This is a genomic window from Microbacterium sp. SLBN-111 (genome assembly GCF_049739645.1).
Lineage (GTDB): Bacteria > Actinomycetota > Actinomycetes > Actinomycetales > Microbacteriaceae > Microbacterium.
In genome coordinates this window covers 2,676,076-2,731,230 of record NZ_JBMGQH010000001.1, presented here as the reverse complement: position 1 = coordinate 2,731,230, position 55,155 = coordinate 2,676,076, and the positions used below count along the sequence as shown (strand labels likewise).

At 70.5% G+C, this 55,155-nt stretch carries 53 protein-coding genes and 1 pseudogene (2 of these 54 cut by a window edge); 28 read left to right on the top strand and 26 right to left on the bottom strand.

The annotated features are described in order from the left end of the window. On the bottom strand, positions 1-1,008 hold the 5' portion of the coding sequence (locus RKD05_RS12640) for an ATP-dependent DNA ligase (RefSeq protein ID WP_424710442.1). 582 nt of this gene lie to the left of the window's left edge; 1,008 of the gene's 1,590 nt are visible here — the first part of the coding sequence; the start codon lies at positions 1,006-1,008; the stop codon falls past the left edge of the window. Between the two features lie 290 nt (positions 1,009-1,298). Here RKD05_RS12640 and RKD05_RS12635 point away from each other — a divergent pair, with 290 nt between their 5' ends. Beyond that, positions 1,299-2,942 carry a RecQ family ATP-dependent DNA helicase gene (locus tag RKD05_RS12635; protein WP_424710440.1) on the top strand — a complete coding sequence of 548 codons (1,644 nt, stop codon included), beginning with the start codon at positions 1,299-1,301 and terminating at the stop codon, positions 2,940-2,942. A 110-nt stretch (positions 2,943-3,052) separates the two neighbouring features. Here RKD05_RS12635 and RKD05_RS12630 read toward each other — a convergent pair whose 3' ends face one another. From RKD05_RS12630 to RKD05_RS12610, 5 genes are all read right to left on the bottom strand, one after another. Then, positions 3,053-3,457 (bottom strand): DoxX family protein, encoded by a 405-nt coding sequence (locus RKD05_RS12630; RefSeq protein ID WP_424710439.1) that lies wholly within the window; start codon positions 3,455-3,457, stop codon positions 3,053-3,055. Between the two features lie 39 nt (positions 3,458-3,496). Beyond that, entirely contained in the window at positions 3,497-4,273 is a 777-nt protein-coding gene (locus RKD05_RS12625) for an LLM class flavin-dependent oxidoreductase (RefSeq protein WP_424710437.1), read from the bottom strand. Then, on the bottom strand, positions 4,270-5,151 hold the full coding sequence (locus RKD05_RS12620) for an LLM class flavin-dependent oxidoreductase (protein ID WP_424710435.1): 882 nt from the start codon (positions 5,149-5,151) through the stop codon (positions 4,270-4,272). Before RKD05_RS12620 ends, RKD05_RS12625 begins: the two co-directional genes overlap by 4 nt. A 237-nt stretch (positions 5,152-5,388) precedes the next feature. Continuing rightward, positions 5,389-7,917: an ATP-dependent Clp protease ATP-binding subunit gene (locus tag RKD05_RS12615; protein WP_424710433.1), complete on the bottom strand. Its 2,529-nt coding sequence runs from the start codon at positions 7,915-7,917 to the stop codon at positions 5,389-5,391. A gap of 105 nt (positions 7,918-8,022) precedes the next feature. After that, positions 8,023-8,856 (bottom strand): hypothetical protein, encoded by an 834-nt coding sequence (locus RKD05_RS12610; protein ID WP_424710431.1) that lies wholly within the window; start codon positions 8,854-8,856, stop codon positions 8,023-8,025. 60 nt (positions 8,857-8,916) lie between these two features. On the opposite strand from RKD05_RS12610, the gene RKD05_RS12605 reads away from it, so the two are divergent. Genes RKD05_RS12605 through RKD05_RS12595 form a run of 3 tightly spaced genes read left to right on the top strand, consistent with a single transcriptional unit; the run spans position 8,917 to position 10,967 of the window. Then, entirely contained in the window at positions 8,917-9,681 is a 765-nt protein-coding gene (locus RKD05_RS12605) for an EI24 domain-containing protein (RefSeq protein ID WP_424710429.1), read from the top strand. Between the two features lie 24 nt (positions 9,682-9,705). Then, complete coding sequence (locus RKD05_RS12600; RefSeq protein ID WP_166671746.1) at positions 9,706-9,855, top strand: hypothetical protein; 150 nt, start codon at positions 9,706-9,708, stop codon at positions 9,853-9,855. Between the two features lie 11 nt (positions 9,856-9,866). Next, positions 9,867-10,967: a class I SAM-dependent methyltransferase gene (locus tag RKD05_RS12595; protein ID WP_424710428.1), complete on the top strand. Its 1,101-nt coding sequence runs from the start codon at positions 9,867-9,869 to the stop codon at positions 10,965-10,967. Between the two features lie 216 nt (positions 10,968-11,183). On the opposite strand, the gene RKD05_RS12590 is transcribed toward RKD05_RS12595, so the two are convergent. Continuing rightward, on the bottom strand, positions 11,184-11,648 hold the full coding sequence (locus RKD05_RS12590; protein WP_424710426.1) for a DUF3817 domain-containing protein: 465 nt from the start codon (positions 11,646-11,648) through the stop codon (positions 11,184-11,186). Positions 11,649-11,932: 284 nt separating this feature from the next. Here RKD05_RS12590 and RKD05_RS12585 point away from each other — a divergent pair, with 284 nt between their 5' ends. The 5 genes from RKD05_RS12585 to RKD05_RS12565 all read left to right on the top strand — a co-directional run bounded on the left by RKD05_RS12585 (position 11,933) and on the right by RKD05_RS12565 (position 15,562). Next, complete coding sequence (locus RKD05_RS12585) at positions 11,933-12,958, top strand: FUSC family protein (protein ID WP_424710424.1); 1,026 nt, start codon at positions 11,933-11,935, stop codon at positions 12,956-12,958. Positions 12,959-12,965: 7 nt separating this feature from the next. Continuing rightward, a complete protein-coding gene (locus RKD05_RS12580; protein ID WP_424710423.1) occupies positions 12,966-13,469 on the top strand; it encodes a hypothetical protein in 504 nt (167 codons plus the stop codon). 80 nt (positions 13,470-13,549) lie between these two features. After that, the gene (locus RKD05_RS12575; protein WP_424710421.1) at positions 13,550-14,389 is read left to right on the top strand and encodes a PfkB family carbohydrate kinase; all 840 of its coding nucleotides are present in this window, start codon (positions 13,550-13,552) and stop codon (positions 14,387-14,389) included. After that, positions 14,386-15,312, top strand: coding sequence for a nucleoside hydrolase (locus RKD05_RS12570; RefSeq protein WP_424710419.1), 927 nt, complete (start codon positions 14,386-14,388; stop codon positions 15,310-15,312). The genes RKD05_RS12575 and RKD05_RS12570 overlap by 4 nt, the downstream gene beginning before the upstream one ends. A 73-nt stretch (positions 15,313-15,385) precedes the next feature. Beyond that, entirely contained in the window at positions 15,386-15,562 is a 177-nt protein-coding gene (locus RKD05_RS12565) for a YegP family protein (RefSeq protein WP_424710417.1), read from the top strand. A gap of 64 nt (positions 15,563-15,626) precedes the next feature. On the opposite strand, the gene RKD05_RS12560 is transcribed toward RKD05_RS12565, so the two are convergent. From RKD05_RS12560 to nrdH, 5 genes are all read right to left on the bottom strand, one after another. Then, positions 15,627-16,079 carry an ester cyclase gene (locus RKD05_RS12560; RefSeq protein ID WP_424710416.1) on the bottom strand — a complete coding sequence of 151 codons (453 nt, stop codon included), beginning with the start codon at positions 16,077-16,079 and terminating at the stop codon, positions 15,627-15,629. A 202-nt stretch (positions 16,080-16,281) separates the two neighbouring features. Next, positions 16,282-17,256 carry a class 1b ribonucleoside-diphosphate reductase subunit beta gene (gene nrdF / locus RKD05_RS12555; protein ID WP_022878813.1) on the bottom strand — a complete coding sequence of 325 codons (975 nt, stop codon included), beginning with the start codon at positions 17,254-17,256 and terminating at the stop codon, positions 16,282-16,284. 32 nt (positions 17,257-17,288) lie between these two features. Next, positions 17,289-19,421 (bottom strand): class 1b ribonucleoside-diphosphate reductase subunit alpha, encoded by a 2,133-nt coding sequence (nrdE, locus tag RKD05_RS12550; RefSeq protein WP_197462574.1) that lies wholly within the window; start codon positions 19,419-19,421, stop codon positions 17,289-17,291. Between the two features lie 11 nt (positions 19,422-19,432). Further along, positions 19,433-19,867 carry a class Ib ribonucleoside-diphosphate reductase assembly flavoprotein NrdI gene (nrdI, locus tag RKD05_RS12545; protein ID WP_022878811.1) on the bottom strand — a complete coding sequence of 145 codons (435 nt, stop codon included), beginning with the start codon at positions 19,865-19,867 and terminating at the stop codon, positions 19,433-19,435. A gap of 25 nt (positions 19,868-19,892) precedes the next feature. Continuing rightward, positions 19,893-20,126, bottom strand: a complete 234-nt coding sequence (gene nrdH / locus RKD05_RS12540) for a glutaredoxin-like protein NrdH (protein ID WP_022878810.1) — start codon at positions 20,124-20,126, stop codon at positions 19,893-19,895. A 385-nt stretch (positions 20,127-20,511) separates the two neighbouring features. On the opposite strand from nrdH, the gene RKD05_RS12535 reads away from it, so the two are divergent. Beyond that, positions 20,512-21,717: an MFS transporter gene (locus RKD05_RS12535; protein WP_424710415.1), complete on the top strand. Its 1,206-nt coding sequence runs from the start codon at positions 20,512-20,514 to the stop codon at positions 21,715-21,717. A 12-nt stretch (positions 21,718-21,729) separates the two neighbouring features. Here RKD05_RS12535 and RKD05_RS12530 read toward each other — a convergent pair whose 3' ends face one another. Beyond that, positions 21,730-22,134, bottom strand: a complete 405-nt coding sequence (locus RKD05_RS12530) for a pilus assembly protein CpaE (protein ID WP_424710413.1) — start codon at positions 22,132-22,134, stop codon at positions 21,730-21,732. 65 nt (positions 22,135-22,199) lie between these two features. Between RKD05_RS12530 and RKD05_RS12525 the strand changes: the two genes are divergently transcribed. The 5 genes from RKD05_RS12525 (at position 22,200) to RKD05_RS12505 (ending at position 26,454) form a co-directional block, all read left to right on the top strand. Further along, on the top strand, positions 22,200-22,952 hold the full coding sequence (locus RKD05_RS12525) for an alpha/beta fold hydrolase (protein ID WP_424710412.1): 753 nt from the start codon (positions 22,200-22,202) through the stop codon (positions 22,950-22,952). A 42-nt stretch (positions 22,953-22,994) separates the two neighbouring features. Next, positions 22,995-24,158 carry an acyl-CoA dehydrogenase family protein gene (locus RKD05_RS12520; RefSeq protein WP_424710410.1) on the top strand — a complete coding sequence of 388 codons (1,164 nt, stop codon included), beginning with the start codon at positions 22,995-22,997 and terminating at the stop codon, positions 24,156-24,158. Further along, positions 24,158-25,432, top strand: a complete 1,275-nt coding sequence (locus RKD05_RS12515; protein ID WP_424710408.1) for a DUF445 domain-containing protein — start codon at positions 24,158-24,160, stop codon at positions 25,430-25,432. The genes RKD05_RS12520 and RKD05_RS12515 overlap by 1 nt, the downstream gene beginning before the upstream one ends. Before the next feature lie 60 nt (positions 25,433-25,492). Next, entirely contained in the window at positions 25,493-25,843 is a 351-nt protein-coding gene (locus RKD05_RS12510) for a gamma-glutamylcyclotransferase family protein (RefSeq protein WP_424710406.1), read from the top strand. Between the two features lie 146 nt (positions 25,844-25,989). Then, entirely contained in the window at positions 25,990-26,454 is a 465-nt protein-coding gene (locus tag RKD05_RS12505; RefSeq protein ID WP_424710404.1) for a SixA phosphatase family protein, read from the top strand. Between the two features lie 15 nt (positions 26,455-26,469). On the opposite strand, the gene RKD05_RS12500 is transcribed toward RKD05_RS12505, so the two are convergent. Further along, complete coding sequence (locus RKD05_RS12500) at positions 26,470-27,033, bottom strand: TetR family transcriptional regulator (protein ID WP_424710402.1); 564 nt, start codon at positions 27,031-27,033, stop codon at positions 26,470-26,472. Between the two features lie 74 nt (positions 27,034-27,107). Between RKD05_RS12500 and RKD05_RS12495 the strand changes: the two genes are divergently transcribed. Beyond that, positions 27,108-27,866 (top strand): SDR family NAD(P)-dependent oxidoreductase, encoded by a 759-nt coding sequence (locus RKD05_RS12495; RefSeq protein ID WP_424710400.1) that lies wholly within the window; start codon positions 27,108-27,110, stop codon positions 27,864-27,866. Between the two features lie 147 nt (positions 27,867-28,013). Here the strand turns inward: RKD05_RS12495 and RKD05_RS12490 are convergent, their stop codons facing one another. Further along, positions 28,014-29,018: a LacI family DNA-binding transcriptional regulator gene (locus RKD05_RS12490; protein ID WP_424710399.1), complete on the bottom strand. Its 1,005-nt coding sequence runs from the start codon at positions 29,016-29,018 to the stop codon at positions 28,014-28,016. Positions 29,019-29,181: 163 nt separating this feature from the next. On the opposite strand from RKD05_RS12490, the gene RKD05_RS12485 reads away from it, so the two are divergent. The 4 genes from RKD05_RS12485 (at position 29,182) to RKD05_RS12470 (ending at position 34,408) form a co-directional block, all read left to right on the top strand. After that, complete coding sequence (locus RKD05_RS12485) at positions 29,182-30,417, top strand: sugar ABC transporter substrate-binding protein (RefSeq protein ID WP_424710398.1); 1,236 nt, start codon at positions 29,182-29,184, stop codon at positions 30,415-30,417. 12 nt (positions 30,418-30,429) lie between these two features. After that, the gene (locus RKD05_RS12480; RefSeq protein ID WP_424710397.1) at positions 30,430-31,539 is read left to right on the top strand and encodes a carbohydrate ABC transporter permease; all 1,110 of its coding nucleotides are present in this window, start codon (positions 30,430-30,432) and stop codon (positions 31,537-31,539) included. An 80-nt stretch (positions 31,540-31,619) separates the two neighbouring features. Further along, positions 31,620-32,453, top strand: coding sequence for a carbohydrate ABC transporter permease (locus tag RKD05_RS12475; RefSeq protein ID WP_424711839.1), 834 nt, complete (start codon positions 31,620-31,622; stop codon positions 32,451-32,453). After that, positions 32,450-34,408: a glycogen debranching N-terminal domain-containing protein gene (locus RKD05_RS12470; RefSeq protein WP_424710395.1), complete on the top strand. Its 1,959-nt coding sequence runs from the start codon at positions 32,450-32,452 to the stop codon at positions 34,406-34,408. Before RKD05_RS12475 ends, RKD05_RS12470 begins: the two co-directional genes overlap by 4 nt. Before the next feature lie 140 nt (positions 34,409-34,548). Here RKD05_RS12470 and RKD05_RS12465 read toward each other — a convergent pair whose 3' ends face one another. Beyond that, positions 34,549-35,025, bottom strand: coding sequence for a YbaK/EbsC family protein (locus tag RKD05_RS12465; RefSeq protein WP_424710393.1), 477 nt, complete (start codon positions 35,023-35,025; stop codon positions 34,549-34,551). A gap of 115 nt (positions 35,026-35,140) precedes the next feature. On the opposite strand from RKD05_RS12465, the gene RKD05_RS12460 reads away from it, so the two are divergent. Beyond that, entirely contained in the window at positions 35,141-36,208 is a 1,068-nt protein-coding gene (locus RKD05_RS12460; protein ID WP_424710391.1) for a Glu/Leu/Phe/Val dehydrogenase dimerization domain-containing protein, read from the top strand. A gap of 75 nt (positions 36,209-36,283) precedes the next feature. Here the strand turns inward: RKD05_RS12460 and RKD05_RS12455 are convergent. From RKD05_RS12455 to RKD05_RS12445, 3 genes and pseudogenes are all read right to left on the bottom strand, one after another. Beyond that, positions 36,284-36,601, bottom strand: a pseudogene (locus tag RKD05_RS12455) (histone-like nucleoid-structuring protein Lsr2); the annotation flags it as partial. Positions 36,602-36,684: 83 nt separating this feature from the next. Then, on the bottom strand, positions 36,685-37,383 hold the full coding sequence (gene budA, locus RKD05_RS12450; RefSeq protein WP_424711838.1) for an acetolactate decarboxylase: 699 nt from the start codon (positions 37,381-37,383) through the stop codon (positions 36,685-36,687). A 67-nt stretch (positions 37,384-37,450) separates the two neighbouring features. Beyond that, positions 37,451-37,798 (bottom strand): histone-like nucleoid-structuring protein Lsr2, encoded by a 348-nt coding sequence (locus RKD05_RS12445; RefSeq protein ID WP_424710389.1) that lies wholly within the window; start codon positions 37,796-37,798, stop codon positions 37,451-37,453. Positions 37,799-37,958: 160 nt separating this feature from the next. On the opposite strand from RKD05_RS12445, the gene RKD05_RS12440 reads away from it, so the two are divergent. Continuing rightward, entirely contained in the window at positions 37,959-39,458 is a 1,500-nt protein-coding gene (locus RKD05_RS12440; RefSeq protein ID WP_424710387.1) for an amino acid permease, read from the top strand. A gap of 51 nt (positions 39,459-39,509) precedes the next feature. On the opposite strand, the gene RKD05_RS12435 is transcribed toward RKD05_RS12440, so the two are convergent. Further along, a complete protein-coding gene (locus tag RKD05_RS12435) occupies positions 39,510-40,355 on the bottom strand; it encodes a helix-turn-helix domain-containing protein (protein ID WP_424710386.1) in 846 nt (281 codons plus the stop codon). 100 nt (positions 40,356-40,455) lie between these two features. Between RKD05_RS12435 and RKD05_RS12430 the strand changes: the two genes are divergently transcribed. The 5 genes from RKD05_RS12430 to RKD05_RS12410 all read left to right on the top strand — a co-directional run bounded on the left by RKD05_RS12430 (position 40,456) and on the right by RKD05_RS12410 (position 45,360). Next, entirely contained in the window at positions 40,456-41,220 is a 765-nt protein-coding gene (locus RKD05_RS12430) for an SDR family oxidoreductase (RefSeq protein ID WP_424710384.1), read from the top strand. A 79-nt stretch (positions 41,221-41,299) separates the two neighbouring features. Next, positions 41,300-42,355, top strand: coding sequence for a hypothetical protein (locus RKD05_RS12425; protein WP_424710383.1), 1,056 nt, complete (start codon positions 41,300-41,302; stop codon positions 42,353-42,355). Then, on the top strand, positions 42,352-43,134 hold the full coding sequence (locus RKD05_RS12420; protein ID WP_424710381.1) for an ABC transporter ATP-binding protein: 783 nt from the start codon (positions 42,352-42,354) through the stop codon (positions 43,132-43,134). Before RKD05_RS12425 ends, RKD05_RS12420 begins: the two co-directional genes overlap by 4 nt. Then, positions 43,134-44,420: an ABC transporter permease gene (locus tag RKD05_RS12415; protein WP_424710379.1), complete on the top strand. Its 1,287-nt coding sequence runs from the start codon at positions 43,134-43,136 to the stop codon at positions 44,418-44,420. Before RKD05_RS12420 ends, RKD05_RS12415 begins: the two co-directional genes overlap by 1 nt. A gap of 157 nt (positions 44,421-44,577) precedes the next feature. After that, positions 44,578-45,360 (top strand): TetR/AcrR family transcriptional regulator, encoded by a 783-nt coding sequence (locus tag RKD05_RS12410; protein ID WP_424710377.1) that lies wholly within the window; start codon positions 44,578-44,580, stop codon positions 45,358-45,360. 85 nt (positions 45,361-45,445) lie between these two features. Here RKD05_RS12410 and RKD05_RS12405 read toward each other — a convergent pair whose 3' ends face one another. The 4 genes from RKD05_RS12405 to RKD05_RS12390 form a co-directional block, all read right to left on the bottom strand. Further along, positions 45,446-46,378, bottom strand: a complete 933-nt coding sequence (locus RKD05_RS12405) for a ThiF family adenylyltransferase (RefSeq protein WP_424710375.1) — start codon at positions 46,376-46,378, stop codon at positions 45,446-45,448. Next, the gene (locus tag RKD05_RS12400) at positions 46,375-47,097 is read right to left on the bottom strand and encodes a hypothetical protein (RefSeq protein ID WP_424710374.1); all 723 of its coding nucleotides are present in this window, start codon (positions 47,095-47,097) and stop codon (positions 46,375-46,377) included. Before RKD05_RS12400 ends, RKD05_RS12405 begins: the two co-directional genes overlap by 4 nt. Positions 47,098-47,343: 246 nt before the next feature. Then, positions 47,344-51,231: an NACHT domain-containing protein gene (locus RKD05_RS12395; RefSeq protein WP_424710372.1), complete on the bottom strand. Its 3,888-nt coding sequence runs from the start codon at positions 51,229-51,231 to the stop codon at positions 47,344-47,346. A 161-nt stretch (positions 51,232-51,392) separates the two neighbouring features. Beyond that, a complete protein-coding gene (locus RKD05_RS12390; protein WP_424710371.1) occupies positions 51,393-52,049 on the bottom strand; it encodes an FMN-dependent NADH-azoreductase in 657 nt (218 codons plus the stop codon). A gap of 79 nt (positions 52,050-52,128) precedes the next feature. Between RKD05_RS12390 and RKD05_RS12385 the strand changes: the two genes are divergently transcribed. Beyond that, a complete protein-coding gene (locus tag RKD05_RS12385) occupies positions 52,129-52,467 on the top strand; it encodes a winged helix-turn-helix transcriptional regulator (RefSeq protein WP_424710369.1) in 339 nt (112 codons plus the stop codon). 24 nt (positions 52,468-52,491) lie between these two features. On the opposite strand, the gene RKD05_RS12380 is transcribed toward RKD05_RS12385, so the two are convergent. Continuing rightward, a complete protein-coding gene (locus tag RKD05_RS12380) occupies positions 52,492-53,595 on the bottom strand; it encodes an alpha/beta hydrolase family protein (protein WP_424710367.1) in 1,104 nt (367 codons plus the stop codon). A 14-nt stretch (positions 53,596-53,609) separates the two neighbouring features. Beyond that, positions 53,610-55,155: the 3' portion of a bifunctional 3-(3-hydroxy-phenyl)propionate/3-hydroxycinnamic acid hydroxylase gene (locus RKD05_RS12375; protein WP_424710365.1), read on the bottom strand. It continues 32 nt past the right edge of the window; only the last 1,546 of its 1,578 coding nucleotides appear in the window; its start codon lies off the right edge, out of view — the gene reads right to left on this strand; the stop codon is at positions 53,610-53,612.

The window sequence follows — 55,155 nt, the reverse complement described above, 5'->3', positions numbered from 1 at the left end:
CGCCACCGGGTCGTCGGTCACGATAGACGGGATCCGGAACCCGGGCGCGACCCGCTCGAGCTCGCCGCGGCGTACTGCGAGCGGCTCGTCGATGAGATCCCTTCCGTCGACGTGCAGGAGATCGAAGAACCACGGACGCAGCGCGATCTCGCGCGCCGTCTCGGCGCCGAAGCGCGCCATCGTGTCCTGAAAGGGTCGCGGAGCCCCGTCGTCATCCAGCGACAGCGTTTCACCGTCGAGGATCACGTCGGTCGCCGGCAGCCCCCGCACGACCTCGACGATCTCGGGAACGCGATGCGTCACATCCGCGAGCGTGCGCGTGAACACTCGCACCTCGTCGCCGTGACGGTGCACCTGCACCCGCGCCCCGTCGAGCTTGTATTCCACCGACGCGAGCCCGGCAACCTCGAGCGCCTCCGCGACCGACGCGGCGGTCGAGGCCAGCATCGGCTGCACGCCGCGGCCGACGACCAGGCCGATGGATGCCAGTTCCTCCGTCGTTCCGCCCAGGGCCACGGCCGCGGTCTCGCCGAGGTCGCCGGAGAGCATGGCGGCGCGTCGGACGAGGGCTCCGTCGCGATCGGCGGCTCGGGCAATGGCATCCAGGAGCACGCCCTCCAGCGCGCCCGTCCGCAGCTCGCCCGTCATCACGCGGACGAGGAGGTCCCACTCGTCGGCGGTGGCGCGGGCAGCGAGGTCGTCGAGCACCGCGGTCCGCGCCGCGGCCGATCCGCTGCCGGAGATCTCGACCAGGCGCGAGAACGCCGCATCGACATCGGCGACGGTCAGCGACGCGGACTCCGCGTGCGCCCCTCCGCGCGCGGCGAGGGTGCGCCACCCGATGCCGAGGCGCCCCTGACGCGGCGCGGCGGTGAGCAGACCCACGGCCGGCACGACCTCGTCCGGTGCGAGGCGGCCCAGCACGTCGGCGAGCGCGTCGACCTTCGCGAGCCGCGAGCGCGTGGCCGCCGCCGTCGCCAGCGCGACCTGCAGTTCACCGAGGAGCATGGAGGCATCCTGGCATCCCCCTCCGACATCGCCGGTCGGCTTGCGCGCGGACGTTCCGGATGCCATCACCGAGAAACGCGATCTCCGGAGGGAAACGCCTTGGCTGCCCGTTTACTGCCGCGAATCGCGTTTATCGCGACCGGGAGGCCGCGGCCGAAGCAACCGGTGCGGCGGGCCCACCGGCGGGCCGCGACGCCGCACCGCGGATCACACGCCGCCCGGCTCCGCAACCCCCGACGACCTCGGCGCGCGGTGGCGTGTGCTGGTGTCTCCCCCGAGAACGAGGTCCCATGAACGCTCCCGCCACCGCCGAACAGTCCGCCCGCACCGCCCGCGAGGCATTCGGATGGGACGCGTTGCTGCCGGGACAGGCCGAGGCGATCGACGCCGTGGTCGGCGGGCGCGACACGCTCGTCGTGTTCCCGACCGGTGCGGGCAAGTCGGCGGTGTACCAGATCGCGGGATGCGAGCTGGGCGGGGTGACCGTCGTGATCTCGCCACTTCTGGCCCTGCAGCGCGACCAGATCGCCTCGATCGACGCCGCTCCCGACGCACCCGCGGCCGTCGCGCTGAACTCGCGCACCGGCGCGAGAGCGCGCACCGCGGCCTGGGCCGCGATCGAGAGCGGTGACCCGGTGTACGCGTTCCTCGCGCCCGAGCAGCTCGCGAATCCGGAGGTCTTCGAGCGCCTGAAGGAGGCTGATGTCCGGCTCGTTGTCGTGGACGAGGCGCACTGCGTGTCCGCGTGGGGCTTCGACTTCCGTCCCGAGTACGCGCGCATCGGCGACGCCGTCGACGCGCTCGGGCACCCTCCCGTGCTGGCCTTGACGGCCACGGCATCCGGTCCCGTCCGCGACGACATCGTCGCCAGCCTCGGCATGCGCGATCCCCACCTCGAGGTGCGCGGCATGGATCGCCCCGAGATCCACATGTCGGTCCGTCGCCACGAGCACGACGCCGACAAGCGCCGCGCCGTCCTGGAGGACGTGAGGGATGCCGACGGCCCCACGCTGCTCTACGTGGCGACACGCAAGGCGACCGAGGCGTACGCCGCGGAGCTCGCCGAACACGGGCGCCGGGCCGCGCCGTACCACGGCGGGATGGCGCAGAAGCGGCGGGACGAGGTGCACGCGGCCTGGAGCGCCGGCGAGCTCGACGTCGTCGTGGCGACGTCGGCGTTCGGGATGGGCGTCGACAAGTCGGACGTGCGATGGGTCATCCACGCCGATGTGACCGAGTCACTGGACGCGTATGCCCAGGAGATCGGCCGCGCCGCGCGCGACGGGCAGCCCGCGCGTGCCGTTCTGCACTACCGCGCCGAGGACTTCTCGTTGCGGTCGTTCTTCGCCGGCGGGCACAGCCGACGCGCCGACATCGCGGGCGTGTGGGACGCGCTCGTGCACCGGAACGTCCCGGTCCGCGCGAAGGACCTCGCCGCGGAGAGCGGCCGTTCGACCCGCGCCATCGGGCGGGTACTGACGCAGCTCGTGGCGTGCGGGCTGGCCGTGTCCGGCCCCGAGGGGATCTCCGCGGCGGCGAAGGTCTCCGCAGGCGATGCCGTCGCCGCGGTGCGCGAACGCGACGACGCCGAGGAGCGCGTCCGCGCGTCCCGCATCGAGATCATGCGCGGCTACGCGGAGACCGTCCACTGCCGGCGGCGCGCGCTTCTGGAGTACTTCGGCGTCGCCGCCCCCGAGCGCTGCGGCACCTGCGATCGCTGTGACGGTGCGGATGCCACTCCCCTCGCCGGCGCGGACGCCGACCCCGACGACCTCCGCGTCGACTCGGTGGTCGACCACCACGAGTGGGGAACCGGGACGGTGATGGCCGTCGAGGCCGACCGGCTCACGGTGTTCTTCCCCGACCACGGCTACAAGGTGCTCGCTCGTGCCGCGTTCGACCGCGGCATCCTGGAACTCGGCGACGCCGCGTAGCCCGGGCCGCGGCGCGGGGAACACCGCCGTTTGGGGCGCATTTCGCGGTTTGGGGCGCGCGATTTACGCCCCAAACCGCGGATGACGCCCCAAACCCGGGAGGCCCGGGGTCACTCCCGCGTCGACCACCACGCCCAGGCCACGAGCGGCGCCTGCAGGAACAGCCGCGCGAAGCGCGCGCGGTCCGTGCTCAGCCCCGGAGCGGAGCGGCCGGTGCGCCACTGGTGCACGTTGCCGGGGAAGACGGCGACGAGGAACGCCGCGACGGCGGCCCCGACCCGGCGACGCTCGCGGGGCAGCGCGACCAGCCCGACCCCGAGGAGCACCTCGGCGGCCCCGGATGCCACGACGATGGCGTCCTTGTCCGTGTGCAGCATCTTCGTCGCCCAGTCCGGGACGACGATCCGGTACCCGCGGCGACCCCACGTGACGTGGCTGATCCCCGCGGCGACCAGCAGCAGGGCCAGCGCGCCGCGCGCGACGGAACGGACCGGGGCACCTCGACGTCGTGGCATCCGGTCAGTCTGCCATCCGGCGACGGCCCCCGGGTCGGGTCAGAGCGGCGTCGGACCGGTGCGCCGCACGAACTCGACGTACTCCGCGACGGTGTCCTCCGGGACGATCGCGCGCAGCACCACTTCGTCCACCCCGGCGGTGTACGCCTCGAGCGCGGGGCCGAGATCGGTGACATCGCGGATCGTCGTGTCAGCGGCATCCACCCCCATCCGGGCGAAGTTCGCGGCGTAGTTCGGGAACGAGGCGTACCGCGCGGTCTCGGCGTCGAGCCTCGCGCGCGCGGCGTCGACGATCGCGGTGCGCACGTAGACGGCGACATGGGTGTCGGGCGCGAGTTCGCGCAGGGCCGCGGCCTGCTCGGCCGCCTCGATCGGCGGCACCCAGTTCAGCAGGACGCCCTCGGCGCGCTCGACGGCGAGCCGCCGCATCCGCGGCCCGAGCGCGCCGACGAGCACGCGCGGGATCCCCGCATCGTGCAGGACGTCGATCGCCTCGCCCACGCGGGCGAGCGCCCCCTCCTTCGCGATGCCCGAGCCGATGCCCAGCGTCAGGCGATCGAGCGGAAGAGCGAGGGATGCCACCTCGGCGGCGATCTGCGCGGCGGGCCGCCGGTCCACGGGCACGACGCCCGTCGCGAGGTGGAGCGTCCGAGTGACCCGGGCGGCCGCGGCGAGCGCCGCGAGCGCATCGCCGTCGGGGGTGTCGTTGATCCACAGCGTGTGGAACCCGGCTGCCTCGACCGACGGGGCGATCTCGGCGACCGCGTCGGGACCGAGCGTGCCGGCGAAGCCGATGGAGACGACGCCCCGACTCACGAGACGCCCCCGGCGGAGGGGATCTCGGCGGCGACCTGGCCGACGGCCGAGAAGAACACGTGCAGATCGACGTCGTCGGTGGGCAGCAGCACGACATCGTCGACGCCGACGGCCTGGAACCGCGCGACGCCCTCGGCGATGTCGCCGACGGATCCCGCGAGCGCCCGGTCGGCGGCATCCGGTCGGTCCTTCAGCACCGCGCCCACGCGGTCGGACGCGCCCGGCCCGAACGCGGTCAGGACGTACGCCACGACGTCGGGCTTACCCTCCCGACCGGCCTCCACCCAGCCGGCATGGACCGTGCGGACGGCTTCGGCGACCTCTTCCACGGTGTGGCGGCTGTCGAGGATCACGCCGTCGGCCACCGCACCCGCGAGGTGGAGCGTCTTCGGACCTTCCGCCGCCGCGTAAACCCGCGGCGCGACGACGGGCGGCCAGTCCAGCGACACGTCGCGCAGCTTCACGTACCGCCCCTCGGTCGTCACGGTGTCGCCGGCGAGGAGGCTGCGCAACGCGGGCAGCTGCTCCTGCATGAGCGTGAGCGGCGAGGCGGCCTTGGCGCCGATCTGCCGCATCCAGTCCTGCACGCCGTGACCGAAACCGGGGAGGAGTCGCTCCGGGAACATGCGCTCGATGGTCGCGACCTCCATCGCCGACGCCGCGACGTTGCGGAGGGGGAACGGCGCGATGCCGACGCCCACGCGGAGGTGGTCGGTGGCGGCGAGCGCCGCGGTCGCGGCGGCCCACGCGGACGAGCGGAAGCAGTCCTCCCACAGCCACAACTCGGGGACGCCCTCGCCCTCGGCGACGCGCGCCGCCTCGCGGAGCTCTTCGGGGGGATGGGGGTACGGGCTGAAGATCGTGCCGATACGACTCATGCCTCTACTCTGCCCTGCCCCACCGACATTGCGGCAGGGGCAGAGTGGCATCATCACAGCGCGTCCCGTCTCTGGCGCAGCATGTCCCACTTTTGGCTGCCTGGACGGCCCCGCGGCAGCCAAAAGTGGGACATGCACTCGCGTCGCTGCTGAGCGTGCCAGGCCCGCACCCTACGGCGCCCCGACACAGCGAAAGGCCCCCGGGACCCGAAGGTCCCGAGGGCCTGACGCCGCGACTTACGCGGCGAGCACCTCCATGGCGGCCCGCACGACGAACCCGGCGTCCGTGGCATCCACGGTCACGGCTCCCCCGTCGACGAGCTCTCCCGCGACGAACAGGTCGGCGATGCGGTCGTCGATCTCGCGCTGGATGACCCGGCGCAGCGGCCGCGCCCCATACTCGGGCTCGTACCCGACCTCGGCGAGGCGGTCGACGGCGGCATCCGTCACCTCGAGCGACACCTCGCGCGACGCGAGGCGCTTCGACGTGCGCTCCAGCAGCAGCCGGACGATGTCGCGCAGCTGCTCCTTCTCGAGCTTGCGGAACATCACGATGTCGTCGATGCGGTTGAGGAACTCGGGCCGCATCGCCTCGCGGAGCTTGCCCATGACGCGGTCGCGCAGGTCGTCGTCGGCGAAGTCGCGTCCGGTCGTGGTGAACCCGATGGCTCCCGAACGGGATGCCAGGTACTCGCTGCCCAGGTTCGAGGTCATCACGATGACGGTGTTGCGGAAGTCGACCGTGCGCCCCTGGCCGTCGGTCAGGCGTCCGTCGTCGAGCACCTGCAGCAGCAGCGTGAAGACGTCGGGGTGGGCCTTCTCGATCTCGTCGAACAGCACGACGGAGTAGGGGTTCCGGCGCACGCGCTCGGTGAGCTGTCCGGCCTCGTCGTAGCCGACGTATCCGGGAGGGGCACCGATGAGGCGCGACACGGTGTGCCGTTCGCCGAACTCGCTCATGTCGAAGCGGATCACGGCGGAATCGTCGTCGAAAAGGGACCCTGCCAACGCCTTCGCCAGCTCGGTCTTGCCCACGCCCGTGGGTCCGAGGAACAGGAACGATCCGACCGGCCGACGCTCGTCGCCGAGCCCGGTGCGGTTGCGGCGCACGGCCTTGGCGACCGCGGTGACCGCGGCATCCTGTCCGATGACCCGGCCGTGCAGGTCGTCCTCCAGGTGCGACAGGCGGCCGCGCTCGGTGGCGGTCAGACGCGACACGGGGATGCCGGTGGACCGGCTGATCACCGCGGCGATCTCGGGCTCGTCGACCACCGCATCGGGACGGGGGGCGGACGTCGCCGTCGCCAGGCGCTCCTGCACCGCGGTGATCTCGTCGCGGATGCGCGAGGCCTCCTCGTAGTGCTCGGCCGAGACGGCGGCGTTCTTGTCGGCTTCCAGGACGGCCAGCCGCTCGACGAGGGCCGTCGTGTCGACCGCGACGCCGAGGCGCAGGCGCAGACGCGCGCCGGCCTGGTCGATGAGGTCGATCGCCTTGTCCGGCAGCACACGGTCGGGGAGGTACCGGTCGCTCAGCTCCACCGCGGCGCGCAGCGCGTCGTCGGTGTAGGTGACGGAGTGGTGCTCCTCGTACGCCGAGCGCAGGCCCCGCAGGATCTCGACGGCATTGGTGAGCGACGGCTCGCCGACGCGCACGGGCTGCAGACGCCGCTCGAGGGCGGGGTCCTTCTCGATCGTGCGGTACTCCTTCAGCGTCGTGGCACCGATGAGGTGCAGCTCGCCCCGGGCCAGCCGCGGCTTGAGGATGTTTCCGGCATCCATCGCGCCTTCGCCACCGGCACCGGCGCCCACGATGGTGTGCACCTCGTCGATGAAGACGACGAGCTTGCCGGACTGTGCGGCGATCTCGTCCATCGTCTGAGTCAGACGCTCCTCGAAGTCGCCGCGGTAGCGGGCGCCGGAGAGCATCGCGGCGAGGTCGATCGAGACGACGCGGGTGTCGCGCAGCTGCTCGGGCACGGCGCCCTCGACGATCGCGCGGGCGAGTCCCTCGACGACGGCGGTCTTTCCGACGCCGGCCTCACCGATCAGCACGGGGTTGTTCTTCGTGCGACGGCTCAGGATCTCGATGGTCTGCTCGATCTCGTCGGCGCGGCCGATCACCGGGTCGAGGCGGCCGGACGCGGCGAGCGCGGTGAGGTCGGTGCCGAACCGGTCGAGATTCGGGGTCGTGGATGCCGTCTCCTCGGGCGCCGTGGCCTGCTCGCCGCCGACGACGGTCTCGCGCACGCCCTGGGTCAGAGCCTCGGCGGTGACACCGGCCTGCGCGAGGATCTGCCCGGCGGGGGCGTCCTGCGCGAGGACGAGAGCGAAGAACAGGTGGTCGGGGTCGACGTAGGTCGACCCGGCGGCGCGGGCGACCTGGAACGCGTGGAACAGCGCGCGCTGGACCGATCCCGCCACGACGGCACCGTCGACGTCCGCGGCGGGACCGGCGGCCGGAAGGCGGCTCTCGGCGGCGCGGGCGATCGCGGCGGGGTCGGCGCCGAGACGCGCGACGGCGTCGCGTGCGGGCGCCTGTCCGACGAGGACGTGCAAGACGTGCAGCGCGTCGAGTTCGCGCTGGCCGCGGCCGAGCGCGTAGCGGCCGGCCTCCTGCAGAGCCTCCTGGGTGCGGGCGCTCAGGAACCGGCTGAGGTCGATCGAACGCTCGGCGCGCGCCCGCTCACCGGCGAGGTAACGCGCGAGGAACTCGTCGAACGACTGGGCGCCGTTGTCCCCGGCGCCGGGGGTGACATCTTCGGGCAATTCCGTCTCCTGTGATACGTGAGTGGAGTCGACTCAAGTTTCTTACTTGAGTGGCTGCGTATCAAGTTCAACGGGAGGGCTCCGAGGATATTCCCGGCGAACGGATCAGGCGAGAAGCCGCGGATCCGGCTCGTTCCACAGCTCCACGGTCTGCAGCAGCCAGAACACCGCGAACAGCACGAGAGCCGCTGCCTCACCGAGGAACACCCACGGCACCGGGCGGGTGACGTCCACTCCCCCGACGGCCAGCACGAGGGTGGCCGCGAGTCCGACGAGGGCGACCAGGATGCCGATCGCCACCGCCGCATACGCGGGGCGGAACCGCTCCGGTGCCCGTTGCGGACGCCACGCGGCGATCGCGGCCACGGCACCGATGAGAAGGAAGAAGCCCACCGCCGCCGCGTTGTGCGCGAAGAGGAGGAACGCGTCGCGAGCGACGAGCGCCCACGTCCCGAATCCGAGGACCACCACGACCACCGCCGCCGCGGTCACCGCGACCCCGCGCGACATCGTCCCCTGCACGATCGACAGCACCACCCCCGCAACCACCCCGACGAGGACCACGAATGCCACGCTCACGCCGTTGTTGAAGACGGCGGGAAGCACGGCGGGCGGAACACAGCGGACGGCAGCGCCGCACACCTCGGCCTCCACCGTCGTCGGCACGACGGAGATGACGAGCGCCAGCACAGCGGCGACATCGAGCAGCCCCTGTTCGACGCTGTGTCCGGACAGCGCGACGAACGCCGCCGCGACGACGAAGAGGCTCGCGACGAACACCGGCCCCGCCGGCGTGTAGTACGCCGCGCTCAGCGACGGCAGCGATCCCCCGACGATCTCCTCCACCGTCACCGCGACGGCGACGAGCAGCGTCGCGGCGAGGATGGTCAGACGCACGTATCGGTAGGTGCGCTGCGTCGACGTGGTGCGGATGCGCATAGCGGCATCCTGACAGCCACCCCCGACGTCGCGACCGCGGCGCTCTGCAAGAATGCCCGGATGCGCGAGTTCCTCCAGGGCGCCCGGATGCTCCTCCGCGGCCTCGGCCAGTGGCGAAGCTCCCCCGGGGCGATGGCGCTCGGCCTCATCCCCGGGTTCCTCGTGGCCCTCGTCCTCGGTGCGGCGCTCGTCGGCTGGGGCGTCCTCCTCGGCGAGGTCGTGGACGACTGGACCCCCTTCGCGAACACGTGGGACCCGCTGTGGGCCACCGTCCTGCGCACCGCGATCGTCGTCGCCTCGTTCGGCGCGGCTGCGTTCCTCGCGATCGTGTCCTTCACCGCGGTGACCCTCGCCGTCGGCGAGCCGTTCTACGACCGGATCTGGCGCGCCACCGAGCTCACCGCCACCGGACGGATCCCGGATGCCGACTACGGCTTCTGGCGCGCCGCCGGCGATGCTGTGCGCCTCATCTTCCGCGGGGCGTTGGCTGCGCTGGCCGCGTGGCTCCTCGGCCTCATCCCCTTCGTCGGCGGCGTCCTCGGCTTCCTCGTCGGCCTGCTGCTCACCGGCTGGCTCCTCGCCGACGAACTGACCTCGCGCGCCCTCTCCGCCCGCGGGTTCGACCGCCGCGCCCGTCGCGCCGTGCTGCGCGACAACCGGGCGCGGGCGCTCGGCTTCGGCGTCGCGACGCAGCTGTGCTTCCTCGTTCCGCTCGGAGCGGTCGCCGTGATGCCCGCCGCGGTGGCCGGCAGCACCCTCTGGACGCACGCCGCGCTGCGCGAGACGACCGGCACGGCGGACCGGGCGTCCGACGCGGCACGATAACCTGGACCGACCGAAGGGATCCCCATGTTCATCGTCTCGCTCATCCTGTTCGTCGGCGGCATGCTGCTCACCGGCCTGTCGTTCTCGCTCGCCGCGCCCGCGCTGTTCTTCGCCCTCGGCATCCTGCTGGTCGCCGCCTCCCTCGCGCTGCCGTTCCACTTCGGCACCCGCTGATCCCCCACTCGGTGCCCTTCTCGTTCGACGACCTCCGCCGCTGGCCCGACCTGGAGGGTCCGGACCTCGTCGCGGTGGATGCCGCCGACCGCCTGATCCTCGACGAATCCGAGGCCGCCCGGGCCGATGCGCCCGAGGGCGGCCTCGTCGTCATCGATGACGCGTACGGCGCCCTGACGCTCGCCGCTGCCGCGACCGGGGCGCGTGGCATCCGGGTCCACCAGGACGCCCTCACCGGCGAGCGAGCGCTCGAGGCCAACGCCGCCCGCGCCGGACTCGACGGCACCTTCACACATCACCCCCTGGATGCCGACCTGGTCCGCGACGCGCGGGTCGTGCTGCTCCGGCTCCCCCGCGCCCTGCGCGCGCTCGACGACATCGCCGGAGTCATCGCCGCGCACGCGCACCCCGACGTCGTCGTCTTCGCCGGCGGACGCCTCAAGCACATGACGGTCGCGATGAACGACGTGCTGCGCGCGCGCTTCGACCGCGTCGACGTGACGCACGCGCGGCAGAAGTCGCGCGTGCTCGTCGCGCGCGGCCCGCACGACGGCGCTGACCCGCAGCCGGAGGCGGCCACGGTGGACGGCCTCGAGGTGCGCGCGTTCGGCGGTGTGTTCGCGGGCGCATCGATCGACATCGGCACGCGCCTCCTCCTCACCCACCTCCCCGACCCGAGCGATGGCGCGATCGACTTCGCGTGCGGCACCGGAGTCGTTGCCGCGGCGTGGGCGCTGCGGCATCCATCCGTCCGAATCCTCGCCACGGACCGCTCCGCCGCCGCGGTGGCCTCGGCCCGCGCGACCGCCGCGGCCAACGGCGTGGGCGACCGCGTCGAGGTGGTCCGCGACGACCTGCTCGCGGCGCGTCCGGATGCCAGCGCGTCCCTCATCGCGCTGAACCCGCCGTTCCACAGCGGTGGTGCGATCACCGAGGGCATCGCGCCGCGGATGTTCGCTGACGCCGCGCGCGTTCTCGCGCCCGGCGGGGAGCTGTGGACCGTGTGGAACTCCGCGCTGCAGTACCGCCCCGCGCTCGAGCGCCTCGTGGGCCCGACGCGTCAGGTCGCCCGCGACCGCAAGTTCACGGTCACGGTGTCGACGCGCCGCTGAGCCTCAGCCTGTGCCGCCTGGCACACACCCTCGTCCCACCTATGGCGGTGCATGTCCCAACTGTGGTCGGCTGACGACCCGGCATCCAGCCCTATGTGGGACATGCTTCCCCTGGACTGTCGCCTGCCCCCGCGTCCCACTTATTGCGGTGCATGTCCCATATATAGTCGGCTGCGACCACCGCAGCCGCCAAAAGTGGGACATACGCCACAGATATCAGCCCTTGCCGCCCGGCGGGCCGACCACCAGCAGCACCACGAAGATGAGCGCGACGGCGAGCAGGATCAGGATGCCGAGCACCCACGGCCGCCGCAGGAAGAAGCGCAGCAACCGGTCGGGTGGCCGCTGATCGCGCGGGTCCTCGCCCGCGTCGAGCCGCCACGCTCCGCGCAGCCGACCCGTGCGCTGCAGCCAGATCTCGGTCGGGACGGTGGCGTACGGGATCACGGCGCTGACGATCGCCACCGCCGCCGGCCCGAGCCCCCACCGCTGGTTCAGCGCGACGAGCACCGCCGTCGCGCCGTACGCGAGGAACACGAAACCGTGGATGCCACCCCCGATCGTGACCGCGACGGCCAGGTCGGCGGTGGCGCGCAGAATCAATCCCGCGATGAGCAGCGTCCACGAGATCGCTTCGGCGATCGCGAGCGTGCGAAACAGGGTCAGGGGCGTGCGGAACACGTCTCTCCTCGTTCGGGGCCGGGGCTCTCCACCCTACGGACGCGCCCGCGCGGTCACCCTCCGGACGTCTCGACGTCGAGGCAGCCCGCCCTCACTCGATCGGCTCGTCGTCGTGATCGAGGGTCGGATCCGACTTCTCGCCCTCGGCCGCGGTCGACGTGTCGGGCTCGGGACCGGGGTCGATGGGCGGCTTCTCGTGTTCGGTATCCATCTCTCCAGTCCACCGGCACCCTCGCACCCCCGCCAGGGGCTTGACCCCCGCAGACGCCGCGTAGGCTGGTCGGGTGGCGGAATCCCGGGGACGCGTGTGGACCGGGGTCATCCGCATCGGGCCGCACGGCGGCGCGCACCGGGTCGCGGCGCGGGCCGCGCTCAGCGTCGGCGTCCCGCTGCTGGTCCTCCTGCTGATCGGACGCCTCGACCTCAGCGTCTACGCCTCGTTCGGCGCGTTCGCCGCGCTCTACGGACGCCTCGACCCGCCGCGTCGCCGCGTCCGGATGCAGGCGACAGCCGGTGGCATCCTGGTCCTGTCGATGCTGCTCGGAACGCTGCTGTCGGCCGTGTCCGCACCTGCGCTCGCGAGCGTCATCGTCGTCGCCTTGCTCGCCGCGGCCGTGACGCTGTTCGCGTACCGGGCGCAATGGCATCCACCCGGCGCACTGTTCACGGTGTTCGCCGCGGGGGCCTGCGCGAGCTTCCCGGCCACCACGGCGACCTTCGGCCTCGTGCTGCTCGTCGGCGTGAGCAGCGTGCTGTGGAGCCTGCTCGTCACGACCGTGTTCGTCCTCGTGCGGCGCGGGTCGTGGCGGCTCCCGTCGCGGCAGACTCCGCCGATCGGCCCGGTCGCGTGGGAGATGACCGCGACGGTCGGTGTCGCCGCGCTCCTCGCGGGCGTCGCGGGCGTGCTGCTGATCGGCTCGCACTGGTACTGGGCGATGGTCGGTGCGGTCGCCGCAGTCGGCGGCGCGCACGTGACCGCGCGGCTCATCCGGGGCGTCCAGCGCCTCGTCGGGACGCTCGTCGGCGTCCTGATCGCCGCGGGTCTCCTCGCGCTGAACCTTCCGCCGTGGGCGGTCCTGCTCGCCGCCGTCGTGATGCAGGTCGGGGCCGAGCTGTTCGTCGGCCGCAACTACGGCATCGCGATGGTGTTCATCACCCCGCTCGCGCTGCTGATGATCTCGCTCGCCTCGCCCGCCGCACCCGACGCGCTCTTGCGCGATCGCGTGCTCGAGACCGTGATCGGCGTTGCTGTCGGAACGATCGTCGCGATCGTCTCGGCGGCGCTGCGTCGACGCGCGTCGCTAGGGTGAGGATGCCATGGATACCCCCGACGACACCGGCGCCAGCTCCTCTCGAACGCTCGGACGGGACGCCGCCGAACGCATCAGTGCGGGATGCTACGGCGCCCTGATCTCGGCATCCACGCTGTTCGGTCTGAGCGACACCGACCTCGGCACGGTCATCGCGGTGGTCGTGCTGACCAACCTCGTGTACTTCGCGACCCACGTGTTCGCGTACTCCCTCGGCGACGTGTCCGCTCGCCGGCCGGGGCAGGTGGTGACGCATCACCTTCGCGTCAGCGCCCCGATGATCTCCGCGACGTTCGCCCCTCTCCTGGTGGTCGTGGTGCTCACGGCGACGGGCGTGGCCCTGTCGACGGCGCTGCTGTGGGGCGTCGCGGTGGCGATGACCTACCTCGTGGTGGTCGCCACGGCGGGTGCGCGCCTGCGCGGATATTCCGTGGTCGCCGTGCTGCTCACGGCCGTGGGAGCCGCGATCGTGGCGGCTGTTCTCATCACGGCGAAGCTGCTGCTGCACTGAAACATGCCAGGGTGGATCCTCGTGAGTCCATCGACGCCCCTCCCTCTCTCGCCCACCGCCGCGCTGGGGACGGTGGAGAAATGACGACCCCGCTGAGACTCACCGTCGTCGGCGCGATCAACGTCGACCTCACCGCCCGCGTCGAGCGTGCACCCGGCCCCGGCGAGACCGTCGCCGACGGCGTGCTGCAGCGCGGACCCGGCGGCAAGGGTGCGAACCAGGCCGTCGCCGCTGCCCGCCTCGGCGCCGCGGTGCGCCTGGTGGGCGCCGTCGGAGACGACCTCGACGGACGCGGTGTCCGCGAGCAGTTGGCATCCATCGGGGTCGACGCGTCGACCGTGCAGACCGCCGACGCCGCCACCGGCACCGCCCTGATCGTCGTGGATGCCACCGGCGAGAACTCGATCGTCGTCTGTGCCGGCGCGAACGCCGCGATCGACGCCGACGCCCTGGGGATCGACCCCGGTTCCGCCGTGCTCGCCCAGTTGGAGGTTTCGGATGCCGTGATCTCGGCCGCCGCGGACGCCGCCGGGTTCTTCGCCCTCAACGCCGCCCCCGCGCGCCCGCTCCCCGCCGGCGTACTCGAGCAGGCCGACCTCGTGATCGTCAACGAAACGGAGTACGCGCAGCTCCCGGAGGTACACGATGCTCCCCTGCTGTGCGTGACGCTCGGAGCCGCGGGCGCGCGGCTGTACCGGCACGGCGAGCTGGTCGCGTCCGCGCCCGGCGTGTCCACGACAGTCCGCAACACCGTCGGCGCCGGGGATGCGTTCTGCGCGGCGCTGGTCGTCGGTCTGCTGCGCGGCGATGCTGAGGAGGTCGCCCTCGCGCGCGCGTGCGCTGTCGGGGCTGCCGCCGTCGCAGACGATGCGTCGCAACCCGATCTGCAGCCCCTCGACGCCTACGGGGTGTCCGCGTGAGCCGCCGCCCGATCCTTGTCGATTGCGACACCGGCATCGACGACGCCCTCGCCCTCGCGTACCTGCTGGCCGAGCCCGCGGTCGAGATCGTGGGCGTCACGACGGTCTCCGGGAACACGGATGCCGCCCGCGCGTCCGCCAACACCATCTCGCTGTTCAATCTCGCCGGGGTTCACGACATCCCGGTCGCCGTGGGCGCGCACGACTTCCGCGGGCGCGACTACGCCGGCGGAGCCCCACACGTGCACGGCGAGGATGGCGTCGGCGGCATCGCGTGGGCCGCGGCCGACCGCTCCCCCGATACCCGCGCCGCAGTCGAACTCATCGACCACCTGGCTGAGCGGCATCCGGATCTCACCGTCCTCGCTCTGGGGCCGCTGACGAACCTCGCCGCCTACGCCGAGACGCCCGGCGTCGCCGCGTTCGACCGGCTCGTCGTGATGGGCGGCGCGTTCGGCCACTCCGGCAACGTGACGGCGTGGGCCGAGGCGAACATCCACAACGACCCCGAGTCGGCCGCGGTGGTCTTCGCGCAGGACTGGGACACCACCCTCGTCCCCCTCGACGTCACGATGACGCAGACCCTGGATGCCACCGACCTCGTGCGCCTCGAAGCGATCCCGGGCGCCGTCCCGCAGGCGCTGGCCGCGATGCTGCCGACCTACCTCGACTTCTACGAGGGCCGCGTCTTCCCCGACCGCCGCTGTGCGCTGCACGATCCGCTCGCGGCGATGGTGGCGGCGGGCGTGCTGCGTGGGGTCAGCGTCGCCTCGGGGCAGGTCGAGGTGCGGCTCATCGGCGGGGAACGCGGGCGCACCGTGTCGTCCCGCGCGTCGTCCACGCAGCGCTGGGTCCGCGGCATGGAGGGGTCGGCCGTCGAGGTGCTGCTCGGGCGGCTGGAGGCGCGGGAGTGGCCGGGCTGATCCGGTCGTTGCGCTAGGCGTTCGGCAGCGCCATGATGTCCCCGTTCACAGGAACTCCAACGGGGGAGGAACCATGGCAGGCAAGTACGAGCTGTACAGCGACAAGGCGGGCAAGTTCCGCTTCCGCCTGAAGGCGGGGAACGGGCAGGTCATCGCGGTGAGCGAGGCCTACGAGTCGAAGGCATCCGCTCTGAACGGGATCGCCTCGGTGAAGGCGAACGCGGATTCCGAGACCGACGATCTGACCTGATCCGCGCCCGCGTCCCCCCGCGGTTCCGGGCCGGGCGCGGGTCTCGACCACGGGCCGAGACGCGTCAGCCGCCGACGCGCAGTTGACCCATCAGGTCGAGCGAATCAGCGTTGAACCAGTAGTCGACGACGAGGTGCGCGCGCAGGCGCAGGATGTCCGTTCCGTGGAAGGTGACCTCGGTGCCCGCGGGCGCGCCTGCGCCGGGCATCGCCCCTCCATAATGCCCGGTGGCGACCCAGCGGATCGCGACGTGATCACCGTCGATGACGGGTCCGACCTCGACCGAGAACACCAGGTCGGTGAGCAGGGACCGCAGCTGCGAGACGAGCTGTTTCATGCCCGACACTCCCCCGACCGCGCTGCCGTCCCCGCCGTCGAACAGTGCGGCGTGCACGCGGTTGTCGGGAGAGATGATCTCGTCGGCGATCTCGATCTCGCCGTTCCAGAGTTCGAGCCATCTCCCGACCAGGACCTGAGCGGCGTCTCGATCGATGCCGTCGGGAGTGTCGTCGTCCATCGTCCGTTCTCCGATCTTCGCGGATCCACCCCGAAAGAGGGGACGCGATCAGGCTCGCACTCGTCGTGACATGCGAGGGGAATCGTGCGCGATCAGGCCAGGACCCCTGTCCGAAGCGTCCGTCGGCTCTCGCCGGCGGGTGCCAGCAAGCACGGCAGAGGCCCCGCACGATCACTCGCGCGGGGCCTCTGTCAGGACCGGATCAGAAGTCCCAGTCGTCGTCCTCGGTCGCCTCGGCCTTGCCGATGACGTACGACGAACCCGACCCCGAGAAGAAGTCGTGGTTCTCGTCGGCGTTGGGCGACAGGGCCGACAGGATCGCCGGGTTCACGTTCGTCACCGACGACGGGAACATCGCCTCGTAGCCGAGGTTCATCAGCGCCTTGTTGGCGTTGTAGTGCAGGAACTTCTTCACGTCTTCGCTGAGGCCCACCGAGTCGTAGAGGCTCTGCGTGTAGTGCGTTTCGTTGTCGTACAGCTCGTAGAGCAGCGAGAACGTGTAGTCCTTGATCTCGTCGCGGCGGGCCTGGTCGACCTGCTCCAGACCGCGCTGGAACTTGTAGCCGATGTAGTAGCCGTGCACGGCCTCGTCACGAATGATGAGGCGGATCAGGTCGGCCGTGTTGGTGAGCTTCGCGCGGCTCGACCAGTGCATCGGCAGGTAGAAGCCCGAGTAGAACAGGAACGACTCCAGCAGGGTCGAGGCGACCTTGCGCTTGAGCGGGTCGTCGCCACGGTAGTAGTCCATGACGATGTGCGCCTTCTTCTGAAGGAACTCGTTCTCGGTCGACCACCGGAACGCCTCGTCGATCTCCTTCGTCGAGCACAGCGTCGAGAAGATCGACGAGTAGCTCTTCGCGTGCACCGACTCCATGAACGCGATGTTGGTGTACACCGCCTCCTCGTGCGGCGTGATCGCGTCGGGGATGAGCGAGACCGCACCGACGGTGCCCTGGATCGTGTCGAGCAGCGTCAGGCCGGTGAAGACCCGCATCGTCAGCGTCTGCTCTTCGGGCGTCAGCGTGTTCCACGACTGGATGTCGTTGGACAGCGGCACCTTCTCGGGCAGCCAGAAGTTGTTGACGAGACGGTTCCAGACCTCGAGGTCTTTGTCGTCCTGGATGCGGTTCCAGTTGATGGCCTGAACGTGGTTCAGCAGCTGCAGCTTCTCAGCCATGGTGTCCTCAATAAGAATTCGTGATCAGCGGATCAGAGCATGCACGAGACGCACTCGGTCATGTCGGTGCCCTCGAGCGCCAGCTGACGGAGGCGAATGTAGTAGATCGTCTTGATGCCCTTCTTCCACGCGTAGATCTGGGCCTTGTTGATGTCGCGGGTGGTGACGGTGTCCTTGAAGAACAGCGTCAGCGACAGACCCTGATCCACGTGCTGCGTGGCGGCGGCATACGTGTCGATGACCTTCTCGTAACCGATCTCATAGGCATCCTGGTAGTACTCCAGGTTGTCGTTCGTCATGAACGGCGCCGGGTAGTAGACGCGACCGAGCTTGCCTTCCTTGCGGATCTCGATCTTCGACGCGATCGGGTGGATCGAGCTCGTGGAGTTGTTGATGTACGAGATCGAGCCGGTCGGCGGCACGGCCTGCAGGTTCTGGTTGTAGATGCCGTACTGCTGGACGGATGCCTTGAGCTCACGCCAGTCGTCCTGGGTGGGGATCGGGATGCCGGCGAACAGCTCCTTCACCTTGGCGGTCTGCGGCTCCCACACCTGGTCGGTGTACTTGTCGAAGAACTCCCCCGACGCGTACGTCGAGTCGGCGAAGCCGTCGAACGACGTGCCGCGCTCGATCGAGAGGCGGTTGGACGCCCGCAGCGCGTGGAACAGCACCGTGTAGAAGTAGATGTTCGTGAAGTCGATGCCCTCTTCGGAGCCGTAGTGCACGTGCTCGCGAGCGAGGTAGCCGTGCAGGTTCATCTGGCCGAGGCCGATCGCGTGCGAACGGTCGTTGCCGTCCTCGATCGAACGGACCGAGGCGATGTGGCTCTGGTCGCTCACCGCGGTGAGGGCGCGGATCGCGGTCTCGACCGTGAGGCCCAGGTCGCGGCCGTCCATCGCCAGCGCGATGTTCATCGAACCGAGGTTGCAGGAGATGTCCTTGCCGATGGCGGCGTACGAGAGGTCTTCGTTGTACGTCGTCGGGGTGTTGACCTGCAGGATCTCCGAGCACAGGTTGGACATGTTGATCCGACCCTTGATCGGGTTCGCCTTGTTCACCGTGTCCTCGAACATGATGTACGGGTAGCCCGACTCGAACTGGATCTCGGCGAGGGTCTGGAAGAACTCGCGCGCGTTGATCTTCGTCTTCTTGATGCGCGGGTCGTCGACCATCTCGCGGTACTTCTCGGTGACCGAGATGTCGCCGAACGGCTTGCCGTAGACACGCTCGACGTCGTACGGCGAGAAGAGGTACATGTCCTCGCCGTTCTTGGCGAGCTCGAACGTGACGTCGGGGATGACGACACCGAGCGACAGCGTCTTGATGCGGATCTTCTCGTCGGCGTTCTCACGCTTGGTGTCGAGGAAGCGCAGGATGTCGGGGTGGTGCGCGTTGAGGTACACCGCACCCGCGCCCTGACGGGCTCCGAGCTGGTTGGCGTAGCTGAAGCTGTCTTCGAGGAGCTTCATCACGGGGATGATGCCCGAGGACTGGTTCTCGATCTGCTTGATCGGGGCGCCCGACTCGCGGATGTTCGACAGCAGCAGGGCGACGCCGCCACCGCGCTTCGACAGCTGCAGCGCAGAGTTGATGCCGCGGGCGATCGACTCCATGTTGTCTTCGATGCGGAGCAGGAAGCACGAGACGAGCTCACCGCGCTGCGCCTTGCCGGCGTTGAGGAACGTCGGGGTGGCCGGCTGGAAGCGGCCCGAGATGATCTCGTCGACCAGCTGCACCGCGAGACGCTGGTCGCCGTCGGCGAGCGCGAGGGCGGTCATCACGACGCGGTCCTCGAAGCGCTCGAGGTAGCGCTTCCCGTCAAAGGTCTTCAGCGTGTAGCTCGTGTAGTACTTGAACGCGCCGAGGAAGGTCTCGAAGCGGAACTTCTTGCCGTACGCACGGTCGTTGAGCTCCTGAATGAACTCCAGCGAGTACTTCTCGAGCACCTTGGGCTCGTAGTACTCCTTCTCGACGAGGTAGTCGAGACGCTCCTTGAGGGAGTGGAAGAACACGGTGTTCTGGTTGACGTGCTGCAGGAAGTACTCCCGCGCGGCCCGCTTGTCGGCGTCGAACTGGATCTTGCCGTCGGCGTCGTACAGGTTCAGCATCGCGTTCAGGGCGTGGTAATCCAGCCCCTCGAAACGCGCCTCGGTCTTGAAGTCCACGTCGCTCAGCCCTACTTCCACCACTGTTCCAATCCTTCGGTGACGCGCTCGACGTCTTCTGGTGTGCCGAATACTTCGATGCGATACAAGTGCGGCACGGAACACTTGCGGCTGATGACGTCTCCGGCGAGGCAGAACGCGTCGCCGAAATTGGTGTTGCCCGCGGAGATGACCCCGCGGATATGACGTCGGTTGCGCTCCTCATTGAGGAAGCGGATGACTTGCTTGGGGACGGCGCCCTTCTCGACGCCGTGGCCGACACCCCCGCCGTAGGTGGGGGTGACCAGCACATAGGGTTCGTCGACGTGGAGCGGCGGGTCGGTCGGTCGCAGGGGGATGCGGACGGCCCGCTTGCCGAGCTTCTCGATGAAACGTGCGGTGTTTCCCGACACGCTCGAGAAGTAGACGAGCAGCGGAGCCTCGGTCTCCGACAGGACAGCGCTCATGAGAACCCTCTGAGCCCGTCGGGGGTCAGGCGAGGCGCGAAGCCAGCTCGTCGATCTTGTCGGGACGGAATCCCGACCAGTGGTCCTCGTCGGTGATGACGACGGGGGCCTGGAGGTACCCGAGCGACTTGACCTGCTCGAGGGCCGCGGGGTCCTCGGTGACGTCGAGCACGTTGTATTCGATGCCCTTCGAGTCGAGTGCGCGGTACGTCGCGTTGCACTGGACGCAGGACGGCTTGGTGTAGACCGTGATCGCCATTTCGTTCTCTCTCTCCCCTGGAAAATCGTCGTCCGACCGCTCGGAGCGGGCCGGGAGCTCAATACTACATATGGGGACGGACATCGGGGGGAACCACAAGGGGTAGTAGTTACACGGATGTGATTTTCCACCGCTCTCCCCATATACAACACAGGTTGTCCACGATTTCATCCACAGGCGGCGACCCCGTTTCGACCTCGTCGAGGCCCGCCGTTCCGCGGATTTTTCGCCTCCTTCCGGCATCCATCCACAGCTCGGACGTTAGACGGGGGTTCCGACATCGCACAGGGGGTGGATATCTCGCTTCGGCGTGTCGCGGCGTGTCGCTCCGGCCTCCGCACCGCCGACCGACCGCGATGTCGGGGGCACCGGGTAGCGTGGTGCGGTGGCCGGCTACCGCGTACTCCTCAGAACCCCCGGAGTGGGGCGCATCATCGCCGCGCAGCTGACGGCGCGGTTCCCCAACGGCATGATCAGCCTCGCCGTGCTCCTGCACATCGAGCACGTCACCGGTTCCTACGGTGCCGCGGGGCTCGTCCTCGCCGCGACGAGCGTCGGCCAGGCCATCGCCGGACCCGTCACCAGCCGCTGGATGGGCCGCTGGGGCATGCGCCGCGTCCTCACCGTCACGCTCGTGCTGTGCGCGGCCGCCATCGCGGCGATCGCGCTGCTCGTCGTGCCGCTGCCGGTGTACATGGCCCTCGGCTTCGTCGGTGGTCTCGCCACTCCCCCGGTCCAGTCGGCCGTCCGCACCATCTATCCCAAGATGGTCAACTCGTCCCAACTGACGCCGCTCTACTCCCTGGATGCCTCGCTGCAGGAGATCATCTGGGTGCTCGCGCCCGTGCTCATCACGCTCGTGGGCACGCAGGCGGGCACGGTTCCCGCGCTCCTCCTCATCGTCGTGATCCTCCTCGGCGGCGGCGCGTGGTTCATCCTCAGTCCAGAGGTCGGTCGCGTGCGCATCCCGCGCAGCCGCCGCGCGCTCGGCAGCGTGCTGCGCAAGCCGCCGGTGATCCTCGCCACCGCGACGGGCTTCCTCCTCATCGGCGCGTGCGCGGCCGTCGAAGCCGGCGTCGTCGCGACGTTCTCGCACGGCGGTCTCGAGGCGGGTCTCGTGCTCGCCGTCTTCGCGATCGGCAGCCTCACCGGCGGCCTCGCGTTCGGGCACATCCCGATCGGCCGCTGGGCGATGGCGCGTCGCCTCGCGATCGTCACCGTCGGCCTCAGCCTCACGATCGTGTCCCTCAACGCGTGGTGGCTCGGCGGGACGCTGCTGGTCGCCGGGGCGGGCATCGCCCCGGCCCTGGCGGTGATGTTCGCGATGACATCGGCGAGCGTCCGCTTCAGCGAGACCGCCGAGGCGTACGGCTGGATCGGGACCGGCCAGCTGATCGGCGCCGCCGCGGGTTCCGCGGTCGCCGGCTTCCTGGTCGACGGCGTCGGCCCGCAGGGCGCCTACATCGCCGCCGCCGGCTTCGCGGCCGCGGGACTGATCGTCTCGGTGCTGTTCGTCCGCGGGTTCCCCGACCTGCGTCACCGCGACGCGAGCCCGATCCCCGACACCGAGCCGGTGCACACCATCACCTGAGCGATCTCGCGCTCAGTGCGTGCGGCGCAAGAGTTCCAGCACCGCGAGCGCGTAGGCATCCGCGGGTTCGGGGTGGTCGAACACGAGCGTCGTGCCGCCGATCGAGATCTCGACCTCGTGCGTGTCGGACAGCCTCCGCAACGACCGGAACGCCGAGCGCAGCATCTCGCGCAGCTGCGCCTCGGACGGCAGCCACAGCGCATCCTCGGTCGCCACGGAGTCCAGCGCCCACTCGGTGGTGCCGTTGAACGCCAGGATGCGTCCGGTCGGGTAGTCGCGCGGTTCCACCGTCATCTCGCTCACGGTGAAGATGTCGGCCTCGAATTCCGGCTCGTCGAGTTGGAAGCGGTCGCCCGAGCGCGGATGCCACACCAGACCAGCCTCGCGGAGCGCCAGGGCCATCTCGGTCGAGATCATGGCATCCATTCTGGGGGCGGCAGGCGGCGTCGGGGCCGCACGGTAGACGGGACAGAATGGATGCCATGCCTGCTCCCGTGACACTCCCCCGCCTGTCCTGGGGCGCCGTCGGCCGTCCGACCGTCCTGCTTGCGCACGGACTCGGATCCGACGGCGCGCTGATGTGGCGTTTCGGCACCGCCCTCGCCGACGCGGGGTGGCACGCGGTCGCGGTCGATCTGCGCGGCCACGGCGACGCGCCGCGCGCGCTCGACTACTCCCTCGCCGCGTACGGTGCAGATCTCGCCGCGACGCGTCCGGAGGCCGGAGGCTCGTGGGACGCCGTGATCGCCCATTCGCTGGGCGGTGCCGCGGCGACGCTCGCCGCCGCGGGTGACGCGACCTGGACGCGCCGCCTCGTCCTCATCGATCCCGCGATCCACCTCGCCGAGCGTGACCGCCAGACAGTGCGAGCCAGTCAGGAACAGGCCTTCGCCGACCCGACGGTCGCCGCGGTGCGGGCCGAGCACCCGACGTGGCATCCGCTCGATGTCGAGCTGAAGGCGCGCGCGACGCAACGCGCGAGCCGCTGGGCTGTCGAGCAGACGAGCGAGCAGAACGTCACGTGGGACGTCCGGGCGGAGGCGGCGGCGTTGACCGTGCCGACGCACGTGATCGGTGCCGATCCGGCCGTCTTCTCGATCTTCACGGGCGCCCTCGCCGAGGAGGTGCTGCAGAACCCGGTCGTGACGATGTCCGTCGTCGAGGGGGCCGGGCATTCGCCGCACCGCGACCGTCCTGACGAGACGGTGGCGCAGCTCCTTACGGCGCTCGGCTGACACGCGGCCGCGATGTCGGAGCGGAGGACCAGAATGGATGCCATGTCCTCCGCGTTCGATCCCGCTCGGTTCCTCCCCGACGACCTGCTCGCGCGGCTGCGCGAACGCGCGCCGGTGCACGACCGCGACAACACGTTCCCCGACGCCGACCTCGACGATCTGCGGGCCGCCGGGTACCTCGGCATCCTCTCGCCCGAGGAGTTCGGCGGCGCGGGCCTCTCGCTCGCCGAGGCCGCGGTCCTGCAGCAGCGCCTCGCCGGCGCGGCTCCGGCGACGGCGCTCGCGGTGAACATGCACCTCGTGTGGACGGGCGTCGCCAAGGTCCTGCGCGACCGCGGGATCGACGACCTCGAGTTCGTGCTGCGGGGGGCCGCGGCGGGCGAGGTCTTCGCGTTCGGCATCAGCGAGGCCGGCAACGACCTCGTGCTGTTCGGCAGCGACACCGACGCCGCGCCCGACGGGGAGGGCGGCTACCGCTTCACCGGCACGAAGATCTTCACGTCCCTCTCTCCCGTCTGGGACCACCTGGGCGTGCACGGGCTCGACACCACGTCGCCCGACGCACCGAAGATGGTCTTCGCGTTCCTCGAGCGCGACGAGAACGTCGTGTCGCGCGACGACTGGAACACGATCGGTATGCGCGGCACGCAGAGCCGCACCACCGAACTGCGCGGTGCCCACGCGACGGCGAACCGCGTCGTGCGCCGACTCGACCCGGGCCCCCAGCCCGACCCACTCGTGTTCGGGATCTTCGCGGTGTTCGAGATCCTGCTGGCCTCGGTCTACACCGGTATCGCCCGCCGCGCGCTCGACCTGTCGGTCGACGCCGCGCGCGCCCGGCGGTCGAAGAAGACCGGCGCGAGTTACGCGGCCGACCCCGACATCCGGTGGCGCATCGCCGACATGGCGCTCGCCTACGACGCGCTGCCCCCGCAGATCGCCGCGCTCAGCACCGACGTCGATGACCGCGTCGACCACGGCGCGCGCTGGTTCTCGCTCCTCGCCGGCGTGAAGCATCGCGCCGTGACCGCGGCGAAGACCGTGGTCGACGAGGCCATGCTCGTCAGCGGGGGCTCGTCCTATTTCGCGCACACCGAGCTGAGCCGTCTGTACCGCGACGTCCTGGCCGGGCAGTTCCACCCCTCCGACCCCGAGTCCGCGCACTCGGCACTCGCCACCGCCTGGCTCGGACCGGTCGACGCCTGATGGCGCGCACACCCGCGGCGCTGCTGAGTCCCGCCGACCAGGAGCGTCTCCGGGCGCTCCGGCGCATGAAGGCCGTCGCGCTCGGTGCCCTCATCGGTATGGCGGTCATCTTCGCCGTCGCCTTCGCGCTGCAACGCGACATCGAGTGGCTGCAGTACGTCCGGGCCGCGGCCGAGGGCGGCATGGTCGGCGCGCTGGCCGACTGGTTCGCCGTCACGGCGCTCTTCCGGCGGCCACTCGGCCTCCCGATCCCGCACACCGCGATCATCCCCCGCCGCAAGGACGAGATCGGCCAGCAGCTCGGGGAGTTCGTCGAGACGAACTTCCTCGAGGGCGATGTCGTCCGCACGAAGCTCGAGGCGACGCCCCTCGCCGCGCGCGCGGGCGCGTGGCTCGCCGACCCGGCCCACGCCGAGCGGCTCGCCGCGGAGGGCGCGACCCTCGCATCCAGCGTCCTGCGCGCCCTGAGCGACGACGACGTGCAGGGCCTCATCGAAGACCTGGCGCGCGAGCACCTGCTGGAGCCGGACTGGGGTCCGTCCGTCGGCGGGTGGCTCGAGCGCGTCGTGAACGCCGACGCGCACCACGGCGCCGTCGACCTCGCGCTCGACAATGTGGCGGTGTGGCTGGGCAACAACCGCGAGATGTTCCAGGGTCTGGTCTCGCGCCGCCTCCCCTCCTGGGTGCCGAGTCTCGCGTCGCGCCTCGTCGACGACACCGTCTACCGCGAGGCCGTCGGGTTCGTCGACGCGGTGCGGGCCGACCCCCACCACCAGGCCCGCATCGCGATCGACCAGTACCTCGCCCGCCTCGCCGACAACCTGCAGCACGATCCCGCCACCCGGATGCGCCTCGAGGAGGCGAAGGCATCCATCTTCGACAGCCCGCGCGTGCGCGGTCTCGCCGCCGACGCGTGGAACACCGCCAAGGCCGGGCTCCTCCGCTCCCTCGCCGACCCCGAGAGCGCACTGCGCCGTCGCGCCGCTGCGGCCCTCGCCGACGTCGGTGTGCGGTTGCAGAGCGAGGAGTCGTTGCAGCGCCGCGTCGACGGCTGGGTCACGGATGCCGCGGTCTTCCTCGTCGAGCGCTACCGCCACGACATCGCGTCGATCATCACCGACACGGTGGAGCGGTGGGATGCCGCCGAGACCACCGAGAAGATCGAGCTCATGGTCGGCCGCGACCTGCAGTACATCCGGCTCAACGGCACCGTCGTGGGTGCTCTCGCGGGGCTCGCGATCTTCACCGTCGCACACCTCGCGTGGGGGTCGTGACGTTCCGAAAAGGGACGAAACTCCTCGCTGGGGCACCGCCGCGCTGGGTACCCTGAGCGCGTGAACTCCGGTTCGGGGGCCGAGCTCCTCTTCACCTATGGAACCCTCCAGCTGCCCGAGGTGCAGCTGGACACGTTCGGGCGCCTGCTCGCCGGCGAGGACGACGTCCTCCACGGCTACCGGCTCGAGTGGACCGATATCGACGACGACCGCGTCGCGCAGTTGTCGGGGCTCGCGTCGCATCCGATCCTGCGGCGGACGGACGATGACCGCGACCGCGTCTTCGGGCGCGTGCTCGCGCTGACCCCGGAAGAGCTCGACGCCGCGGACGAGTACGAAGTGTCGCTATACCGACGGGTCTCGGTGGTGTTGGCCAGCGGCATCCGCGCCTGGGTCTACGTCGGCCACTGAGGCCCCTCCTCGCACGGGACACGCCGAGCGCGCCACCCCCGGTTTGCAGCGGGTCGCCGTCGATATCCTCGTCTCGGATGCCGGTTCGACCCTCGCGCCCCGCGCGCTCCGCGTCCGACTCCTCACGGCAGCGAAGCGGAGAGACGATGATTCAACTGATCCTTGCCCGGCACGCCAAGTCGGACTGGGCGGACGAGGGCGTTGCCGACCACGACCGGCCACTCAACGACCGAGGACGCCGCGACGCGCCGACGGTGGCGCGATCGGTCCTGCGCCGGGGCGTGCGGCCCGAGGTCCTGCTCTCCAGCAGCGCGGTGCGGGCCCGGAGCACGGCCGCCGCCTTCGCTGAGGAGTTCGAGGTCGGCGTCACCGAACAGTCCGAGCTCTACCTCGCCGACGCCGACACGCTGCTCGAAGCGGCGCGCGCGACCCGTGCGCGCGAGGTCATGGTCGTCGCGCACGACCCGGGCATGAGCGAACTCGTCTCAAGACTGGCCGAGCGCGACGTGCGCATGGTCACGTCCGCGGTGGCGGTCTTCACGTGGCACGAGGGCGACTGGGACGACGTCGGCACGACCGCCCCGGACGAGTTCGAGCTCCTCACGCCCTGACGTCCGCCGGACTCCTCACACGGTCCCGCCGACGGCGAACGCCCGCGCGAGCACGTCCTCGGGCCGCCCGTCGTCGTGCTCGGCCCACCAGGTGAGCGCGGAACTGGCGACGGCGGCGAGGGCGTGCGCCCGAACGACGGCGGCGAGTTCGCCACCCTCCGGGTCCTGGCTGGCGAGGAATCGGTGGATCTCGTCGGTGAGCGCCGTCAGACGGGGGTCGGCGCGAAGGTCGAGCGCCGGGGTGGCATGGATGACACGAAGCCTCCGGCGCGTCACCTCGATCTGGTCGTCGGGGAAGACCGACGCCGTCACGTAGGCCGATCGGAGCGCCGTGAGCGCATCCGCACCGTCTACGCGCAGGGCGGCGCGGAAGCGTGCGACGAACTCGTCGAGCCCACCCCAGACCAACGATTGCTTGCTCGGGAACAATCGGAACAGCGAGCGCCGGCTGACGTCGGCTTCGCGCGCGATGTCGTCCATCGAGACCGCGTCGAACCCTCTCTCGTCGAAGAGGCGGAGGGCGACGAGCGAGACGGCATCCGGGGAGATCGTGCGCGGACGACCGGGGGAACGGGTCATGGCATCCTTTCGGCACTCAGTGCTATAACGGTGCTGACGCGCCTCGCGCCACCCGATCTCGAGGAGGAGTTCTCATGTCACCGTCAACCGCCGGACGTTTCGCCGACAAGACCATCATCGTCACCGGAGCCGGATCGGGCATCGGACGCGCCACGGCCCACCGGATCGCGCAGGAGGGCGGCCACGTCGTCGCCACCGACGTGATCGCGGAGCGCCTCGAGGCCCTCGCCGCCGAGCTCGCCGGTCTCGACGTCGCCACCGTCGTCGGCGATGTCTCGTCCGCCGACACCATCGCCGCCCTCCTGGATGCCGCGGGCGACCGCATCGACGGCCTCGCGAACATCGCCGGGATCATGGACGGCTTCCTGCCGCCGAGCGAGGTGGACGACGCGACGTGGGAGCGCGTGTTCGCCGTCAACCTCACCGCGCCGATGCGCCTCACCCGCGCCGTGCTGCCGCGCATGATCGAGGCCGGCGCCGGATCGATCGTCACCGTCTCGTCGGAGGCGGGCCTCCGCGGCTCGGCGGCCGGCGTCGCCTACACCTCGTCGAAGCACGCCGTGGTCGGGTTCACGAAGAGCGTGGCGTTCTTCCACGGCCCGCAGGGCATCCGCGCGAACGCGGTGGCTCCCGGCGCCGTCGCGACCAACATCGAGGCGCCGATGCGGAGCGACTACGCCGGGTCGCGGATCGGCCCGCTCATGCAGGTCGTGATTCCGCCGATGGCCCAGGCCGAACAGCTCGCGGCGGCGATCACGTGGCTGCTCAGCGACGACTCCGCCAACGTCAACGGCGCGATCCTCCCGAGCGACGGCGGCTGGTCCGCGATCTGACGCGCACCGACGGCGGTGCCCCGAGGCGCCGCCGCCCCGCCCGTCGAGTGTCCAAGACACGCCGTTCGCACCCGCGCGCACGCGGCGTGTCGTGGACACTCGATCTCGGCACACGGGCACTGAGCGCGCGCGGCAGCGACCCGCGCGTCAGCGCACGACCAGCCGCGGCACCACCAGCCGGTGCGCCGCACCCGCCGTCGCGGGGCGCGGGGCGACGACCGTGCCCTCTTCCCCCATCAACAGGTCGAGGGCTCCGGATGCCACGCGCTCGGGCAGCTGCTCGACGCTGGAGAGCCCGAGCGCCTCGGCGGCGGGGGTGTTGTCGAAGCCGATGACGGGGATGTCCGCGCGCCCGGCGACCGTGGTGGCCAGGTGCGCGCCGATGGCGAGCGAGTCGCTCGCGCACACGATGCCGTCCACGTCGGGGTCCCGGGCGAGGCCCTCGGCGATCACGTCGCGGGCGAGCGCGACGCTGTCCTCGACGACCCAGCGCGGACCCGCGGCCGCGCCGACGCTCTCGCGCCAGCCGCGCTCGCGTTCATCGCCCGTGCCGGATCCGGTCGGCCATCCCAGGAACGCCACGCGTCCGCGACCGCCGGAGAGCAGATGCTCGGTGGCCGCGCGCGTCCCGGCCGCGCCGTCGACATCCACCCACAGGTGCGCGGGGGCGGCGACGTCGTCCTCGCCCCACGGACGCCCGAACGACACGAACGGCAGCCCGCGCTCGTTCAGCCACCCCGTGCGCGGGTCGCCGTGGAAGGTGCCGGTGACGACGACGGCATCCACTTCTCCCCCCTCGAGCAGATCGCCGAGGCGCTCGATCTCCTCCTCCGCGGTGCGCGCGGCGTAGAGGAGCACCCGCATGTCGCGCTCGCTCGCACGCTCGGTGAGGGCGTGGACGAAGCGGTCGAGTACGACGCCGGCGATCCCGCCCGCATAGGGATCGAGGTGGATGCCGATGGTCGAGCTCCGTCGCGTGCGCAGGCGCCGCGCGGCCGCATGCGGGCGGTATCCCAGCTCGGCGATCGCCGCCTCGACCCGGATCCGCGTCGCCTCGCGCACGATGCCGGGGGTGTTCACGACGTTCGACACCGTCTGCCGCGAGACGCCCGCGACGCGCGCGACGTCCTCGACGGTGGGGGCTTTCGTCATCCCGTCCTCCCGGTGTCTCGACGGTCATCGTAGGTCTGGCGCGACGGCTTGACAGCGCGGCCCGCCGCTCCGTACTTTAGTCGGACCGGAGTTTGAACGTTCAAACTCTCGGCCCTCCGGGCACCGCGGAGGGGTCGCATGCCTCATCGAAGGAGAGAGACACATGACACGGCACATCGCCCGCACCTGGCTCGGAGCCGGAGCGCTCCTGGCCACCGGGGCCCTGACACTCACCGCCTGCGGCTCGGGCTTCAACGATTCCGGCAGCGCCGAACAGTCCTCCGGCGGCTCGCTGTCGATCCTCATCGGCTCGTCGGGCGACGCCGAGACCCAGGCCGTCGAGGACGCCGTCGCCGCGTGGTCGAAGGAGTCCGGCGTCGACGCGAAGGTGCAGGTCGCGAACGACCTCCCCCAGCAGCTGTCCCAGGGTTTCGCGGCAGGGTCGCCGCCGGACCTCTTCTACCTCGCGCCCGACGCCCTCGCCGGCTACGCGGCGAACGGGTCGATCGCCGCCTACGGCGACGACCTCGCGAACAAGGACGACTTCTACTCCTCGCTCGTCGACAACTTCACGGTCGACGGCAAGTTCTACTGCGCTCCCAAGGACTTCTCGACCCTGGCCCTCGTCATCAACACCGACCTGTGGTCGGCGGCGGGACTCACGGATGCCGACATCCCGAAGACGTGGGACCAACTGGCATCCGTCGCCCAGAAGCTCACCGCGGACGGCCGCGTCGGTCTCGCGTTCGGTGCCGAATACCAGCGCGTGGGCGCGTTCATGGCGCAGGCCGGCGGCGGACTGCTGAGCGACGGCAAGGCCACCGCCGACAGCTCGGCCAACATCGAGGCCCTGCAGTACGTCAAGACGCACCTCAACGACGGCAGCTTCGCCTTCGCGTCCGACGTGGGCGCCGGGTGGGGCGGCGAGGCGTTCGGCACCCAGAAGGCCGCGATGACCATCGAGGGCAACTGGATCACCGGTGCCCTCACCGCCGACTACCCCGACGTCAAGTACACCGTCGCCGAGCTGCCGGCCGGTCCCGGCGGCAAGGGGACGCTGCAGTTCACCAACTGCTGGGGCATGGCCGCCGACAGCACCAACCAGGACAACGCCCGCGCCCTCGCCGAGTACCTCACCGGCACCGACCAGCAGCTCGCGTTCTCGAAGGCGTTCGGCCCGATGCCGTCCATCCAGTCCGCCGCCGACGCATGGTCGAGCGCGAACCCGAACCTGACGGCGTTCCTCGCCGGAGCCGAGTACGCCCAGTTCCCGCCGAACATCGCGGGCGCGGCCGACGTCATCACCGACTTCAACGCCCAGCTGGAGTCGCTGAAGACCGGGGACCCGCAGGCGATCCTCACCACGGTGCAGGGCAACCTCGAGGCGATCGCCAAGTAGGCGCGACCGTCCATGACCGCTCTCACCACCGCGCCGCGCCGCGCCGGGTCCTCCTCCTCGGGGATCCGGCGCGGCGAGGCCGCCGCCGGCTGGCTCTTCACCGCCCCGGTGCTGATCATCCTCGGCGTGTTCCTCCTCGTCCCGGTGCTCATGGCGCTGTGGGTGAGCTTCTCCGACTGGACCGGCCGGGGCAGCCCCTTCTCCTCGAACGTGAACTTCGTCGGTCTCGACAACTACGCCGCCGTGACCACCGGCGGAGGCCTTGCCGAACGCGACTTCGGCACGGCCCTGCGCAACAACGCCTGGTACGTGCTCCTCGTCGTGCCGCTGCAGACCGCCCTCTCGCTCTTCCTCGCCGTCCTCGTCAACCGCGCAGTGCTGCGCGGTCGCGGGTTCTTCCGCACGGCGTTCTACTTCCCCTCCGTCACCAGCTCCGTCGCGATCACCGTGCTGTGGCTGTTCCTCTTCTCCACGTCGGGCGCGATCAACGAGGTGCTGTCGTGGCTGGGCGTCAACGGCCCCAACTGGTTCAGCGACCCGTCCGGCATCGTGCACAACGCCCTCGCGACGATCGGCGTCGCGAACGGCCCCGCCGCCCTGACCGGGAACACGTTCCTCGGCGTCTCGTGGTGGGACTGGCTCGGCGGACCGTCGGTCGCGATGTCGGCCTTCATCCTCATGGCGGTCTTCACGACCTCGGGGACCTTCATGCTCCTGTTCATCGCGGGCCTGCAGAACATCGGCGGCGACGTGCAGGAAGCCGCGATGATGGACGGCGCGAACGGGTGGCAGCGCTTTTGGCGCGTCACGCTCCCCCAGCTGCGGCCCGTCCTCTTCACGGTGCTGACCCTGGGGCTCATCGGCACGTGGCAGGTGTTCGACCAGATCTACACCGGCACGCAGGGCGGCCCGGGCAAGACGACCCTGACCCCCGCCTACCTCAGCTACTCGTCGGCCTTCCTGTCGCAGCAGTGGGGTCAGGGCGCGGCGATCGCGTTCGTGCTGTTCGTGATCATCGTGGTCCTGACGATCCTGCAGCGATGGGTGCTGCGCGAGCGTCCCGTTTCGCGTCGACGCGCGCGGCAGTACGAAGTTCGCGCCCCGAAGGGAGGCACGCGATGACCGCCACGGCATCCCCCGAGGTCACCGTCGCCGCCGAGCAGGTCGTCGGCGGCCCGCGCCGCAGGCCGGCGAAGCACCGCATGTCGGGCAAAGCGCTGCGGTGGCAGATCGCCCTCTACGCGCTGCTGTGCGTGCTGGCGCTCATCTACATCTACCCGTTCCTCGTCCAGGTGGCGACGTCCTTCAAGCCGGATGCCGTCGCCGCCGCCGACCCGATCTCGCTCGTGCCGCAGCCCTTCACGTGGGCCGCGTACGAGAGGCTCTTCCTCCGCTCCGACTTCCCCGTCTGGTTCGCCAACTCCGCCGTCGTCACCGTGTTCGTGACCCTCGGCCGCGTGTTCTTCAACTCGCTCGCCGGGTACGCGCTCGCGCGTCTGCAGTTCCGGGGGCGCGGCATCGTCTTCGCGGCCCTGGTCGCGGTCATGGCGGTGCCGACGGTGGTGCTGCTCATCCCGAAGTTCCTCGTGATCAACCAGCTCGGCATCTACGACTCGTACGCGGGCATGATCCTCCCCCTCTTGGTGGATGCCGCGTGCGTCTTCATCATGAAGAACTTCTTCGAGTCGATCCCGCCGTCCGTCGAGGAGCAGGCGCGCATCGACGGGGCGAGCACGTTCCGCATCTTCTGGTCGGTCGTCCTGCCCATGGCGCGACCGGCGCTGATCACGATCGTGATCCTGTCCTTCCAGGGATCGTGGAACGAGCTGAGTCACTTCGTCATCTCGACCCAGTCGCCCGAGCTCACCACTCTGACCAAGGGCGTCGCCTCCCTCGCGAGCGGACAGCTCAGCCAGGGCAGCCAGTTCCCCCTCAAACTCGCGGCCGCGGCCATCATGACGATTCCGGTCGCCGTGGTGTTCTTCGTGTTCCAGCGCCGCATCATGAACGCCAGTGAAGGAGCCGTCAAAGAATGACCACCGCCCCCGCCGCCTCGACGGACGCGCCGACCGCCCTCGCCCCCGCCGATCCTGCACCGCTGCAGCCCCTGCTCAGCGACGCCGTGATCGTGCTGCGGGCCCCGACGCAGGTGTGGTCCGACCGCGACGGCGCCGTGGGCACGTCCGCCGTGCACGGGATCTACCACGGGGACGTCCGGCACGTCCGGGCGCTCACCGCGTCCTGCGACGACTCGCCCATCGAGTGGATCTCGACCGCGCCCGACGGCCCCTCGCGGATCGTGTTCGGCGGCGTCCTGCGCGGGATCGACGACACGACCCCCGACCCGAAGGTGCGGTTGCTCCGTGAGCGCACCGTGGCCGACGGCCGCGTGGCCGAGACGTGGACGCTCCGCTCCCGCGTGGACGCCGCCATCCGCACGACGCTGCGGTTGCGCTTCCAGCCGGAGTTCGCCCTGCTCCACGAGGTGAAGTCCGGGCACGCGCGGCCGCAGCAGACCGAGGTCGAGATCGAGGCGGGATCGGCGCGCGTCTCCGCCGGGCCGCAGGCGCTCGAGCTCACGGCGGACGGTGCCGAGGTGGCATCCGGTTCCGCGTTCGTCGAGGCGAGCTGGGAGGTCGAGGTCCCCGCCTTCGGCGAGACCGCCGTGACATGGGAGCTCGCCCTGCGCGATGACACGCTCGTCGTGGGCGGAGCCGCGGCCCCGGCGCGCTGGGATGCCGCGGCCGTCGCCGCCCGGACCCGCGACCCCCGCCTCGCGCGGTGGCTGACGACCGCGCTCGGCGACCTCGACGCCCTCCGCCTCGTGCTCCCCGACGACCCCGAGGACGAGTTCTTCGCCGCCGGCGCCCCGTGGTTCTTCACGCTCTTCGGCCGCGATTCGCTGTGGGCCGCGCGTCTCGCCCTCCCGCTGGACCGTGACATCGCGGCATCCACTCTCCGCGTGCTCGCGCGCCTGCAGGGCGAGGTCGACGACCCGCGAACGGCCCAGGAACCCGGCAAGATCCTGCACGAGCTGCGCTCGTCGTCGCTCGAGATTCCGAGCGAGGGCATCTCCCTTCCGCCTCGGTACTACGGCAGCGTCGACTCCACCCCCCTGTGGATCTGCCTGCTCGCCGACGCGTGGCGCGCGGGGCTTCCCGCCGACGAGGTCCGGGCTCTGCTCCCGGCGCTCCGCGGCGCTCTCGGCTGGATCCGCGACAGCGGCGACAGCGACGGCGACGGCTTCCTGGACTACATCGACCGCCTCGGGACCGGCCTGGCGAACCAGGGCTGGAAGGACTCCGGCGACTCGATCCAGTGGCGCGACGGGTCGCTCGCGGACGGTCCGATCGCCCTGTGCGAGGTGCAGGGATACGCGTACGAAGCCGCCCTCGCCGGCGCGGAGATGCTCGCGGAGTTCGGTGACGCCACGGATGCCGCGGACGTCGCGTTCTGGCGCCGGTGGGCCGCCGACCTCAAGACGAGGTTCGCCGACGCCTATTGGATCGAGACCCCCGAGGGCCGATACCCGGCCGTCGCGCTGGACCGCGAGAAGCGACCGGTCGACACCCTCACGAGCAACATCGGTCACCTGATCGGCACGGGAATCCTGGATGCCGACGACGAGGCGCACATCGCGGAGCTGCTGCGCGGCCCCTCGATGTCGAGCGGTTACGGGATCCGCACCATGTCGACCGGCGCCGCCGGCTACTGGCCGCTGTCCTACCACGGCGGCAGCGTGTGGGTGCACGACACCGCGATCGCCGTGCACGGCATGCGGCGAGCGGGCCTCCTGGAGCCGGCGCGCGCCGTCGTCGCGGAACTGCTGGATGCCGCGGAGGGGTTCGCGTACCGCGTCCCCGAGCTGCACTCCGGCGATCCGCGCTCCGAGACCTCGGTCCCCACGCCCTATCCCGCCGCGTGCCGCCCGCAGGCGTGGTCGGCGGCGGCCGCGGTGGTGTGCCTCACGGTGCTCGAGGCGCGAGACTGACCCGTTCGGTGTCCCAGGACACGCGGATGCCGCGAAGGCGCCTCCGCGTGTCTTGGACACTGAACCATCAGCGCGGGGCGGCGCCGGCGCCTGATGCGCGCCGGGGCGGCGCCTGCGCGGGGCGCCGGGGCAGCGCGACGTCAGGCGACGGGGGCGACCGTCCCGCCGGTGAGGCGCACGAGTTCGTCGAAGGTCAGCGGGAACACGGTGTGGGGTGTGCCGCCGGCGGCCCAGATCTCCGGGAACGCCGCGAGATCCTCGTCCACGATCGTCGTGAGCGGCGCGGGGTGCCCCGTCGGCGCGACGCCGCCGATGGGCTGACCCGTCGCGGCGAGCACCTGGTCCGGCGTCGCCCGACGGATGCCACCGCGCCCGAGTCGCGCGGCGAGAGCTGCCGTGTCGACCCGGTGCGCCCCGCTCGTCATGACGAGCAACGGTTCGTCGTCGCTCCAGAACACGAGGCTGTTGGCGATCGCGCCCACCTCGATCCCCAGGGCTTCCGCGGCCAGGACGGCGGTGTGCGCGGCATCCGGGAGGACGACGATCTGTCCGGTGATCCCCGCGCGCTCCAGCGCGGCGGCGACGAGACGACTACGGGCGGGAAGGGACTCGCTCATCGCGCCAGCATATTGCTCGCTCACGCCCGGTCGTCGGCCACAATGGTCATGGATGCCGCAACGCCGCGGCATCCATGAGAGAGCCGCCCACAAGGCGACCGACCGAAGGATCGCGATGACCACCGCCCTGCCCCTGCCCGATTTCGCCCACGAGCGCGTGGAGGTGAGCACGGGACGCCGCAGCGGCCTGTTCATCGCCGTCGCGCTGCACTCCTCCGTGCTCGGCTCCGCTCTCGGCGGCGCCCGACTGTGGACCTACCCGCATTGGAGCGACGCGCTCGGTGACGCCCTGCGCCTCTCGGCCGCGATGACGTTGAAGAACGCGGCGGCGGGACTGGATGCCGGGGGCGGTAAGTCGGTCATCGGTCTGCCCGAGGGGACGGTGCTGGACGCCGACCGTCGACGCGCCGCGTTCCTCGACCTGGGCGACGCCGTGGAGAGCCTGGGCGGCCTGTACCGGACCGCGGAGGACGTGGGATCCACGACCGAGGACATGCTCGTCGTGAGCGAGCGGACGGCGCACGTCGTGGGGCTCCCCGACGCGGTCGGCGGATCGGGCGAGCCGGCCGGACCCACCAGCCTCGGCGTATACGCGTCGCTCGTGGCCACCCTCGAGCGCGTGGTCGGATCGGACGACGTGCGTGGACGCCGGATCACGATCGCCGGTCTCGGACAGGTCGGCGGTCGGTTGGCCGAACGCCTCGCCGCCGAGGGCGCCGTCCTCACCGTCACAGACGTGAACCCCGCCAAGCGTGCCCTGGCCGCGCAGCTCGGAGCCGCGTGGGTGGAGCCGGGCGACGCGCACTTCGTGCCCGCCGACGTCTTCGTCCCCGCGGGCATCGGCGGTGTGCTCACCGACGACGTGATCGACGCGCTCGACGCGCGCGCCGTGTGCGGTCCCGCGAACAATCCGCTGGCCGACCGGTCCGGCGCCGACCGCCTCGCCGCACGCGGCGTGCTCTACGCCCCCGATTTCGTCGTCAACGGCGGCGGCGTGATCTACCTCGACCTCACGGCCAAGCAACTCGGCTCGCGCGAGTCGATCATGGCCCGCGTCGCGGGGATCGGCGACACCCTCCGCCGGGTGTTCGACGAAGCGGAGAGCCGTGGCGTCACGCCCCTCGCGGCAGCGGAGGGTCTCGCGGCCGAACGGCTGCGGACGGGCGCCGGCGCGTTGGTCTGACACGGAGAAAAGAACCCCGGATGCCATAGCATCCGGGGTTCTTTCTTTGGGGGTCAGTGGGCGGGCGTCGTATGCCTCGAGCACCGCCGCCGAGATACGCCCGCGCGAATTGATCGAGTAGCCGTTGGACTCGGCCCAGGCGCGGACATCACCCAAGTCACGGGCGGACGCGGAACGCGCTTTCGTCGCACGACGCGCGGGGGCCGGGACGGAACCGACCGCGCGACCGGCCGCCACGAACGGCTCGAACGCCGCGCGGAGCTTCGACGCATTGTCTTCGGAGAGGTCGATCTCGTACGCGCGGCCCTCGACCGAGAAATGAATCGTGGTGCCGTCGTCGATGACGGCCCCGTCGAGGTCGTCGATGAGCTGCGTGATCTGCTTTTTTGCCATGTCGCGATTGTAGATCCGGCGGATGGGCGAATTCCGAGAGATGACGGGGAGTTCACCCGTCGAATAGCCCCACCGCTCCCGGTTCAATCATTCGTGGAAGAACGCCGCGCCCCACCCTCGATTGCGGTGATGCGGTGGTCCTCGCCATGGGTCAGTTCCGTCCCCAGGAAATCCTCGTCGCTGGGCAGACGGAGGGAGAACTCCGAGAATGCCGAAATGCGAAGCGCGACCTCGTCGGTCGCCGCGTCGAGCACGTGACCGCCGACCCGACGATCATCGCTGAGATAGTGCAGATGCAGCCCGGCGATCGTGATTCCCTGGTATATGCGCGGCATCCAGAATCCGATCATCACTCCCGACTGATCGGCGCTCTCGGTCTCGATCTGTTCGGCCGCGACCTCGCCGAGCGGGCGAGGCTCCTCTTGTCGCCGGGTGACCCGCGTCCGGACCCGGGAGAAGGCCCCTTCGATCCGGATGGCGTGGAACAGATTCCGGCTGAGCAGCCGGGCCTCGACCGCCTCCGTCACCCCGTCGAGGCCCAGACGCCCGAGCGTCTCGACTTCGTTCTCGCCGAAGAAGCAGACATCGACGAACGGCACGGCTTCGTCGTCGCGCATGCGCCGGGGCGCGGCATCCGCGGTGCACTCGAAGGCCTCGCCGTCGAGGAGGATCACCTCTCCGCCGAGACCCTCGCAGCACCCGATGCCGGTATCACCCCACCGCCGGACTTCCGAGATCGGAACGCCCGAAGAGTAGACGCCCGCCATGAGCGCGTCGAGCACCGCGAATTGCGTCACGGCCCCCGCGCTCACCGCGAGCGATCCCCCGCCGGGCAGAGAATTCCCTTCCTCAGGAATTCGCCGCGCGGTAGGCCTCGAGGATGGGAGCAGGGATACGGCCGCGGTCGCTCACCGTGTGGCCGTTCGCACGCGCCCATTCCCGCACCGCTGCGAGATCGACGTCGCTGGAGCGGCGCGAAGAACGCCCGCGACGCGGAGCCGACGTCGACCGACCGACCGCACGGGCGGCGTCGACGAACGGCGCGACGGCCGTATAGAACTTGTCCGCATTGCGGTCGGAGAGATCGATTTCGTAAGAACGGCCCTCGATCGAGAAAGTGATCTGCTTTCCGCCGCCTTCTTCGAGGACGGTACCGTCGAGATCGTCTACAAGATGCGTGATGTGCTTAATCGCCATGATGCGAGAATGCTACACCTTTGGCGCTATGAACCCCGTGTACCGGTGGGTGTGATATCGCAGTCGCGTCGAGATCGCCAGCGTTAGCCACGAACGGCCGGAGGCACTAACGTCCTCGGGTGGCGTTCGGTCTGTAGCGCCAGGACGGAGGAAGTGACGAGTGAGCGTTTTTCGCACCAAGTCCATCGAGCAATCCATTGCCGATACCGATGAGCCGGAGTTCCGACTGAAGAAGTCGCTGAGCGCCCTGGACCTCACGGTCTTCGGGGTGGGCGTCGTCATCGGCGCCGGTATCTTCACCCTGACCGGACGAGCGGCGCACGATGTCGCGGGGCCGGCGATCGTGATCAGCTTCGTGGTCGCCGCCATCGCGTGCGGCCTCGCGGCGATGTGCTACGCCGAATTCGCCTCCACGGTTCCGGTGTCGGGCTCGGCGTACACCTTCTCCTACGCCTCCCTGGGCGAGCTGTTCGCGTGGATCATCGGATGGGACTTGATCCTGGAGATGTTCCTCGGAGCCAGCGTCGTCGCGCAGGGATGGAGCGCGTACCTGAGCGCCTTCCTCGAACAGCTCGGCATCGTGCTTCCGGCCGCCGTGTCGTACGGGGGCGTCGTCGATCTGCCGGCCGTTCTGCTGGTGCTCGTGCTCGGCGGACTCATGACCGTGGGCATCAAGGAGTCGCTGCGGGTCAACCTCGTCCTCGTCGCCGTGAAGCTGTTCATCGTGCTGTTCGTCATCGTCGCGGGTCTGATGTTCGTCAACCCGGCCAACTATCAGCCGTTCGTCCCCGACAGCGTCCCGACCGAATCGACCTCCGGGCTGACCCAACCGCTGCTGCAGTTCCTCTCCGGCCTCGAACCCGCGACGTTCGGCGTCGGCGGCATCCTCGCCGGCGCGGCACTGGTGTTCTTCGCCTACATCGGCTTCGACGTGGTGGCCACGACCGCGGAGGAGACCAAGAAGCCGCAGCGCGACATGCCGATCGGCATCATCGCCTCACTCATCATCTGCACGATCCTCTACTGCGCCGTGGCTCTCGTGGTCACCGGCATGGTGTCGTACCGCGACCTCGACCCCGCGGCCGCGCTCGCGAACGCCTTCGCGTTCCACGGTCAGGGGTGGATGGCCACGGTCATCTCCGCCGGAGCCGTCGCGGGTCTGACCACCGTGGTGCTCACGCTCCTCATCGGTGCGACGCGCATCATCTTCGCGATGTCGCGCGACGCGCTGCTCCCCCAGCGGCTGGCGAAGGTTCACCCGCGCTTCCGCACCCCGTGGGTCATCTCCCTGATCGTGACCGTCATCGTCGCGGTCGTGGCCGGAGTCACCCCCGTCGGCGTCCTCGAGGAGATGGTCAACATCGGCACGCTGTCGGCGTTCGTGCTCGTCTCCGTCGGTGTGATCGTGCTGCGGCGCACGCGTCCCGACCTGAAGCGCGGCTTCCGGGTGCCGTGGAGCCCCGTGCTCCCGATCCTGTCGGCGTTGATCTGCACGTACCTCATGCTCAACCTCTCGGTCGAGACGTGGCTGCGGTTCCTCATCTGGCTCGCGATCGGCTTCGCGATCTACTTCGCGTACTCGCGGCGCCACGCGCGCGTGGGGACCGGGGAGTTCCTGGATCCGGCGAAGCCCGGAGTGGTGGGGCCGCCGAAGGAGTGACCCAGCCGACCGGATGCCACGACTCGACGCCGGGTCGTGGCATCCGGCGTGTCAGCCCGCGGTGAACCGCTGCAGACCCAGGACGCCGAGGAGACGGATCTTCTCCTCCGCCTCGCTGCGCGGTTCGGGGGTCAGGACGAGGAGCGCCTGGCCGCGATCCTCCGTGAAGAGGACCTGGCAGTCGACCTCGATGTCACCGAGCTCGGGGTGCACGAGGACCTTGTGGTCGGCGAACCGTTGGGCGACCTCCTGCCGCTCCCACAGGCGGCGGAACTCCTCGCTCCGCGGCAGGATCTCGGCCACGAGCTCCCCCGCGACGGACGTCGGGCCCAGGATCCCGTACGCCGAGCGAAGCCCCGCCACGATGGCGCGGCTCTGGCGCTCGCGGTCGCTCTCCGGATAGATCCCGCGATCGGTGTGCGGGGGCACGAACCACCGCCACGCCTCGAACCGCGCCCACCCCCGCGCGCCGACGTGGTCCCCCAGCAGGGCGACGGCGAGCGCGTTCTGCGCCAGGGTCTCGCCGACGTGCGAGATGACGAGTGCGGGCGTGTCCGACAGACGCGCGAAGACGCGCTGCAGCGCGGGCGAGACGTGATCGGCGCGTCCGAGCCGGTCGGGCACGGCGTGGCCCGCGAGGCGGAACAGGTAGTCGCGTTCGTCGCGCGTCATCCGGAGGGCCCGGGCCAGCGCTGCGAGCACGGCGGTGCTCGGCTGCGGCCCGCGCTGCTGCTCGAGACGGGTGTAGTAGTCGACGGACATCGCGGCCGCCGCGGCGACCTCCTCGCGGCGGAGCCCGGCCGTGCGCCGGCGCGGACCCTCCGTGAGGCCGACGTCCTCGGGGCGCAGCGCCTCGCGACGCGCGCGCAGGAACTCCGCCATGCCGATCCGGTCCATGCCTCCATCCTGCTGCCCCGGGGGAACGGCATCCAGGGATCCCGGGTCCCCCGATCGGGCGGACCTGGATGCCACCCGCCCGGCGCCGAAGACTGGCGGCATGGACATCACCGGAAACACCGTCTTCATCCCCGGCGCCACGAGCGGGATCGGCCTCGCCCTCGCCGAGCGCCTCCACGCCGCGGGCAACACCGTCATCGTGGGCGGACGCCGTCAGCAGTTGCTCGACGAGATCGCGGCGACGCACCCCGGAATCGACACGGTTCGCCTCGACACCGCCGACGCCGCCTCGATCACGCGGGCGACTCGGGACGTCGTGGCGCGTCACCCCCGGCTGAACGTGCTCGTCACGATGGCGGGGATCATGCGGGTGGAGGACTGGGCGCACGACACCGACGTGCTCGCGTCCGCCGAGGAGACCGTCACGACCAACGTCCTCGGCCCGCTGCGACTGATCTCCGCTCTTCTCCCCCACCTCCAGCAGCAGCCGGATGCCACCGTGATCACCGTGTCGTCGGGACTCGCGTTCGTGCCGCTGCGCGCGACGCCGACCTACAACGCGACGAAGGCGGCGATCCACATGTTCACGGAGTCGTTGCGGCTGCAGCTCGAGGGCACGACGGTGTCGGTGCGCGAGCTGGTGCCGCCGTCGGTCGCGACCGACCTGCTCCCCGGCCAGCGCGAGAGCGCGTTCGCGATGCCGTTGGACGACTTCGCCGACGAGGCGATGGCGATCCTGCGCGACCGCCCGGACGCCACCGAGATCCTGGTGGAGCGCGTCGAGTTCCTCCGCCACGCCGAGGCGCGCGGCGAGTACGCCGAGACGATCCGCGCGCTCAACGCCGCCGACCCGCACGGACGCTGAGGACCTCACCCGGAAAACGCAGCGTCGGACGCATCCCCTAGGGTGAGGGAAAACGACCACCACTGCTCCGGGGGGCTTCATGGGGATCGCACGCACGTGGGTCTTTCCGATTCTGCGCATTCTGCTGGTGGCGGTCATCGCCGCCGCGCTGATCAAGCTGGCGTTCTTCCCGGACGGTCCGGCCGAGGCCGACCCGGCGCAGCCGACCGGGACGATCACCGAGCCCCACGTCACCGTGGCATCCGGAACCATCACGAACGACGTCGTGATCAAGGCGACCGTCTCGGCCGACCCGGCGGTGCCGCTGAAGTCGACGGCCGCCGGAACCGTGAACAAGATCTTCGTGAACCAGGGCGCCTCCGTCGCCCAGGGCGACGTGGTCTTCAACGTGAAGGTCCCGATCGAGCGCGACCCCGCCGACAGCGTGGATGCCGAGGGCAAACCGAAGCCGGCGATCTTCCGCTACGAGGACGTCGAGGCTCCCATCGCCGGAACGCTGAGCTCCCTCTCGGTCATCGAGGGTCAGGAGCTGACGGTGGGGGCCGCGACGGGCAACGTCGCTCCCCCGACCTTCTCGGTCTCCGGGAGCCTCGAGCCCGCGCAGCAGTACCGCCTGCTCAACCGTCCGGGCGACGCGAGCGTCACGATCACGGGCGGCCCCGCCGCCTTCACGTGCACGAACCTGCGCATCACGACACCGCTGGCCGGCAGCAGCTCGGGCGGCGAGTCCGGCGCGTCGGCGGGGAGCGCACCCGGCGGTTCGGGCGGCGCCTCGGGCTCCGGGACGACGGCGACGTGCGCGGTGCCGGGCGACGTCACGGTGTTCGCCGGCCTCGCAGCCGAGATGACGATCGCCGGCGGAAAGGCCGAGAACGTCCTCGTGGTGCCGACCACCGCGGTCCGCGGTGCGGCGCAGAGCGGCACCGTGTGGGTCACGACCCCTGACGGCGCGGCGACGGAGCGCCCGGTGGCCCTCGGCCTCACGGACGGCACCCAGGTCCAGATCACCGAGGGCCTCACCGAGGGCGAGGAGATCCTGGAGTTCGCGCCGGGAGCCATGGCCGCCTCCCCCGACGGGTGCACCACGTATCCCGACGGCTCGACCGTCTGCACCGGCCCGGCGCCACTGCCGTGAGCCTGCTCGAGCTCCGCGAGGTCACTCGCACCGTGATCCCACCGGACCAGCCGGCGCTCACGATCCTCTCGGGCGTCGACATCACGATCGAGCCCCGCGACCACGTGTCGATCGTGGGGCGCTCGGGTTCGGGGAAGTCCACGCTGCTGAACCTGCTCGGTCTGCTCGACCTGCCCACGAGCGGCGAGATCACCTTCGACGGCGACTCCGTCCGTCGGTTGTCGGTCGCGCGGCGCGATCGGCTCCGGGGCGCGGCGATCGGGTTCGTCTTCCAGCAGTTCAACCTGCTCCAGGGCCGCACCGCCCTCGAGAACGTCACGATGCCCCTGCTCTACTCGACGGGCCGCACCTTCTGGCGGCGCACGAAGATCGCCGCCGAGATGCTCGATCTCGTCGGCCTCGGGCATCGCCTGCAGAGCATGCCCGACCGCCTGTCCGGCGGCGAGCAGCAGCGCGTGGCCATCGCCCGCTCGCTCGTGCGCGGGCCGCGCCTGATCCTGGCCGACGAGCCGACCGGTGCCCTCGACCTCGACACCGGGCAGAGCGTCATGGAGCTCATCGACCAGGTCGCGGATCAGACCGGGGCCGCGCAGGTGATCATCACGCACGACCCGATGATCGCGCGGCGTGCCCGGCGGCATTTCCGCCTCGATCGCGGCATCCTGACGCCCGTCGACGATCCCGCGCTCGAACCCCGGACGCGACGCGAGGTGCGGGAGATGGCGCCCGAGACACCCGAGGCGGCCGAGCCCGACCTCGTCACCGGGGAGCAGAACTGATGCGGGCCGTGTCGAGCCTCATCGGCGCCCTGCTCGAGGCGTGGCAGGAGGTCCGGGTCCACCGCACGCGGGTTCTGCTGTCCCTCATCGGTGTCGCGGTAGCCGTGTGCTCCCTGACGACGGTGGTGGCGCTCGGGGCGATCGTCCAGCAGGCGAATCAGGAGATGAGCGAGCGCCAGGGCGGGCGGCCCGCCAGCCTCAGCATCTCGGCATTCACCTCCACCGGCGAGATCGACCCCGCCCGAATGGATGCCGCCTGGAACGACGTCGTGAAGCGCTACGACATCGCGTACGCCTCGCGCGCACAGCAGACCACGCAGATGGTGCCGTTCGTCAGCGGCGTCGAGCAGGTCCCCACGCAGGCGGTCGACCAGCCGTACGGCGAGATGCACCGCGTGCGGATGCTCGAGGGCTCGTGGTTCACCACAGCCGACACCGAGCAGCTCGCACCGCGCCTCATCGTGAACGAGATCTTCTGGGAGCGGATGGGACGGCCCGACCTCTCCACCCACCCCGTCGTGGCTCTGGGCGGGCAGGCCGTTCCCGGCGGCGCATCGGGCATCGCGCCGGGCGGGACCATCGCGGTGGTGGTCGGGGTCACCCCCTCGCCGCAGTGGGAGACCTCTCCGACGATGATCATGCTCGCCGACCAGGCGCAGGCGGTGCAGGATGCCGCGATCGGCCGCAGTGGCGCCGCCGCGGCCGCGGGCCCCGCCTACTACGGCCCTCAGCCGTCGCAGTACGAGATGTGGGTGCCGCCGGAACTCGCCGATCAGCTCACGACGCTCATCACGCGCGACCTCACCGCCGCGCTGGGTGACGGTGCGCAGGTCAGCGTCAACCGACAGGACTGGGCCGCCTACGGCGACGACCCGTTCCTCGTCACCAAGATCGTCGTCATCGGCATCGCCGTCCTCGTACTGCTCCTCGGCGCCCTCGGGCTGGTCAACATCGCGCTCGTGACGGTCAAGCAGCGCGTCCGCGAGATCGGCATCCGACGCAGTTTCGGGGCGACCGCGAGCCGCGTGTTCTTCGCCGTCATGATGGAGAGCGTCGTCGCGACGGTGGTCGCGGGAGCCGCCGGGGTGATGGCATCCATTCTCATCGTGCAGTCCCCGTGGCTCCGCGACGTCGTCGGTCAGGGCATGGTCAGCGATTTCCCGCCCTTCCCGGTCGGCGCGGCCGTGACCGGACTCGCCGCCGCGACCGCCGTCGGCGCACTCGCCGGGTTGCTCCCGGCCTTGGTCGCCGTACGCGTGAAGGTGATCGACGCGATCCGGTACTGAGGGAACCGTACGGGAGCCGCTCGTTGTACCTGGGCGACCCCCAAAATCATTCGCCCAGGTACAACGGCCTGAAAACGAAGGTAGCGGCTTGCGAGTGCAATGTCTACCTTTGGAATGTCAAGTTTCAAGTATCGAGATTGTGATGTTGAATAGCGGAATGAGTTCTCCAGGATGGGGCGCCTCCGGGCGCGCCAACAGACAGCCGGCCGACGAGACGCGACAGGCGGCTCTGGCGACGGCGCTGTCCATGCTGGCGGAATCAGGGCTGACCGTCAGCCTGGAGCATCTGAGCATCGAGGATCTGATCCGGACGGCGGGGCTCCCCCGCAGCACCTTCTACCGGCTCTGGCCCGCCAAGGAGCGCTTCTTCGCCGACCTGCTCGTGGAGCTGGCGACGTCGTCGGAGTCCCACGACGCGATGTTCTACCCCGAGACGCAGGTGGCGGCCAACGCCGTCATCATGGACAACCAGCACCTGCTGGTCTCCCACGAAGGTCGCGTGGCCGTCCTGCGTGAGGCCGTCCGCATCGCCGGTCGCATGAACTTCGAGCACTTCAGCGAGTCGGTGGGGTGGCGCACGCACGTGACGCTGGTCGCGTCGGCGAGCAGTCTCGCCGACGAGGACACCCGCTCGCGCCTCGTCGAAGCCCTGCAAGAGACCGAGAACATGTTCATCGCGCGCACGGCGGAGTTCTACGGCGCCGCCCTCAGCGGACTCGGATTCTCGTTCCTGCCTGGCGCCTCGGCGGAACTGCTGGCCGGGCTCGGCGCCGCGGTCGTGGAAGGCCTCGCCCAGCGGCGTCTCGTGAACCCCGATCTGGCCGACACCATCATCAAGAAGCCCGGTCTGGACGGGGAGCTCGTCGAATGGCATCCCGCCGCCCTCGGTTTCTGGGGCATCCTTGAAGCCCTCGTCGACCTCGAGCCGCACGACAACTGAGCCGGCTCGCCGACATCGCGACCGCCGACGACGACGAGACCCCGGATGCCATGGCATCCGGGGTCTGTCGTTCCTCCCGGCGGTGTCAGCCTCCGTTCGGCGCCTCGGCCGCGTAGGACGCGCGGGGATTCACGCCGAGGAACGAGCGCGTCGCCAGCGTCGCGAGCCCGGCCCAGTGGTGGGCGCGGGCCCAGCGGATGCGCCCCGAGCGCATCGTCATCGGGTCGAGGTATGCCCACCGCGGCGCGAAGACCGGCGATCGGCGGCGGTTTCGACCGCGGTGCGTGAGGTGGAGGAACGCCTCCGTGGCGCCGAGGCTGACCGCGGCCTTGACGCCCTGCACGACGGACGGGAGCGGCGCCCCCGCGACCGTGGCACGGAACGTGTCGAGATGCGCGTACGGGGGCAGGTACGGCACGCACCGGTCGAACGGCGCCGTCCGCTCCGCGGCCTCCGCGAGCGAGATGCCCTCGGGCAGCCCCATCATCCGTTCGAACGTGTGCGGGCTGTCGGGCGCGAACGACGTCGCGATGGCACCGAACCCGATGTTCATCACCAGTAGATTCGGGATGCCGTAGCGCCGCGCCGTACGAGCGAGCGCCGTTCCGACGTGGAGGTAGTGCAGTTCGGATTCGTCGAGGACGAGGTCGGCACCCCGGACGAACGCGTCGACGTTGTCGACCGTCACGCCTTCCGGGTAGGCGACCACGCGCGTGCGCGGGCGGATGCGTTCGATGCTCTCGCGCAGCACGTCGACCTTGCGTCGGCCGTAGCTCCCCGTGTCGGCCCACGCGACCCGGTTGGAGTTCTCCGGCACGAAGGTCTCCGGGTCGGCGATGCGGATCTCGGCGGCGCCGGTCATCATCGCGAGGGCCAGGGCAAGGTCGTGACCGTCTCCCCCGGCGCCCGCGATGGCGATGGTCGCGCCCTGCAGGAGCGCCTGCTCGTCCCGGTGCCAGAAGCCCAGGTTCCTGCGGAACTCCGGGGCAGCAGGACCTCCCGGGGTCGACGCCGTCATGCCCCGACCTCACCCCAGAAGTGCATGGCACCCTCCGACACGTCGAGCCCGTCGATCTCGGCGAGCCCGCCGAGGTGGGCGGCCGAGACGATGGGGTCGAGGCGGATGGCGAGGTTGACGCCCCGGTATTCCTCGATCCGCCGGGGTTCGCTCACCTCCGTCACGCCCACGCCCATCATCCGGAGGACCCGAGCGAGCGGCGGCTCGACGATGGCGTACACGTGGTCGTCCATCCCCCGCTGCCGGATGTGGGCGATCGTCGGCCGCAGAATCTCGCGCAGGACCTGCGCCTGACCGTCCGCGTCGCCGACACGCGAGATGTAGCGCGACACCTCGACGCCCTCCCCGTCGAGATCGAGGTCGTAGAGGGCGTCGGCCGGCAGCGGGCGGCGGTCGCGACCGAGACGTTCGATCACGCGCGTGTACCCCACCGCGCGGGGTCCGTCGGGCCGGTTCTCCATGGCGAGGAACCCGTAGGAACGATCGTCGTCGTCGTCGATGTCGAGACCGCCGATCAGATCGTTCTCGTCCAGCATGTGGGTCTGTTCGGTGTACACGCGTGTCCGGAGCTCGAGAGCGGCGACGCCGAAGGGATCGGCGTGCAGTCCGCGCCCCAGTGCCCGGACGGCGAAGCGACTGGTCGGGTGGTCGGCGAAGACATCCGCGCGGACCAACGGGGTGACCGCGGAGTTCGGCACTCTTCTCGTGATGGTGCTCATGGTGGTGTTCCTCTCGGGAACCCCTCCCCGCGGCGCGGTTCGGAGGTTCCGGTGTCGGTGAGGAACCCACCCTCGAAAGGGCGCGGTGACGGGCGCTGTCAGGCCCGCGGTCAAGAATCGGCGACCGCTGTCAAAACGCGGTGGCCGTTGTCATTCGTCCGGAATCGACCGGCCGGGCACTGCTTCCCGCGTCAGGCGGTGGTGCCGGTGAGGAGTTCGGGGATCGGGCGCGCACCCACTTCACGGTCACCCCGAAGACACTCGACGGCGTGGGCGGAGAGGACGGCATCGAAGGCCCCGTCCGCCAGGAGCCGTTCGACCTGCGACCGACTGCCCGACGTGACGGCGGTGCGCACGACGAACCTCCCCAGGAAGCGGGGGAAGTCGTTGGCCGCGCGGAGGAGGTGCACGGTGGAGTCCCCGCCGTCCGGCAGGAGCCGCGCCGCGACGCTGCGAAGGAGATTGCCGACGTTCTTGGACTGCGTGGCACTGAGATTCGCGCCCGCCCAGGTTGCGGCGACGACGAACGCGTCGGTTGCGGCGCCCCGATGATCCGGATACCGGCTCAGCAGGTTGTGGAGGTAGGCCACGACCTGACGGAATCGATCCGACTCGACCCGCCCGGTTCCGCGGAGCGCGGGGCGCAGGACGAGGTCCCACAGGTGGGCCCACCCCTCCGGCGTCGCCGCGGCGGCGAAGATCGCGCGGTAGGAATCGAAGGCGGCATCCACCGTCCGCTGGTGCGAGTCGGAGAGCGACGATCCATTCCCGCCCCGCAGCTCGTCGAGCACCTTCCGGTGGATGAGCGACAGGGCCGTCTCGGCCTGCGAGAGATCCTCCCGCACCGCGGCGGGGAGCATTTCGATGAGGGATGCCAGGGCACCCGGATCGCGCACGAGGTCGATCGCGTCGCCGATCCGCTTCACCGTCGGCGTGAGCAGGCCCTTGCCCTGCAGCTTCTTCCAGGCCTCGCAGGCGGCGCTCTGATCGTTGTCGGGGCCGTGCAGCATCGCCTCGAGCAGCGCTTCGATATCGGCACGGCGGCGCTGGATCGCGAACGCCCCACGCACGGACGCACCGACGCTCGCGATGATGCCCGTCCGGCGGGCTGCCACCGCGACGGCGACCACCGACTCGGCGACGGCGACGGAACGGTGGGCGTAGGTCAGCCCGGGCCTGCAAGAAGTCGCTGACGACCGAAGGATCCAGAGCGGACGGCGGGTGCAGGGCGCCCGGGCGTCCGGCGACGTCGGCGAGGAGCGCGCGGGCACGCAGGTCTCCCCCGATCGCCGCGGGGAACACCGCGGCGAGGAGATAGGCCGGCTCTCGCCACAAGTCCGGCGCGCCGATCAACAGGCCCGTCGCGACCTGGGCGACGAACGCCTCGGGGGTGTCCGGGTCGAGCAGAGCCGCGCGCGCGGTGATCGCCCAGCGCTGAGCGGGGGTCCTGCCGGTCTTCGCCGTGGCGGGAAGCCCGTGGGCGAGGACGCCGTGCAGCAGGTCGACGAGATGCGCACGAGCGATGCCGTCCTCCGCGACGATCGCGACGAGGAACGATCCGACCATCTGGAATGGACCGTCGACCGGCTCGAGGGCGAAGAGTCCGTCGAGGATGCGGACGACGTGGTCCCGCTCCGACACATCCGCGGAGATCAGGTGCCGGGCCACGGCGTTGAGGTCCGCGGCATCCGCGATCGTGGGAGCCGTGCTTCCGATCCGCGAGAACACGTCCGCGGCGAAGCTCTCCCAGTCCGCCACGCGGGCGGCGGGCGGCCGCGCGGCGAAGCGGCGGTGGCGGAGCGCGTGGACGACTCCGCCGGCGGCGACGCCGAGGTCGCGACGGCGTGAGGGGAACCGCCGCACCGCCGCTGCGGCCGCCCGCACGACGGACGCGGCGTACTCCTCCCCACCCTCCAGTTCCGTCCAGCGTCCCGCAATGCCCGCCATCGTCCGGAGGAACCCCGTCACCTCGGGAAGCTCCTGCAGGAGATGGAGCATCAGATCGCGCGCCGCGGCTGGATGGCTCGTCGCGACACCGACGGCGAGCTGAACGAGCGAGATCGACTGGCGGTAGCTGTCGCGCTGGGTCGCCAGGAGCGTCGGGATGATCTGCTCCGCGACGACGAACTCGCCGATCCTCTCCGGCCAGCGCTGCACGAGGATGGCGAGGCACGCCACGAGCTGCCGGTGCGCGACGTCCCGGTGGTCTCGCCAGACGGCCCCCAGCACCGCGAGCGCCTGGTCCGTGTCGATCGCCTGCACCTGCGGAAGGTGCGCCAAGAGTCGGCGAGCGGTCTCCTGGTCGATCGATCGCGCGTCCGGGATGTCCATTCCGGGGACGTGCAACCAGCCGATCACCCCGATGGGGCGGAGCGAGGCGTGCGGCTGGCCGATCAGCGTTCCCGTGATCGCGCGGGCGGCCGGTCGGGTCGCCTCCTCGCGCGCCAACAGGATGACGACCTGTTCGAGAACCGCTGCCGTGAACAGGTCGTACGGGTGGGCGAGCACATGCGCGAGGAGCATGGATGCCGCGGCATCCGCGTTCCGGGTCACCAGAGCGCGGGCGGCGATGAACTCGAAGAGTGTCTGGTGCGCGAACTCCCACGTCTCCTCACCCCGACGGAGCACCCCGCGACGCGCGAGATCGTCCATCCCCGCGGCCCCGTCCCGGAGCGGGGAGGGATAGGAAACGGCATCCAGCATCACCGACACCCGTCGGTCGCGCACGACCGGTGTCGCGTCCGCGACCATCAGGATGCCGAGTCGGCCGGCCGTGGGGCTCAAGTCCTGCGCGATCGGCACGCGCTCGCCGCGGTCGTCACGGACGATGCGGGTCGCCCAGTACCGCTCGTACAGCGCGGTGACGTCGTAGTCAACACCCGGGAACCGTCCCCCGCTGGTGTTGAAGAGCATGCGGAGCTGGATCGGCGAGCGCAGCACCGCCGTCATCGGAAGCCCGCGCGTCTCCACCCGACGGACGAGGTCCCGCCCGACCTCGACGGACAGCTTCGGGAAGTACCGCCGCATCAGCACTCGGACCGCGTTGTCGAGTTCGGGCGCGGTGTAATCCCCGAGCTTCCGTTCGAAGACGCCGCGGAGTTGCTCTCGCTCTCTCGGCCGAACCGTGAGGATCGCCCGGATCCGGAGACCGGAGAGTTGCTGGAGGAGATCGGTGGTCCGGTAGATGAGCCCCTCCGTGTGCAGCAGCAGGTCGGCGGTGTCCAGCAACACGACCGGCGTCATGTTCGCGGCGCGGATCTGCAGCGCGTGCTGCACGACGTCCTCGACCTCGAGCAACCGATCGGCTCCGCCCGGTGTCATCCACGTCGCCGAGATCAGCAGCGGCGTCAAGCCCGCGTCGGCGAGCTTGCGGCGGAGGCTCCACAGAATGCTCGACTTCCCCGTTCCGGCCTCCCCGGACAGGGCGACGAGCCGATGCGGGGCGCCCCGCATCAGCTCGACGAGCTCCGTCTCGCACTCTCGCTCGATGTAGAGGTCCCTCGGATCGAGCCCGCCCGGGAGGTCGCCCACGAGACGCCGACCGAGGTCGTCCGCGTACCGCTCCCCGTACCCCAGGATCCGTTTGGTCGCCTCGGGGAGAGCGGTGAGCGCCGCGGCCCGGGCCGCGCGCTGCGTCTCGAGGATGTACGCGCGGAGCTCTGCTTCGAAGTCGCGCCAGAACTCGCCCTTCCCCGCGCGGGGACGGCCGAGGCCGAAGCGGCGGATCCCCGGAGTCTCGCGGTCCGGGAGCTCCATCATCTGCTGCTGGCGCGCGGCGAGTCGATCTCTCGACTTCGCATCGGCGGCGGCGGTGGGCGCTTCGTAAGTGAGGAACCGCGCGACGATGATCGCCGTTTCCCGCGAACTGAGCCGCCGGTACTTCGAGGGGTTCGAGTTCGACGGCGATTCGCGCTCCGCGCGCTCCAGCTCGTCGCGGAATCGCTTCAGCAGAGTGAACGGGTCGCGGCTCCATGCCTCCGCCGTGTGCGGCGAGATGTCCGTCGAGGCGAAGAGGTCGGCGACCTCGGGCACCTGGAAGAACAGCTCCTCCAGCGGGAAGTCGGCAGACTCCGCGTAGTGCACGGCGAAATGGATCAACGCGGGGCCCGAGGCCACCGCCTCCGCCCTATCCACGGAGCCAGGATGCCGAGACGAGGAGCGACGGTGTCATGCACACATTCTGGCCAGTCCCACGTTCCCTCGTGCGGACTGCTTCCGCACCGGCGGGCGCTGCGCGGGGACGCGGCGGAAAGGGCGCCGAGTGACCGGACGTGTCCCGGTCACTCGGCGTGCCCTCACTCGGCGGGAGCGGACTTCGCCGCGGCCAGTTCGCGGCCGTACGACACGGCGTCGCCCTCGGCCTTGATCTTCAGCGCGAGTGCGGTGTCGGCGAACGCATCGAGCGCCGGGTTCACGCCGACCAGCGTGAACGGACGCTCGACGACACGCAGGTCGAGTCCCCACACGTCCTCGAGAACGCGGCGGAGCCAGCCGGTCGAGTGGTCCCAGCCCTCCTTCGGCGTGCCGGGGGCGTAGTTGCCGCCGAGGACGGTGACGAGCGTGGCGGGCTTGCCGCGGAGCGCGGTGCCCTGGGGGTCGATGCGCGGATCGGTGTAGGCGAGGTCGAACCACGTCTTGAAGTGCTGCGAGACGCCGTAGTTGTAGAGCGGCACGGCGAACAGCAGCGCGTCCGCGCCGATGAGCTCGTCGGCGAAGGTCTGCGCGAGCGCCTCCGCCGCGCGCTGGCCCTCGGTGCGCTCCTCCGGTGCGACGAACTTTCCGGTCACGGCATCCGCCCAGGCCGTCGCCGGAACCGGGTCGACGGCGAGATCGCGTCGGGTGACGACCGAGTCGGGGTGGGCCGCGACCCACTCCTGCTCGACGAGGTCGGCGAGCGACCGGCTCGCGCTCGATGCGGGCAGGATGCTGGCATCCAGGCGGAACAGGGACATGGGGCTCCAATCACGAAATGGATAGTCGCTATGAAAAAGAGAGCGACTAGCGAGACTGTAGCACGCGTACGATGGAGTCATGCCCGAGATTTCGGATGCCGAGCACGGCCCCTGTGACGCCGCCGTCACGCTCGCCTTCTCGGTGCTCGGCAAGCGCTGGAACGGCATGATCCTGTCGTCGCTCGGCGCCGGAGCCACGACCTTCGTCGGCCTGCGACGAGCGGTCACCGGCATCAGCGACGCGGTGCTCTCCGACCGCCTGGCGGAGCTCGCGACGGCCGGTCTCGCCGAGCGCCGCGTCGAGCCGGGTCCGCCCGTTTCGGTGTCCTACGAGCTCACCGACGCGGGACGGCAGCTGCTGCCCGTACTGGATCAGCTCGGCGCGTGGGCGCGCGAGAACCTGATGCCCGTGCACTGACGCCGAGACGACGTGCCGCGACGCTCAGTGAGCGTCCGGCGCGAGGCGGTCGGCGAGCCAGTCGGCGACCCGCACGTGCTTCTCGTGCGAATGGTTGTAGATGCAGTGGTCACCGTCGGGCCACTCGAGGAAGGTCTTGTCCTCTGCGCCCGCCGCGTCGAACAGCGCGCGGGCGTTCTCGACGAGGAACACCCGGTCGGGGGTGCCGTGCAGCACGAGCAGCGGACTCGTGAGGCGCTGCAGATCCTCGGGGGTCAGGACGTACTCGTTCATCGCGGCGGTCGCCGCCTCGGGGTCGTCGATCCCCAGGAGGGGTTGGATCTTGGCGGTGAACCGGTGGAACCGGTCCAGGATCTCGGCCGGGCGGTTCGTCCCACCGTTGACGACGCACGCGGCGACACGCGGGTCGCGGCTGGCGACGAGCGCGGCCAGGAACCCTCCCATGCTGTTCCCCCAGATGGCGACGGTGCTCCCCACGCGGCCGTCGGCGATGAGGTAGTCGATGATCGCCGAGAAGGCCGCGTCGACGTCGTGGTCCATCGTGATGCCCTGGAACAGCCGCGTCTCGCCCTGACCGGGCCCGTCCACGAGGAGCGCGGCGATACCGCGATCGCGGAGGTAGGTCGCACCGACGTGGTACTCCTCGCGCCACCCGTCGAACCCGCCCATGATGATGACGGTCGCCGGGGCCGGCACCCCCCGGGGGCGCAGGAGCCAGCCGCACAGGGCTCCGCTCCCCCAGGGGATCTCGACGTGCTCGACGGGCGGATCCTCGAGCGCGCCCGCTGCGCCGTAGTCGTCGATGAGCTTCCGGTACATGCGCCGTTTCTGCTCGGCGTCGTCGGGGAGCGGCACCTGCCCCACGCGGTAGCAGGCCGCGGCAGCCCGATACCAGCTGATCGCGGTCGCCCGGTGTCCGGCGTCGACGGCGTCCTCCGCGCGGGCGCGGTTGACGTCACCGAGCCGCTCCGCGGCGTCAGACCAGGGTGTGCCGTCGTCGACGAGCCGGTACAGCTCGACGACATCGGCGTAGTCCATCCCGTTGCCCGTGAGCCGCTGCAGGGGCATGGCACGCTTGTGCGCCTCCGCTTCGGCCTTCCAGGGCGGGGTGGCATCCTGCTCTGACATGTCGGGGAATCTCCTTACGCGGGAACGTTGACGCCGAGCGCGTCGCCGAGCGAGCCGACCAGGCCGTGGACGTCGTCGCGGTCGATCGCCGAACCATACAGGTAGTAGTCCGGACGAGCGACGACGGCGACGCGCCCGAGCGACTCGAACCAGTCGCGGTACGTCCCGTCGACGTCCTCGAACGGTGCGCCGGATCCGGGCTCGCCGATCACGATGATGCTGGCACCGATGCGGTCCAGCCCGGCACGTTCGCGCTCCGTCAGCGCATCGACGACCTCCTGCGAGGTGGCGATCAGCTGGAATCCCCGCCCGGCGACGTCGTCCAGGAGCCCCACCTTCCCGCCCGCGCGGACCCGGCCCTGCACCGCCGTGAGTCCCGCGGTGGGGTCGTCCGTGCGGGAGAACGCCGTCGGGCCGGGAGGAACGGTCGCCGGAGGCATCAGCGACGGGTCCTGCTGCACGGCGAAGAGGAACTGGTCGCGCCCGGCGGCGGCATCCTTGTCCATGATGATGCAGGGCAGGCCGATCTCGCGGGAGTAGTCGATCCACCCCTGCATGTTCGGCTGCCGGTCGTCCTGGTAGCTGTCGAGGACCTGCGGCGAAGCGATCCCCCGGAGGACGAGGTCGAGACGCCACGTGATGGCGGCGGCGTCGCGCAGACCGTTGCACATCCCCTCCCCGGCGAACGGCCAGAGCGTGTGGGCGGCATCGCCGATGAGGAAGATGCGGTCCCGGCGCCACTCCTGGGTCATCGATTCGCGGAATCGGTAGATCGGCCAGCGCAGCACTTCGACGTCCTCGGGGCCGACCCACGGCTTGAGCAGCTCCCAGACGGTGTCGATCGTGTAGTCGCCGGGATCCTCGTCCTCGGCGAGCGTGAATTCCCACCGGCGGTGGTGCTTGCCGAGCTGGAAGAGGCATCCGGGACGCTCCGGGTCCGCGAACTGGCCGTTGTCGAACTCGAACGAGAGATCGCGCTTCTGCAGGGTGTCGATGACGAGCTGGTTCGGGCCGACGTGTCCTTCTTTCGCCTCGATGCCGAGAGAGCGCCGCACGAAGCTGTTCGCCCCGTCGGCCGCCAGCATGTACTTCGCGCGCACCGCGCGTTCCTCGCCGCTCTGCCGGTCGCGCACGTACGCGGTGACGCCCTCGGCATCCTGGTCGAACCGCACCAGCTCGGTACTGAAGTTCACCTCGACCTTGCCGGTCCTCTCGACCTGCCGGTTGAGGGCGAGCTCGAGGTTGTTCTGGTAGAAGATCCAGTGCGAGCGGTAGCCGTGGGGTCCGATGACAGACCAGTCGAAGCTCATCAGCAGATCACCGCCGAAGGCCTTGTTGCGCATGTCGTAGAGCTCCCACTCCACGGCATCCTCACGGAACTCCTCGCCGGCGCCCACCCGGTCCAGCAGCCGCATGATCTCGTCGTCGATGTGGCCGGCGCGCGACAGACCGTACATCTGCGCGTGACGTTCGACGGCCACGACCGTATGGCCCGCCTGACCGAGCAGGACGGATGCCATCTGCCCCACCGGTCCGTAGCCGACGACGATGACGTCGACG

What these genes read in the sequence shown, in the direction of transcription:
- RKD05_RS12635 (WP_424710440.1), top strand. Translation starts at nt 1,299, where the DNA reads ATGAACGCTCCCGCCACCGCCGAACAGTCCGCCCGCACCGCCCGCGAG.
- RKD05_RS12630 (WP_424710439.1), bottom strand. Translation starts at nt 3,457, where the DNA reads ATGCCACGACGTCGAGGTGCCCCGGTCCGTTCCGTCGCGCGCGGCGCG.
- RKD05_RS12620 (WP_424710435.1), bottom strand. Translation starts at nt 5,151, where the DNA reads ATGAGTCGTATCGGCACGATCTTCAGCCCGTACCCCCATCCCCCCGAA.
- RKD05_RS12610 (WP_424710431.1), bottom strand. Translation starts at nt 8,856, where the DNA reads ATGCGCATCCGCACCACGTCGACGCAGCGCACCTACCGATACGTGCGT.
- RKD05_RS12605 (WP_424710429.1), top strand. Translation starts at nt 8,917, where the DNA reads ATGCGCGAGTTCCTCCAGGGCGCCCGGATGCTCCTCCGCGGCCTCGGC.
- RKD05_RS12600 (WP_166671746.1), top strand. Translation starts at nt 9,706, where the DNA reads ATGTTCATCGTCTCGCTCATCCTGTTCGTCGGCGGCATGCTGCTCACC.
- RKD05_RS12580 (WP_424710423.1), top strand. Translation starts at nt 12,966, where the DNA reads ATGGATACCCCCGACGACACCGGCGCCAGCTCCTCTCGAACGCTCGGA.
- RKD05_RS12575 (WP_424710421.1), top strand. Translation starts at nt 13,550, where the DNA reads ATGACGACCCCGCTGAGACTCACCGTCGTCGGCGCGATCAACGTCGAC.
- RKD05_RS12565 (WP_424710417.1), top strand. Translation starts at nt 15,386, where the DNA reads ATGGCAGGCAAGTACGAGCTGTACAGCGACAAGGCGGGCAAGTTCCGC.
- RKD05_RS12560 (WP_424710416.1), bottom strand. Translation starts at nt 16,079, where the DNA reads ATGGACGACGACACTCCCGACGGCATCGATCGAGACGCCGCTCAGGTC.
- nrdF (WP_022878813.1), bottom strand. Translation starts at nt 17,256, where the DNA reads ATGGCTGAGAAGCTGCAGCTGCTGAACCACGTTCAGGCCATCAACTGG.
- nrdI (WP_022878811.1), bottom strand. Translation starts at nt 19,867, where the DNA reads ATGAGCGCTGTCCTGTCGGAGACCGAGGCTCCGCTGCTCGTCTACTTC.
- nrdH (WP_022878810.1), bottom strand. Translation starts at nt 20,126, where the DNA reads ATGGCGATCACGGTCTACACCAAGCCGTCCTGCGTCCAGTGCAACGCG.
- RKD05_RS12530 (WP_424710413.1), bottom strand. Translation starts at nt 22,134, where the DNA reads ATGATCTCGACCGAGATGGCCCTGGCGCTCCGCGAGGCTGGTCTGGTG.
- RKD05_RS12525 (WP_424710412.1), top strand. Translation starts at nt 22,200, where the DNA reads ATGCCTGCTCCCGTGACACTCCCCCGCCTGTCCTGGGGCGCCGTCGGC.
- RKD05_RS12520 (WP_424710410.1), top strand. Translation starts at nt 22,995, where the DNA reads ATGTCCTCCGCGTTCGATCCCGCTCGGTTCCTCCCCGACGACCTGCTC.
- RKD05_RS12515 (WP_424710408.1), top strand. Translation starts at nt 24,158, where the DNA reads ATGGCGCGCACACCCGCGGCGCTGCTGAGTCCCGCCGACCAGGAGCGT.
- RKD05_RS12505 (WP_424710404.1), top strand. Translation starts at nt 25,990, where the DNA reads ATGATTCAACTGATCCTTGCCCGGCACGCCAAGTCGGACTGGGCGGAC.
- RKD05_RS12500 (WP_424710402.1), bottom strand. Translation starts at nt 27,033, where the DNA reads ATGACCCGTTCCCCCGGTCGTCCGCGCACGATCTCCCCGGATGCCGTC.
- RKD05_RS12495 (WP_424710400.1), top strand. Translation starts at nt 27,108, where the DNA reads ATGTCACCGTCAACCGCCGGACGTTTCGCCGACAAGACCATCATCGTC.
- RKD05_RS12490 (WP_424710399.1), bottom strand. Translation starts at nt 29,018, where the DNA reads ATGACGAAAGCCCCCACCGTCGAGGACGTCGCGCGCGTCGCGGGCGTC.
- RKD05_RS12485 (WP_424710398.1), top strand. Translation starts at nt 29,182, where the DNA reads ATGACACGGCACATCGCCCGCACCTGGCTCGGAGCCGGAGCGCTCCTG.
- RKD05_RS12480 (WP_424710397.1), top strand. Translation starts at nt 30,430, where the DNA reads ATGACCGCTCTCACCACCGCGCCGCGCCGCGCCGGGTCCTCCTCCTCG.
- RKD05_RS12475 (WP_424711839.1), top strand. Translation starts at nt 31,620, where the DNA reads ATGTCGGGCAAAGCGCTGCGGTGGCAGATCGCCCTCTACGCGCTGCTG.
- RKD05_RS12470 (WP_424710395.1), top strand. Translation starts at nt 32,450, where the DNA reads ATGACCACCGCCCCCGCCGCCTCGACGGACGCGCCGACCGCCCTCGCC.
- RKD05_RS12465 (WP_424710393.1), bottom strand. Translation starts at nt 35,025, where the DNA reads ATGAGCGAGTCCCTTCCCGCCCGTAGTCGTCTCGTCGCCGCCGCGCTG.
- RKD05_RS12460 (WP_424710391.1), top strand. Translation starts at nt 35,141, where the DNA reads ATGACCACCGCCCTGCCCCTGCCCGATTTCGCCCACGAGCGCGTGGAG.
- RKD05_RS12445 (WP_424710389.1), bottom strand. Translation starts at nt 37,798, where the DNA reads ATGGCGATTAAGCACATCACGCATCTTGTAGACGATCTCGACGGTACC.
- RKD05_RS12435 (WP_424710386.1), bottom strand. Translation starts at nt 40,355, where the DNA reads ATGGACCGGATCGGCATGGCGGAGTTCCTGCGCGCGCGTCGCGAGGCG.
- RKD05_RS12430 (WP_424710384.1), top strand. Translation starts at nt 40,456, where the DNA reads ATGGACATCACCGGAAACACCGTCTTCATCCCCGGCGCCACGAGCGGG.
- RKD05_RS12425 (WP_424710383.1), top strand. Translation starts at nt 41,300, where the DNA reads ATGGGGATCGCACGCACGTGGGTCTTTCCGATTCTGCGCATTCTGCTG.
- RKD05_RS12415 (WP_424710379.1), top strand. Translation starts at nt 43,134, where the DNA reads ATGCGGGCCGTGTCGAGCCTCATCGGCGCCCTGCTCGAGGCGTGGCAG.
- RKD05_RS12410 (WP_424710377.1), top strand. Translation starts at nt 44,578, where the DNA reads ATGAGTTCTCCAGGATGGGGCGCCTCCGGGCGCGCCAACAGACAGCCG.
- RKD05_RS12405 (WP_424710375.1), bottom strand. Translation starts at nt 46,378, where the DNA reads ATGACGGCGTCGACCCCGGGAGGTCCTGCTGCCCCGGAGTTCCGCAGG.
- RKD05_RS12400 (WP_424710374.1), bottom strand. Translation starts at nt 47,097, where the DNA reads ATGAGCACCATCACGAGAAGAGTGCCGAACTCCGCGGTCACCCCGTTG.
- RKD05_RS12390 (WP_424710371.1), bottom strand. Translation starts at nt 52,049, where the DNA reads ATGTCCCTGTTCCGCCTGGATGCCAGCATCCTGCCCGCATCGAGCGCG.
- RKD05_RS12385 (WP_424710369.1), top strand. Translation starts at nt 52,129, where the DNA reads ATGCCCGAGATTTCGGATGCCGAGCACGGCCCCTGTGACGCCGCCGTC.
- RKD05_RS12380 (WP_424710367.1), bottom strand. Translation starts at nt 53,595, where the DNA reads ATGTCAGAGCAGGATGCCACCCCGCCCTGGAAGGCCGAAGCGGAGGCG.